The sequence below is a fragment of the Amycolatopsis sp. WAC 04182 genome, from assembly GCF_003947465.1.
GTDB lineage: Bacteria > Actinomycetota > Actinomycetes > Mycobacteriales > Pseudonocardiaceae > Amycolatopsis.
The window spans coordinates 1-56507 of record NZ_QHJJ01000011.1 but is presented as its reverse complement, the minus strand read 5'-3'; the positions used below and the strand labels follow the sequence as shown (position 1 = coordinate 56507).

53 protein-coding genes and 1 pseudogene (1 of these 54 running past the window's edge) are annotated in these 56507 nt (G+C 68.7%); 17 read left to right on the top strand and 37 right to left on the bottom strand.

The genetic code is table 11. The features are described from left to right. The 15 genes from DMH01_RS41120 to DMH01_RS41050 form a co-directional block, all read right to left on the bottom strand. Positions 1 to 437, bottom strand: partial view of a hypothetical protein gene (locus tag DMH01_RS41120; protein ID WP_125684714.1) — the beginning only. It extends 883 nt beyond the left edge of the window; the window shows 437 of its 1320 coding nt (coding positions 1–437); the start codon lies at positions 435 to 437; the stop codon falls past the left edge of the window. A 97-nt stretch (positions 438 to 534) separates the two neighbouring features. Beyond that, positions 535 to 4593, bottom strand: coding sequence for a DPP IV N-terminal domain-containing protein (locus DMH01_RS41115; protein ID WP_125684711.1), 4059 nt, complete (start codon positions 4591 to 4593; stop codon positions 535 to 537). A gap of 146 nt (positions 4594 to 4739) precedes the next feature. Continuing rightward, on the bottom strand, positions 4740 to 5711 hold the full coding sequence (locus DMH01_RS41110; protein WP_125684709.1) for a zinc ribbon domain-containing protein: 972 nt from the start codon (positions 5709 to 5711) through the stop codon (positions 4740 to 4742). 3 nt (positions 5712 to 5714) lie between these two features. Then, the gene (locus DMH01_RS41105; protein WP_125684706.1) at positions 5715 to 6254 is read right to left on the bottom strand and encodes a phage tail protein; all 540 of its coding nucleotides are present in this window, start codon (positions 6252 to 6254) and stop codon (positions 5715 to 5717) included. Beyond that, a complete protein-coding gene (locus tag DMH01_RS41100) occupies positions 6251 to 8212 on the bottom strand; it encodes a putative baseplate assembly protein (protein WP_125684705.1) in 1962 nt (653 codons plus the stop codon). Before DMH01_RS41100 ends, DMH01_RS41105 begins: the two co-directional genes overlap by 4 nt. Further along, the gene (locus tag DMH01_RS41095; protein ID WP_125684703.1) at positions 8212 to 8622 is read right to left on the bottom strand and encodes a GPW/gp25 family protein; all 411 of its coding nucleotides are present in this window, start codon (positions 8620 to 8622) and stop codon (positions 8212 to 8214) included. Before DMH01_RS41095 ends, DMH01_RS41100 begins: the two co-directional genes overlap by 1 nt. A 1-nt stretch (position 8623) precedes the next feature. Next, a complete protein-coding gene (locus DMH01_RS41090; protein ID WP_125684701.1) occupies positions 8624 to 8905 on the bottom strand; it encodes a PAAR domain-containing protein in 282 nt (93 codons plus the stop codon). A 185-nt stretch (positions 8906 to 9090) separates the two neighbouring features. Beyond that, the gene (locus DMH01_RS41085) at positions 9091 to 10863 is read right to left on the bottom strand and encodes a VgrG-related protein (protein WP_125684699.1); all 1773 of its coding nucleotides are present in this window, start codon (positions 10861 to 10863) and stop codon (positions 9091 to 9093) included. Continuing rightward, positions 10856 to 11620, bottom strand: coding sequence for a LysM peptidoglycan-binding domain-containing protein (locus DMH01_RS41080; protein ID WP_125684697.1), 765 nt, complete (start codon positions 11618 to 11620; stop codon positions 10856 to 10858). The genes DMH01_RS41085 and DMH01_RS41080 overlap by 8 nt, the downstream gene beginning before the upstream one ends. Positions 11621 to 11622: 2 nt before the next feature. Beyond that, the gene (locus DMH01_RS41075) at positions 11623 to 12069 is read right to left on the bottom strand and encodes a phage tail protein (RefSeq protein WP_125684695.1); all 447 of its coding nucleotides are present in this window, start codon (positions 12067 to 12069) and stop codon (positions 11623 to 11625) included. 11 nt (positions 12070 to 12080) lie between these two features. Next, the gene (locus DMH01_RS41070; RefSeq protein WP_125684694.1) at positions 12081 to 14483 is read right to left on the bottom strand and encodes a hypothetical protein; all 2403 of its coding nucleotides are present in this window, start codon (positions 14481 to 14483) and stop codon (positions 12081 to 12083) included. Positions 14484 to 14490: 7 nt separating this feature from the next. Next, positions 14491 to 14649 carry a DUF6760 family protein gene (locus tag DMH01_RS41065; protein WP_125684692.1) on the bottom strand — a complete coding sequence of 53 codons (159 nt, stop codon included), beginning with the start codon at positions 14647 to 14649 and terminating at the stop codon, positions 14491 to 14493. Continuing rightward, on the bottom strand, positions 14646 to 15086 hold the full coding sequence (locus DMH01_RS41060; protein ID WP_125684690.1) for a hypothetical protein: 441 nt from the start codon (positions 15084 to 15086) through the stop codon (positions 14646 to 14648). The genes DMH01_RS41065 and DMH01_RS41060 overlap by 4 nt, the downstream gene beginning before the upstream one ends. A 4-nt stretch (positions 15087 to 15090) precedes the next feature. After that, positions 15091 to 15534 carry a phage tail protein gene (locus DMH01_RS41055; protein ID WP_125684688.1) on the bottom strand — a complete coding sequence of 148 codons (444 nt, stop codon included), beginning with the start codon at positions 15532 to 15534 and terminating at the stop codon, positions 15091 to 15093. A gap of 15 nt (positions 15535 to 15549) precedes the next feature. After that, complete coding sequence (locus tag DMH01_RS41050; RefSeq protein WP_125684686.1) at positions 15550 to 17097, bottom strand: phage tail sheath subtilisin-like domain-containing protein; 1548 nt, start codon at positions 17095 to 17097, stop codon at positions 15550 to 15552. 188 nt (positions 17098 to 17285) lie between these two features. Here DMH01_RS41050 and DMH01_RS41045 point away from each other — a divergent pair, with 188 nt between their 5' ends. After that, positions 17286 to 20615, top strand: coding sequence for a hypothetical protein (locus DMH01_RS41045; RefSeq protein ID WP_233621869.1), 3330 nt, complete (start codon positions 17286 to 17288; stop codon positions 20613 to 20615). A gap of 182 nt (positions 20616 to 20797) precedes the next feature. Here DMH01_RS41045 and DMH01_RS41040 read toward each other — a convergent pair whose 3' ends face one another. From DMH01_RS41040 to DMH01_RS41030, 3 genes are all read right to left on the bottom strand, one after another. After that, on the bottom strand, positions 20798 to 21520 hold the full coding sequence (locus tag DMH01_RS41040; protein ID WP_125684684.1) for a DUF4157 domain-containing protein: 723 nt from the start codon (positions 21518 to 21520) through the stop codon (positions 20798 to 20800). A gap of 113 nt (positions 21521 to 21633) precedes the next feature. Next, positions 21634 to 23622: an ATP-binding protein gene (locus DMH01_RS41035; RefSeq protein WP_125684682.1), complete on the bottom strand. Its 1989-nt coding sequence runs from the start codon at positions 23620 to 23622 to the stop codon at positions 21634 to 21636. Beyond that, positions 23619 to 24278 (bottom strand): DUF4255 domain-containing protein, encoded by a 660-nt coding sequence (locus DMH01_RS41030; protein WP_125684680.1) that lies wholly within the window; start codon positions 24276 to 24278, stop codon positions 23619 to 23621. Before DMH01_RS41030 ends, DMH01_RS41035 begins: the two co-directional genes overlap by 4 nt. A gap of 459 nt (positions 24279 to 24737) precedes the next feature. Between DMH01_RS41030 and DMH01_RS41025 the strand changes: the two genes are divergently transcribed. Further along, positions 24738 to 25883: a hypothetical protein gene (locus DMH01_RS41025; protein WP_125684678.1), complete on the top strand. Its 1146-nt coding sequence runs from the start codon at positions 24738 to 24740 to the stop codon at positions 25881 to 25883. Between the two features lie 62 nt (positions 25884 to 25945). Here the strand turns inward: DMH01_RS41025 and DMH01_RS41020 are convergent, their stop codons facing one another. Together DMH01_RS41020 and DMH01_RS41015 are read right to left on the bottom strand one after the other, a co-directional pair. After that, entirely contained in the window at positions 25946 to 26731 is a 786-nt protein-coding gene (locus DMH01_RS41020) for a trypsin-like serine protease (protein ID WP_125684675.1), read from the bottom strand. Between the two features lie 159 nt (positions 26732 to 26890). After that, the gene (locus tag DMH01_RS41015; protein ID WP_125684673.1) at positions 26891 to 27448 is read right to left on the bottom strand and encodes an SMI1/KNR4 family protein; all 558 of its coding nucleotides are present in this window, start codon (positions 27446 to 27448) and stop codon (positions 26891 to 26893) included. 96 nt (positions 27449 to 27544) lie between these two features. On the opposite strand from DMH01_RS41015, the gene DMH01_RS41010 reads away from it, so the two are divergent. Further along, positions 27545 to 28321, top strand: a complete 777-nt coding sequence (locus DMH01_RS41010) for a hypothetical protein (RefSeq protein WP_125684671.1) — start codon at positions 27545 to 27547, stop codon at positions 28319 to 28321. A 360-nt stretch (positions 28322 to 28681) separates the two neighbouring features. On the opposite strand, the gene DMH01_RS41005 is transcribed toward DMH01_RS41010, so the two are convergent. Further along, positions 28682 to 29203, bottom strand: coding sequence for a CGNR zinc finger domain-containing protein (locus tag DMH01_RS41005; RefSeq protein WP_125684669.1), 522 nt, complete (start codon positions 29201 to 29203; stop codon positions 28682 to 28684). 104 nt (positions 29204 to 29307) lie between these two features. Here DMH01_RS41005 and DMH01_RS41000 point away from each other — a divergent pair, with 104 nt between their 5' ends. After that, entirely contained in the window at positions 29308 to 30195 is an 888-nt protein-coding gene (locus DMH01_RS41000; protein ID WP_125684667.1) for an alpha/beta fold hydrolase, read from the top strand. A gap of 44 nt (positions 30196 to 30239) precedes the next feature. Next, positions 30240 to 30470, top strand: a complete 231-nt coding sequence (locus DMH01_RS40995; protein WP_034307403.1) for a hypothetical protein — start codon at positions 30240 to 30242, stop codon at positions 30468 to 30470. A 9-nt stretch (positions 30471 to 30479) separates the two neighbouring features. On the opposite strand, the gene DMH01_RS40990 is transcribed toward DMH01_RS40995, so the two are convergent. Next, positions 30480 to 31241, bottom strand: coding sequence for an ABC transporter permease (locus DMH01_RS40990; RefSeq protein WP_125684665.1), 762 nt, complete (start codon positions 31239 to 31241; stop codon positions 30480 to 30482). Between the two features lie 11 nt (positions 31242 to 31252). Beyond that, positions 31253 to 32017, bottom strand: coding sequence for an ABC transporter ATP-binding protein (locus DMH01_RS40985; RefSeq protein WP_125684889.1), 765 nt, complete (start codon positions 32015 to 32017; stop codon positions 31253 to 31255). Positions 32018 to 32184: 167 nt separating this feature from the next. Between DMH01_RS40985 and DMH01_RS40980 the strand changes: the two genes are divergently transcribed. Beyond that, complete coding sequence (locus tag DMH01_RS40980) at positions 32185 to 34014, top strand: APC family permease (RefSeq protein WP_125684663.1); 1830 nt, start codon at positions 32185 to 32187, stop codon at positions 34012 to 34014. On the opposite strand, the gene DMH01_RS40975 is transcribed toward DMH01_RS40980, so the two are convergent. Genes DMH01_RS40975 through DMH01_RS40960 form a run of 4 tightly spaced genes read right to left on the bottom strand, consistent with a single transcriptional unit; the run spans position 33993 to position 35998 of the window. Beyond that, positions 33993 to 34298 (bottom strand): DUF1048 domain-containing protein, encoded by a 306-nt coding sequence (locus DMH01_RS40975; RefSeq protein ID WP_125684662.1) that lies wholly within the window; start codon positions 34296 to 34298, stop codon positions 33993 to 33995. The genes DMH01_RS40980 and DMH01_RS40975 overlap by 22 nt on opposite strands. Before the next feature lies 1 nt (position 34299). Next, the gene (locus tag DMH01_RS40970) at positions 34300 to 34656 is read right to left on the bottom strand and encodes a DUF1048 domain-containing protein (RefSeq protein ID WP_125684660.1); all 357 of its coding nucleotides are present in this window, start codon (positions 34654 to 34656) and stop codon (positions 34300 to 34302) included. Continuing rightward, the gene (locus tag DMH01_RS40965; protein WP_125684658.1) at positions 34653 to 34979 is read right to left on the bottom strand and encodes a PadR family transcriptional regulator; all 327 of its coding nucleotides are present in this window, start codon (positions 34977 to 34979) and stop codon (positions 34653 to 34655) included. The genes DMH01_RS40970 and DMH01_RS40965 overlap by 4 nt, the downstream gene beginning before the upstream one ends. Positions 34980 to 35026: 47 nt before the next feature. Further along, positions 35027 to 35998, bottom strand: a complete 972-nt coding sequence (locus DMH01_RS40960) for a GlxA family transcriptional regulator (protein ID WP_125684656.1) — start codon at positions 35996 to 35998, stop codon at positions 35027 to 35029. A gap of 72 nt (positions 35999 to 36070) precedes the next feature. Between DMH01_RS40960 and DMH01_RS40955 the strand changes: the two genes are divergently transcribed. Then, entirely contained in the window at positions 36071 to 36883 is an 813-nt protein-coding gene (locus DMH01_RS40955; protein ID WP_125684654.1) for a dienelactone hydrolase family protein, read from the top strand. A gap of 38 nt (positions 36884 to 36921) precedes the next feature. After that, positions 36922 to 37419, top strand: a complete 498-nt coding sequence (locus DMH01_RS40950; RefSeq protein WP_125684652.1) for a GNAT family N-acetyltransferase — start codon at positions 36922 to 36924, stop codon at positions 37417 to 37419. A 160-nt stretch (positions 37420 to 37579) separates the two neighbouring features. Here the strand turns inward: DMH01_RS40950 and DMH01_RS40945 are convergent, their stop codons facing one another. Continuing rightward, positions 37580 to 38356: an endonuclease I family protein gene (locus DMH01_RS40945; RefSeq protein WP_125684650.1), complete on the bottom strand. Its 777-nt coding sequence runs from the start codon at positions 38354 to 38356 to the stop codon at positions 37580 to 37582. Positions 38357 to 38516: 160 nt separating this feature from the next. Here DMH01_RS40945 and DMH01_RS40940 point away from each other — a divergent pair, with 160 nt between their 5' ends. The 3 genes and pseudogenes from DMH01_RS40940 to DMH01_RS40930 all read left to right on the top strand — a co-directional run bounded on the left by DMH01_RS40940 (position 38517) and on the right by DMH01_RS40930 (position 40901). Further along, on the top strand, positions 38517 to 38948 hold the full coding sequence (locus DMH01_RS40940) for a PPOX class F420-dependent oxidoreductase (RefSeq protein WP_125684648.1): 432 nt from the start codon (positions 38517 to 38519) through the stop codon (positions 38946 to 38948). A gap of 171 nt (positions 38949 to 39119) precedes the next feature. Continuing rightward, complete coding sequence (locus DMH01_RS40935; RefSeq protein ID WP_233621868.1) at positions 39120 to 39503, top strand: hypothetical protein; 384 nt, start codon at positions 39120 to 39122, stop codon at positions 39501 to 39503. 155 nt (positions 39504 to 39658) lie between these two features. After that, positions 39659 to 40901 (top strand): annotated as a pseudogene (locus DMH01_RS40930) (DUF222 domain-containing protein). A 345-nt stretch (positions 40902 to 41246) separates the two neighbouring features. Here DMH01_RS40930 and DMH01_RS40925 read toward each other — a convergent pair. Both DMH01_RS40925 and DMH01_RS40920 read right to left on the bottom strand, forming a co-directional pair. Further along, the gene (locus tag DMH01_RS40925; RefSeq protein WP_125684646.1) at positions 41247 to 42443 is read right to left on the bottom strand and encodes an FAD-dependent monooxygenase; all 1197 of its coding nucleotides are present in this window, start codon (positions 42441 to 42443) and stop codon (positions 41247 to 41249) included. Between the two features lie 18 nt (positions 42444 to 42461). Then, a complete protein-coding gene (locus DMH01_RS40920; protein WP_125684643.1) occupies positions 42462 to 43904 on the bottom strand; it encodes an MFS transporter in 1443 nt (480 codons plus the stop codon). A 100-nt stretch (positions 43905 to 44004) separates the two neighbouring features. Here DMH01_RS40920 and DMH01_RS40915 point away from each other — a divergent pair, with 100 nt between their 5' ends. Next, the gene (locus tag DMH01_RS40915; protein WP_125684641.1) at positions 44005 to 44640 is read left to right on the top strand and encodes a TetR/AcrR family transcriptional regulator; all 636 of its coding nucleotides are present in this window, start codon (positions 44005 to 44007) and stop codon (positions 44638 to 44640) included. A gap of 112 nt (positions 44641 to 44752) precedes the next feature. Then, complete coding sequence (locus DMH01_RS40910) at positions 44753 to 45655, top strand: alpha/beta fold hydrolase (protein ID WP_125684639.1); 903 nt, start codon at positions 44753 to 44755, stop codon at positions 45653 to 45655. 6 nt (positions 45656 to 45661) lie between these two features. On the opposite strand, the gene DMH01_RS40905 is transcribed toward DMH01_RS40910, so the two are convergent. Both DMH01_RS40905 and DMH01_RS40900 read right to left on the bottom strand, forming a co-directional pair. Beyond that, positions 45662 to 46324, bottom strand: a complete 663-nt coding sequence (locus tag DMH01_RS40905; RefSeq protein WP_125684636.1) for a response regulator transcription factor — start codon at positions 46322 to 46324, stop codon at positions 45662 to 45664. Continuing rightward, a complete protein-coding gene (locus DMH01_RS40900) occupies positions 46321 to 47448 on the bottom strand; it encodes a sensor histidine kinase (protein ID WP_199745818.1) in 1128 nt (375 codons plus the stop codon). Before DMH01_RS40900 ends, DMH01_RS40905 begins: the two co-directional genes overlap by 4 nt. 229 nt (positions 47449 to 47677) lie before the next feature. Between DMH01_RS40900 and DMH01_RS40895 the strand changes: the two genes are divergently transcribed. Together DMH01_RS40895 and DMH01_RS40890 are read left to right on the top strand one after the other, a co-directional pair. Beyond that, positions 47678 to 49987, top strand: coding sequence for a PQQ-dependent sugar dehydrogenase (locus DMH01_RS40895; protein ID WP_233621867.1), 2310 nt, complete (start codon positions 47678 to 47680; stop codon positions 49985 to 49987). A 162-nt stretch (positions 49988 to 50149) separates the two neighbouring features. Further along, a complete protein-coding gene (locus DMH01_RS40890; protein ID WP_125684634.1) occupies positions 50150 to 50740 on the top strand; it encodes a hypothetical protein in 591 nt (196 codons plus the stop codon). 8 nt (positions 50741 to 50748) lie between these two features. Here DMH01_RS40890 and DMH01_RS40885 read toward each other — a convergent pair whose 3' ends face one another. The 3 genes from DMH01_RS40885 to DMH01_RS40875 all read right to left on the bottom strand — a co-directional run bounded on the left by DMH01_RS40885 (position 50749) and on the right by DMH01_RS40875 (position 52787). Then, positions 50749 to 51183: a VOC family protein gene (locus DMH01_RS40885; RefSeq protein WP_125684631.1), complete on the bottom strand. Its 435-nt coding sequence runs from the start codon at positions 51181 to 51183 to the stop codon at positions 50749 to 50751. Continuing rightward, a complete protein-coding gene (locus DMH01_RS40880; RefSeq protein WP_125684629.1) occupies positions 51183 to 52169 on the bottom strand; it encodes an aldo/keto reductase in 987 nt (328 codons plus the stop codon). Before DMH01_RS40880 ends, DMH01_RS40885 begins: the two co-directional genes overlap by 1 nt. Before the next feature lie 63 nt (positions 52170 to 52232). After that, positions 52233 to 52787 carry a cysteine hydrolase family protein gene (locus DMH01_RS40875; protein WP_125684627.1) on the bottom strand — a complete coding sequence of 185 codons (555 nt, stop codon included), beginning with the start codon at positions 52785 to 52787 and terminating at the stop codon, positions 52233 to 52235. Positions 52788 to 52848: 61 nt separating this feature from the next. On the opposite strand from DMH01_RS40875, the gene DMH01_RS40870 reads away from it, so the two are divergent. Next, a complete protein-coding gene (locus DMH01_RS40870) occupies positions 52849 to 54690 on the top strand; it encodes a glycoside hydrolase family 5 protein (protein WP_125684625.1) in 1842 nt (613 codons plus the stop codon). A 6-nt stretch (positions 54691 to 54696) separates the two neighbouring features. Here DMH01_RS40870 and DMH01_RS40865 read toward each other — a convergent pair whose 3' ends face one another. Both DMH01_RS40865 and DMH01_RS40860 read right to left on the bottom strand, forming a co-directional pair. Next, a complete protein-coding gene (locus DMH01_RS40865) occupies positions 54697 to 55119 on the bottom strand; it encodes a VOC family protein (protein WP_125684623.1) in 423 nt (140 codons plus the stop codon). Further along, positions 55112 to 55681: a PadR family transcriptional regulator gene (locus tag DMH01_RS40860; protein WP_125684621.1), complete on the bottom strand. Its 570-nt coding sequence runs from the start codon at positions 55679 to 55681 to the stop codon at positions 55112 to 55114. The genes DMH01_RS40865 and DMH01_RS40860 overlap by 8 nt, the downstream gene beginning before the upstream one ends. A gap of 123 nt (positions 55682 to 55804) precedes the next feature. Between DMH01_RS40860 and DMH01_RS40855 the strand changes: the two genes are divergently transcribed. Beyond that, a complete protein-coding gene (locus DMH01_RS40855; RefSeq protein ID WP_125684619.1) occupies positions 55805 to 56188 on the top strand; it encodes a nuclear transport factor 2 family protein in 384 nt (127 codons plus the stop codon). Positions 56189 to 56507 lie beyond the last annotated feature (319 nt).

Genomic DNA, 56507 nt, shown 5'->3' with positions numbered 1-56507 from the left:
CTCAGTTCGACGGCGACCGGATGGTTCCCGCGGTTGTCGACGGCCACTTCGAAATCGGCCTTGGAACCGGCCTCGACCTTCGCCGGAACGACTTCGGCGGTGACCTCGGTGAAGGCGGCGAGCTGGAGGGTGCCCTCCTCGACCACCGACCCTGCCGGGTCTTCGCTCGAGAAGACCCTTACACCGAAGGGAATCAGGCCTGCCTGGACTTCGGACGACCGCGGCGGCGAGAACCGGACGACGACCGTCCCCGCCTCCCCCGGCATCAGGTTCACCGTCGCCGGTTCCGCGGTGGCCCAGGCACCCGGGTCGCCGACCACTTCGATCGCGAACTGATCGACGACCCGCCCGGCATTGCGAATGGTCACCGAGCAGCTGGTCTCCTGGCCCGGTTCCGCGACCAGGCCCGCCTCGGACAGCGTCGCCGTTGCTCCCATACCCGGAAGTCTGCGCGTCCGGAGCCGGGCCCGGCACCAGCGGACGGGTGTGCGGCCGTGCGCCGGTCGTTGCCCATTGGGGCAGTTTCACCCCTCCTCAGCCTCGGGTGATGAACGGCGGTTGCTGGGTGCGGAGCACCACCAGGATCGGTTCCGACCGCGCCGTCCCGAATTTCACGCCACCCACGGAGGTCACGGTCACCGTGCGCGGGCCGATCAGGTCGTGGTGGAAGATCAGGAACCGCGCCTCGAATCTTCCGTCCGCGCGGACCGTGACCAGCCCCGGCGCGGAGATACCCGCCGACCAGGCCAGCCGGACCACCGCGCCCGGCGGGAAGTCCGTTCCCCGCACCCGCGGGACGAAGCCGAGCGTGCCGATCTTCGGATCCAGCTCGACCACCGGCTGCCGGACCACGACACGCGCGTTCGCCGTGTTGTCCCCGGGATTGTTGTCCGGCCCCGTAGTGCTCACCGTGCCGGATACCTGGGCATCGAAAGCGGCCTTCGCGGCCAAAGAGATCCGGACCGCCACGGTCTGATCGGGCGCCAGTGTCCCGAGCGCGCAACTTCCGCCGCCCGGCGCACATCCGGGTGCGGCCGAAGTCGCCGGAAGCCCCGGTGGCAACTGGGTCACGAGCCGGACGCCCGGCATCGCGGCCTGGGAACCGTTGTGCACCAAGTACGTCAGCACCACGTCGTCACCGCCGGCGAACAGCGGGACCGCCGAGACCGACATCCCGATCGACAAGGAGCCGGGAACCACCGGCGGCGCCGGCTTTTCGCCGACCGTCACGACCGCCGTCGCGGAGTTGTCGCGCGTGTCCGCGTCCTGGCCCGTCGTGGTGACCGTGCCGGTCGCCGCCTGCGCTCCGGCGACCAGGCCGGTCGCGCTGAACCGCACCCTCACCTCCTCCCCCGGAACGAGCGTGCCGAACGCGCACACCGGCTCGGGCGTACAGGTGCCCTTGGTGGGAAGGACCGCCGCCTGCCGCAGACCGGCGGTCAGCCGGACGAACAGCCCCACCACAGGTGACGCGGTGACACCGCGGTTGGTGACGACGAACTCGAACGTGGTGAGCCCCTCGAACGGGATCGCGGCGGGCACGGCGGTCGCGCTCACGGCCAGGTCGGGAATCCGCTGGAACGCGGGCTGCTCCGCCCCGCCCGGGCCGTCGATCAGGATCCGGCCGTCGCCGCCGGTGAACGGCACCACCGCGACCTGCGGCGGGGCCTCACCGGGGAAGGTCGTATAGGCGATGAGCCCGCCGTCCGGCGACCAGGCCGGATCGTCGACGAATCCCGTTCCCCGCACCAGGATCCGGCCCGGACCGCCGCCGGCGGGAGCGACACAGATCAGCGCGTTGCCGCTCTGGAACGCCAGGGTGGCCCCGTCCGGCGAGACGTCCGCCGCTCCTTCCGCCCCGGCACCGCAACCGGGCCCGAACAGCGACGAAAGGTCACGCTGGTCTCCCGGCACGACGACGTCGGGCGAAGGCTGGGTCAGGGCGATCTGCCACAACAGCTTCTGCCGGGTTTCCCCCGGCTGGACGACGGCCATGACCGCGGTCTCGACGGCCATGCCGTTCCTCCCGGTCGCCGTACACGTCACCGTGGTGGCCCCGACCGGGAACAGACTGCCGGACAGGGGCGTACAGCTCGGAGTGAGCAGACTCCCGTCCGCGTCCACCGCGCTCACGGGATACTCGATCACCGTGGGGCCGGTCCCGGTCACCGTCCGGTCGTGCAGCGTGATCAGGGGCAGAGCCGGATCTTTGACGCGCACGGTGACGCTCTCGGTGTAGCCCGGCCGCACGGTGGTTTCCCCGCTCAACCGGAACTCCACGCGGCAGCGCAGGAAAGAACCCAATGCGGCTGTCGGCGACACCGTCGCCGTTTCGGTGAACCGCGCGTTCGTGCCGCCTGGAACACTTTGCGGGCCCGGGGGGTCGAACGTCATCGTAAGGCCGGGATCGCAGAAGCTCACCGGCTGGACGCTCACCGGGAGGTCACCGATGCCCGCGATGATCGCCTCCGCGATCCGGCCGGGGTCGGTGCCGGGCGTGAGGACGCCGTTGGTGGCACTCGTGATCGAGGTCGCCTGCCCCCGTGCGTCGAGGCCGTGGTCGGAATCCTCGCTCGACCCGCCGGTGACCGCGGGCACGGCCACCACGCTGATCTTCGCCGCGTTCAGTGCGGCGATCACCGCCGCCCGGACCGGCGAACCCTTCTCCGGTGGGTCTTCGTGGCTCGCGGCGTCTCCGACCAGGACGAGGATCCGGCTGCTGCCGGGGCGGAAGGTGATGGCTCCGGTCGCGACCTTCTGCAAGGCCAGCAGCCAGTCCTCGGCGGTGTCTCCGCCGCCCCTCGCCTCGATCCGGGCGAACGCGTCGGACAGCAGCTTCCGCTCGGCGTCGGTACCCGCCGGGGTCAGCGGCTGCTGGACGTAGAACGACCGCGGGATGGGCTGGTCCTTGTCGTCGCCCACGTCGCCGAACGCCGCGACGGCGAAGTGCGCTTCCTTCTCCCGGTCCCGCACGCTGTCGATGACCTTGCCGAGGTTCGTCTTGACCTGCTCGATCACCCCGCCCTCCCCGCCCATGGAGCCGGTCTGGTCCATCAGCAGGACGACATCCGGCAAGGACCGGATCCGGTCGGTCTGCACCGTCTTCGCGATCCGCGCCGAACCGCCGCGCCCGACCGGGACGTCCACCACCGCGGGGTCCACTCTGGACGGTCCCGGCGGCCCGATCCGCGTGGCCGCCCGGGTGAGCGTGATCTTCGTTCCGTCCGCCGACCACACCGGCTGCGAGTCGTCACCGCGCAGATGCGCCGGGATCGGGATGTCGCCGAGAAGACGGCCGTCCGCGACCCGCACGATCCGCACGAAACTGTCGGAACCCTCTCCGATCGACACGGTCCGGGTGAACGCGATCTTCGTCGCGTCCGGCGACCATGCCGGGTGCCGCTCCCGTTTGCCGCCATCGCCGGCGCCGGTCAGCGGTCGCGGTGCGCCGCCGTCGGAATTCGCCACGACGATCTGACTGCTCCGGAACTCACCGGTGCCGAACTCCGTGTAGGCCAGCGAAGTCCCGTCCGGCGAGAAAGCGGGATCGGCTTCGTCGGCGTCCGGCCGGTTCGTGAGGTCACGGCGGTCGCCGCCGCGCGCGTCCGCGCTCCAGATGTCGGTGGTGTCCCCACCGCGGAGCCGGGTGAAGACCGGCTGCCCGCCGGCCCGGAAGGTCGGTTCGGTCTCGCCGACCGCGGACAGCGCGGAGATCACCGAGACCTGACCGCCGGGCAGGGTGACCTGTTTGACGTCACCGAGCGGATCCGGTTGACGTGTGGTGAAGGCCAGCCGCGTGCCGTCCGGCGACCAGGCGGGCTCGGTCGAGTCGCCGGGCTCCGGCACCGCCCGGGTAGGCGCGCCACCGATTTCGGCCATGACCACGACATCCCCGGCCGGGTCGAATCTGGTGGTGGTGAACGCGATCCGGGAACCGGTGGGGGCCCACGCGGGCTGGGTGTCCGCACCGGGGCCGTTCGTCAGGCGAGTCGGCGCGCCGCCGGTCGCCGGCACGGTGTAGAGGTCACCGGCCGGGTCCTCGCCGGTACCGCTGAACACGAGACGGCCGCCGTCGGGCGACCAGCTCGGCGAATCGTCCGCCGCCGGTCCGGAGGTCACCTGGCGCGGACCGCGGCCGTCGACGCCGATCACGAAGATGTCCTTGCTGCCCGTGCGTTCCGACACGAACGCGACCGACGAACCGTCCGGCGACAACGCCGGACGCGTATCGGCGGTCGCGTCGTCGGTCAGGCGCACCGGAACCCGGGTGCCGTCCCGCAGGTACCAGAGCTCGCCGTCGCGCTCGGCGCCGTCGCGGACAGCCCGTTTGCTCACCCACACCAGGCCGCCGTTGCCCGCGGACGCGTCCGAATCGACGCTCCCGGCGCCCGGCGGCAGCGCCGGCACCGCACCCTCGCCGGTGGCCTGGGCCAAATCCGTGATCGCGGCGCTGACGTAGCCGACGCGATAGGGCGCGGCGGGCGGTGCGGGCTGCTGCGCCGCGGTCGGCGCGAACACCCCGGTGATCGCCGCTCCGCCCAGCACCACGACGAACGCGATCGCCGCCACCGCTCGGTTCGGGCGCATGGTCATCCAGCCCTTCCTCAGTGATCGCCGCCGGAAGTCCTTGGGGGACAAGGCAACTGTGTCCGGTGTGGTGGACGGTCCGCTCGTGACCCCGCCTGCGATCGTGTCGCGTGGCCACCTTCCGCCACATTTGCCTCACTCCTCACCCTTACTCACCCGGCCTCGAACAGCTCGATCTCGGAGATCGCGACGTCCATGCCGTCCAGCGAGCGATGCAGCCCGGCCACGTGCAGTTCGACGCCGGTCGCCCCCGCGCTGTTCTCGATCGGGACCTCCTGGGCGTCCGGCGTATCGGCCAGCACCATGTCGTAGGTCTTGCCGGTGGAGAACACGAGATGCAGCGTCTTCGGCCGGTGCGCGGCCTGGAAGTTCGCGCCGTTACCGGAATGCACGATGGCCTTCCGCAGGTCCACCGGACGGTCGAAGGTGAACACCAGTACGGGTTCGCTCTGGGCGGCCGCCGACCAGAAGGTGTTCTTGGCGTTGTCGCTGACCAGGTTTCCCGGATGGGCGGGTGACTGCGCGGTCGCGGTCACCTTGCTCGGGCGTACCGGGTTCAGCTTCGTTTCGAAGATCCCCGTCGCCTGACTCCACAGGCCCATCGCGGCGGTGTTGATCGCGCCCCGGAACGGCTGGTACAGCGCGTAGATCAGCGCCGAGAGCACGAGCATCACGGCGATCACCCGGCGGACGGCCTTGCCGACCCGGCGTCGCGCGGCGCCGGCGCGGCCCGCGCGACGGCGGACACCGTCCTTGCCCGGCCGCTCCCCGGCCTTGTGTTGCCGGGGGCCGCGGCCGAACAGCCGTCGCCACCATGACGTCTTCACGACCTCCGACTCGGCGAGGGACGCGCCACAACGGCCGCAGAAGTTGCGGGTGGGCAGGTTGCCCTTGCCGCATCTGCCGCAGATCAGGTCGCCGGGTCTGAGGATCTGCTCCTCGACCGTCAGCTGCTGGGGCTGCCTGGCCGGAGCGAGCTGTTCGGCGGGCTGCACCAGTTGCTGTGCGGCCGGTTGACGCACCGCGGCGGGTTCCTCGTCGTCCCATTTCAGGTACCGGCCGCATTCGCCGCAGAACTCGACGTCGGCGGGACCCTGATGCCCGCACTCCCGGTAGATGACCATCCGCTACCCCTCCACCACTTCGACCGTGACGCGCACGTGGGCGGGCACCGCGTCCACGACCGTCGCCGTCAGCCGCCGTTCGTCGATCCGGCCCCGGTCGGGCACCCGCACGCGCACGTGGACCCACGGCGGCCCCGGATCCGGCAGCGGTGCTCCCGGCTCCGGTGACGCCACGACACCGCCGCTGTCGGTCACCTCGACCGCGCCACCGGTCAGCAGTCGCACGTGCTCGGCGAGCCCGCGCTGCGTACCGCGCCACCGATGCAGTTCGACCGACCGGAGCACGAGTTCACGCAGCCGGGCCGGGTTCCAGCCTTCGTCGACGCGCAACGCCACCCAATGCGCCAGCCAGCCGACGAAGTCCTCCGGTGCCAGTCCCGGATCGAGGTAGCCCGAAAAGTTGTCCAACGTGGCGAAGACCGGTGCGAGCACTTCGTCGAGCGCACCGGTGAAGCCCTGGACGAACCGGTCCTCGGCGTAGACCGAGGGCAGTTGCTCGCCGATCGGGTACGGGCTCGGCAGCCCGGGCACGGCCGCTCTCATCCGTCACTCTCCCGGACCCGCACCTGGTGCCCGAACGAGAACGCGAGCGCGTGCGGCGGCAGGTCGATCCGGTCGACCTGCTCACCACGTTCCCGCGTGACCGGATTGGCCGCGAACAGGCGGACGTCCTCGACCAGCTCGACACCGGGAAGCCGTTGCAGCACCGCGAAGACCTCGCCCGACTGCACCGGCCGCCCGAACGGCCAGCCGTCGCCGTCCGGCCCGCCGGTCAGCGGGTTGAAGTAGTCGTAGAGCGCCTGCGTCGCCCGCGAACCGAGAGCGCCGGGGCTGGTCCGGCGGCGCGACCTCAACCGGGCGACGACCGTGACCCCGTGATAGAACGGCGCTTCCACGGACACCAGGGCGCCGACGCAGCGGCGTTCGTCCAGATACCGCTCGATCCGCGTGCGCATATCGGGGTCGAGCATCAGCGTCGCGAACTTCAGCTCGCCGGTATCGGGAACGGCGGGCACGACGAGGACGCGGATCGCCCCGGTCTCACGGCCGTCGGCGCCGTGCGCGGGCACACAGCGCACCCTCGCCGCCTCGGGCGCCGCTTCGCGCGCGAGCTGTTCGTAGTCCTCGGCGGTGACGGCGCGGTCGCGGGTGCGCAGCAGCAGCGGCCCGCGGACCGCCGCGTCCTCCACCGACTCGCCGTCCACCCCGCCGGTCGCCGGACGCCGATTCACCACGGTGCTGACGAACGGGATCGGATCCCGTTGCACCTCCAGTACTTCGCGGGCGACGTTCCCCCGCCGCCCGCCACCGGCCCGGTAAGCGGGTACCCGGATCGCCGCGGCCTTGGCCGGAACGGCACCGTAGTACCGGATGCCGCCCTCAGGCTGGCGCACGGCCGGACCGAACGCGATCTCACCCGCGACCCGGTCGACCTGGACGTGCCGGTCCTCCGGACCCGACTCGGCGAACGAGGACACCTCCGTCCACTCCTGCCAGCCGTCGGGACCGGACACCTCCACGATCAGCTCGTCCCCACCGGCGACCACCGGACGCCTGCCGAGCGGGAACCGCTGTCCCGGCAGACCGTCCGAGGTGCCCACGACCTCACCGCGCACGACCTCGGCGTGCACCGCGCCGACCGTGCCGCCGATGGTCGACGCCTCGACCGAGCGCAGCCGCGGCGGCCGCTGGAAGAACGGCTGATACTGCTTCGGTTCCGTCAAGCGGCACCGGATCCAGCCCGCGTGCCTGCCGCCGAGCACCGACGCCGTGTGCCCCGGCGGCACGTGCAGAACGACGTCCCCGGACCGGTTGAACGCGCCGGTGCTGTCCCGGTCGATCTCGCCGGCGGCCCAGCCGTGCCCGTCCCAGGCCTCCCACACCCACGGCGGGTCGTGCGGATCGACGCCCTGGCCCTCGACCTCGCAGTCCACCCGCAGCAGCACCGCGCAGCCGGGCACGGCGTCCGACAGTCCGAAGTAGACGGCGTCGCCGGGCGCGGGACTTTCGCCGAAACACGCGGGTTCGCCGCCGACCAGCAACTCGTCGGTGCGGTCGACCGGCGGCACGCCGGTGTCGGAATCGCCGGTCGCCAGCCCGGTGAGCGAACACGGCACGATCGTCAGCGTCCGGTCCACGGTGAACACGACGGGGTCCTCGACCTCGTCGCGCACACTCGCGACCTGTTTCCCCGCGGAGACGACCACCGGGACGTCACGCGCCGCCGAGAGCCAGAACGTCACGTCGGCGCGCGCGGCGGCCGGCGGGAACAACCGCACGCCGATGAGGTCGAGGAAGCGCAGGTAATGCAGGTCCGGCACCCGGTTGAGCCGGTAGAGCAACTGGTCGACCATCTGCGCGAAGGTTTCGATCAGCGTCACGCCGGGGTCGGAGACGTTGTGGTCCGTCCATTCCGGACAGTTGCGCTGGACGAGGCCCTTCGCTTCGTCGACCAGGTCCTGGAACCGGCGGTCGTCCAGATTGGGCATGGGCAGCGACATCACACACCGTCCTGAGTGGACTCGTGCGCCGGGATGACGTAGAACGGGAAGACCAGGTTGCGCGGGTCGTTGGTGCCGCGCAGGTGGTACTTGATGTCGATCAGCAGCGTGCCCTGGTCGGCTTCGGAGAATCCGACCACGACATCGGTGAGCGTGATCCGCGGCTCCCACCGCTCCAGCGAAGTGCGCACCTCGTAGGCGATCTGCCCGGCGGTGGCCGCGTCGGCGGGCGCGAACACGAGATCGTGCACCGCGCAGCCGAACTCCGGGCGCATCGGCCGTTCACCGGGAGCGGTGGCCAGTATCAGCCGGATACTCTCGACGACCTCGCGTTCTCCGCCGACCAACGCGATCGAACCGGTCGCGTCGGTGCGCACCGGGAACGCCAGTCCCCTGCCGAGAAAGTCCACCTCAGCCTCCGATCAGGACGGTCGGGCAGCCCAGGATGATCGGCGCGCCGCACGCGGCCAGATCACCCATGCGGGCCGCGGGCAGCCCGCCGATCAGCACCGTCGGGCAGCCCGGCGGCGCGATCGGCGTCGGCGGATGCACCGCGGGCGGCGGGAACGAGCAGGTGTGCGGCGTGCCGACGGTGGCGGCGGGCTTCCCGCCGACGAGCACGGTCGGTACCCCGGGCCCGGCGATGACGCCCGGGTGTCCGGTCGGGTCGCCGACCCTAGCGGCTGGTGGCATGCCTGCTCCCCTCAGTGTCTGTTGAAGAACCCGCGACCGCGATCGACGTCGGCAGGGCGCAGCTGGGCAGATCGCGTCACGTTGAGTGGACAGGGCGCCCCGCCACCGCGATAGCGGGGCCTTCGGCCAGAGGCGGGTTCACCCATATGGCCAGTTTCCGAATACATCTCAGTTCCGCCCTCCCCTCAGTTGATCTTGACGACGCCGCCGCGCACGGTCACGGCACCGCTCGCGGACAGCTCCGCCTGGCCTTGCCCCTTGACCGAAACCGTCATGCCCTCGACGGTCGCTTCGGTCGCCGCCTTCACGGAGACCTTCTGGCCCTTGAGCTCCAGCGGACCGCTGCCCGCGTCGATGCTCACCCCGTTCCGCGCCTTCACCGTGATGCCCTTGCCGCTGGTCACTTCGATCATCTGGTTCTTCTCGTCGAGCTTGACCACCAGCTTCCCGTCCCCGGACGCGACGATGACGCCGTCCTTTTCGACGAATTCGAGCTTGTGTCCCTTGCGGGAGACGAAACCCCGTACGGCGATCTCGCCGCTGTTGCCGTCGATCGGCGACGTGGTGAACGCCGGGACCGCGTCGGCGCCGTTGTAGAGCCCGCCGAGCACGTACGGGGCTTCGAAGTCGCCGTGCTCGAAGCCCACGAGCACCTCGTCGCCGACCTCGGACAGGACCATCGCGCCCCGCCGGTTCCCGGCGCCGGGCTGCACCGTGCGCGCCCAGTTGCTGGTGAAGTTCTGATCCAGCCAGGGAAAGATCAGCTTGACCCGGCCGAGCTTCGCGGGATCCTTCGCGTCACTGACCACCGCGGGCACCACGCCGGCCCACGTCGATGTCCTGGGCCCGCCGGCGACCAGCCCGTAGAGGGACCGTTCCTGGCGCCCGGAGACGGCGAACTCGGTGGTGTAGCCGACTTCCGCGTTGAACAGGTGCCGGGTGCTGGTGAGCGTGTACTTGCCCGCGAACGGTTTGCCGACGCCGGTCAGCGTCACCGCCGCGCCCGCCCGGAGCTTCGGGTTGCCCTTGGCCACCCCGTCGAGCTCGGTGCAGGCGCTGCCGAGCCGCTCGGACAGCGCGATCGCCGCCGCCTTGGCCTCGGCTTGGCTCCGGCGCGGCGTATCCGCCGACACGTACTTGGGGCTGGAGAACTTGTTCGCGAGCGCGACCGGGTCGACACCCTCGACCTCGGTTCCCGCGTTCTTCGGCTTCTCGACGGCCACCACGGCCTGCTTCGTTTCGATGTCCCAGCCGCGGGCCTCGACCTCGGGCACCTGCTCGGCCGCGGTGACGCTGGCGCGCAGGCTGACCAGGGTCCGATGCGCCTCGAGCACCAGCGGGTCAGTGTGTGCCTTCGCGGTGGTGGCGGGTGCGGCCGAAGGCTTCTCCGCGAGGCTGAAGTCCAGCGCGCCACCGCGCACCGCGATCTGGGCGCCGACCGATTCGGCCAGCCGGGACAGGAACTCCCAATCGCTGACGTTGTCCTGGCTGAACTGCGTATGCGGGCGCCCGCCGACACCGGGGACCGGATCGATCTTCCCGATCTCCAGCCCGGCCCGCTGAGTCACCTTCGCGACGACGTCGGCGACGCTCATCCCCTGGTAGACCGCGACGCGCCTGCCGCGGAAGAGCCGGTGCGCGTGGTCGTAGCCGCGCACCTCGGTGAAGGTGCCGATCCGGTCGAGGTCGATCGCGACCGCGGTGACCTCGCCGGACAGCAGCTCCTGCGGTCCTTCGGGATCGGAGGTCTGCACCTTCAGCTTGATCTCCGCGCCGACCGTGAACTTCCCCTTGTCCAGCACCACGTGCCCGGAGTCGCGGAAGCGCAGGACGAACATGTCCGGCAGGTTCCGGCTGTCGTCGACGTAGGCGTACGAGAGCAGCGTCTTCACGTCGTCGGGCAGCGGGCCGCCGGCGACTTCGACGATGAGGTTGTTCGCGAAACTCTCGTTAGCCATCGAGTTCCTCCAGTGCCGGCACAAGCAACCGGGTGCCGGGCCGCAGCCGCATCGGGTCGTCGATGGCGTTGGCGTCGGCGATCTCGCGCCACTTCCCCGCGTCGCCATAGGCCCGGAACGCCACCGCCTGCAGGGAATCGCCGGCGACGAACACGTGGGTGTCCCGTGCCGCCAGCGCACCCGAGGTCGGGTTCTGCCCGCTCAGCTCGCCGGCGATCTCCTCCAGGTTCACCGTGCAGACCGCGCGCACCGGAGTACCCGACGGCGTGAACAGCGTGTACTTCGCGGTGACATTGGCGACATAGGCGGGGAAGCCGGTCATACCGCCCCATTTGAAGATCACCCACGGCGGCGAACCCTTGCCGTGCTGGCGGCTTTCCTCGGTGGCGACACAGCAGGTGAAGAGCTGCTCGACCTTCTTGACGACGGCGTCGTCCATCTTGTCGGTGGCGTCGAGGAACATCTCCAGCGCGAGCTTGCACGGGTCCGAGCCCTTGAACTCGGGTGGTCCGCTCTTCTTCGCGTTGCGCTGCGGATCACGGCCCCATTTGGCGTTCTTGGTGAGCGAGAGTTCCTTGGGGTTGAACTGGAACTTGATCTCGAACATCTTGGCGCCGGGCTGCCCGGTGCCGCCGGACTGCGGAGGTTTGCGGACCTCGAGCAAGGCGCGCTGGAGGTTGTTCGGCGCCGGTTCGCCGGAGCCGTACGCCGCGGGCGGCTGGGCTCCGGCGGAGGTGAACGTGACAGGCGAGGACATGGCTAGCCCTTCTTCGCAGGGCTGAGAAAGCCGTGGTGGGCCAGTTCGAGGGTCTCGGTGGCGACCTTCGGCGAGTCGGGCGAAAGTTGCGGCCCGCTCCAGCGCACGGGGACGACACCCTCCAACGACCAGCTGGCGATCACGGTGCCTTCGAGGGTGCGCGCTTCGATGGTCGCGGTCTTGCGCTCGATGCCGCTCGCCATGTCGGCGAACCACTTCGTGATCTGCGAGCTGGCTTCGGTGACCGGGCGGGAGAGCTTGACGTTGGAGTACTTGATCCGCGTCGGAAGCTGCCAGACCATACCGTTGTTGCCGCCTTCTTCCCGCTGTTCCATGACGAACTCACAGCCCAGCCCTTCGCAACTGCTGAACGCGCCGAGGTTGCCGAGGTTCTTGTCGTCGAGCTTGACGACGTAGCAAACGGCGACGGCTTCTTCCGCGTCCGGCATCGGCTTCTCCTTCAGTGCGGGCGATCGGTGAGCGCGCCGCGGCGCTCACGGTCGAGGCGGAGTTCGGTCTTCAGCCGCCGGAGCAGCGGGTCGAACAGCTTCTTGACGAGTTCCTCGGTCTCCGGCTGCGATGCCGGGGCCGGTGCCGCCGTCGGCCCCGCCGCCGCGGGCTCCGGCTCGGCGACCGGCGGTGCGGCGGGCGGCGGCGGTGCTGGTTCCGGCTCACGCTGGACGACCGGCGTCTCGGCCTGTCGCGGCATGACGACGGGCGGCAGGTCGAGCACGAAACCAGTGCCGTGGGCGATGGGCTCACTCGCCGCGGTGCGTTGCGCGGTCCGCAGGGTGTCCATTGTGGATCCCCGGTGGTTCACGACTTCGGCGCTCCTCGCCACCGGTAGCGGCCCGGGAAGTCCGATTGGCTCAGTGCTCATCGGGGTGCCGACGTTCGGCGTGGGCGGGTACGGAGCCGGTTCGGCGCTTCTCACGACGGGAAGCACCGCCGTTCCGACGTCTTTCCGGGGAGCGACCTGCGACACCGTGCCTGCCTCCGCCGCGAGCGTCGCCGAGACGAACGGGCTCGGTTCGCCGGCGCGTTGGACGGCCCTGGGCGTCGAGCCGCCCACGACCCGGACGGAGGGCAACGGACGCGTGATCCGCGGAACCTCCGTCACGCGGGACACGGGCAGTTCCGATAGCGGTGCGGGCGACGCCGTGGCCGCGCCGTCGACGATTCGCGCCACCGGAAGCGGTGACGTCGAGGTCGTCGATGTCGGCGCTGTCGGCGCTGGGCTCACTGTGCTCACGGCGCTCACCGAGCCGCCCGGTGGCCCGGGCGGCTCGAAGGTTTCTGTTGTCGCGGAACGGATCTGTTCGAACGGGTGGAAGGTGTCCTCGGGGGAAGGTCGCGACGAGGTGACCATCGGCAGGTTCGGTGGCGGTTCGACCGCCCGGGAGACCAAGACCGGCGCGTCCACCGGCGGCGCGTTCTCGCGTGTTCCCGGTGATTCGGCGCGCAGGCGCTGCACCGGCCGCTGAACCGAAGCCTCGGGCCGCGCCACGTCCAGACGTTCCGGTGACGGAAGTTCCCGAGAAGGTTCGGCGACCGAACGCTGGACGGTCGTCGGAGTGGAGGTCAGGGACGGGGCCGACGTCGGCGTCTCCACGGACGCGGCCGGAGGAACCCACTCCTCGTCCGCCACGATCCGCGCCACCGGGAGCGGGGCCTCTTCCTGCACGATCCGGGCCACCGGCAGCGGAGGCTCGGGCGCCACCGGCTCCCGCGTCGAGGTCTCGTCGGCAGGCACTGTCGGCAGCGCCGAGGTCTCGACGGCACCCGCCAGTGGCGCATCCGCCTCGGCGAGGTCATCTTCGGCCACCGGTGCGGGCACGTCGGCCGCGGCGACGTTTTCTTCGACTGCCGGTACGGGCACGGCGACACCCGGCTCGACACCCGAGGGCACCGAAGCCCGGGCATCGCCCGAGTCCGGCAGAATCGGTGCGCCGAGGCCCAGTCGCCGCGGCGCCGGCTCGATCCGTTCGGTCCGCTGGACGACCGGGAGCGCGGGCCGCGGCGGTTCGACCGGCGGCGGTGTCACGACCTTCGAGACAGGTGGTTCGGCAGTTTGCTCCGCGGGAAGCGGGTCCGGAGTCCCGACCGGCACGGACTCGAACGGTTCGGCATCAGCCAGCTCGGGCTCCGGCACGATCGGGCCCAGGTCAGGTTGGGGAGTTTCGGGCGGCAGCGGTTCGGCAGGCGCCGGAGTGGGCTCGACCGCGGAAACCGGTTCGTGGAGCGGCGAACTCGGGGTTTCGGACCGGACCGCCTGGACTGTCCTCATCGGCGGACGCGCCGAGGCGACGGCGGACGTCAGCGGCATCGGCGGCCGGTCGGCTTCACGCGACTCGGTCACGACGGCCGGGAGCACGAACGTGGCCGTCGGCTCGAAAACCGGCCCCGGCTCGTCCGGCAACAGCTCCTCCGGCTGCGCTGTCGCCGCCGAGGGCACGGATTCCGGTTCGGGGGCAAGGCTTTCGGACACCGGAGCAGCCGGTTCGGCGGTGCGCTGCACCGACATTCCCCACAGGCGTGACAGCACGCCACGTTTACGAGCCGACCGCTGCACCACAGGCATGTCCGGCACGCGCGCCGAGGTCGTGCGCGGGTGCGCCAGACCACCGATGACACCCGCGGGCTCCGCCGGACCGACCCGATGGCCCAGCGGCTCCAGGTAGGCAGGGCTCCGCCAGGACGTCAGCGAGGAACTGAAGCGCTGCACCGGGTTGATCAGCGGATGCTCGGCGACGACGCGCTGGATCGGCGGCAGGCTCCGCCATTCGGCACGGGTCGTCGGCAGGGTGGCCGGTGCCGGCGATTCCGAGGGCGAGCCCGGTTCCTTCCTGCGCCACGTCCACATCGCAGCGTCACCGTCCCTCGCTCATCCGAGTGTTGATCCGGGCGATCTCGGCGACGTAGGTCAACCGGTCGGGGTGTTCGAGGTCGAGGATGTCGTCGAGCGACCAGTGCAGGTGGTAGGCGACGTACGCGACTTCCTCGTGCAGCCGTCCGGCCGCGTACGTCACGATTCCCCCAGGCGGCCGCCGGCGACGTCGACGACGAACTCGTGACGGCATTCCGGGCAGGCGACACCCGCCCGCGTATGGCCCTCGCTGTTGACGCGCCGGTACATGTCCTGCAGGAAAGCCAGATCCGAAGCGAACAGGTTCTCGATGACTCCGGCGTGCACGTCGGTGACGTCGCCGATCCGGGTGATCACCCTGGCCAGCAGCACGACCGTGAGGAAGGCCGAGTTCTCCCGGACCCGGTCGTCCCGCAGCGGGACGAGCTCGTCCCGCGCGGTCGCCAGCCGCATCACGCCTGAGTGGTGCACCTTCCCCGCGTCGTCGACGTACCCGCGCGGGAGTTCGAACGCGAACTCGGTCCGAAGCTTCGGCCGCGCGTCCACCTCCGGCATGACGGAGGTTTCCTCGGCCGGTGCCGACGCCATCACCCTGCGCATGTGCTCACTCGACTTCCATCTGCTCGTAGGTGATCACGAGCTTCTCGGTGAGCACGCTGGTGTCGCCCGCCTTCAGCGCACCGATCTCCAGGCTCTTCGGCCACGCGTTGGTGAGCTTGTAGCGCTTGAGCGCGGTGCCTTCGTAGTCGTAGACGATGATCGCTCCGCCTTTACGAGCGGAACCCATTTTGCCGAAGTGCGCGTCCTTCACCCACTTCTCGAAGCAGCTGTCGTCGGTGAGCCCACGGGTCAGCGTCACCTCGCCCGCCTTCGGGCGGCCGGGGAGCTTCTTGATGACGTACTTGCCGTCCGCGGTGTTCTGCTTGAGCTCGATGACGTCCTGCTCCATCTTCAGTCCGGAGACCTCGGAGATCTGCTTGATCTGGACGCCGTCGATCTCGAGTCCGAAGGAGTGGCCGACGGCCTTGTCAAGATCGGGAAGTGCCATTTCGGAGCCCTTTCACTACTCGTTGACCAGGCTGGTGCCGCCGGACATCTGCGCCAGCCGGAAGATCACGAACTCCGCCGGTTTCACCGGCGCGATGCCCACTTCGCAGATCACCTGGCCGAGATCGATCCCCTCGGCAGGGTTGGTCTCCCGATCGCATTTCACGAAGAAGGCCTCGTCGGGAGTGAGGCCGAACAACGCGCCCTTGCGCCACTCCATCACCAGGAAAGCGCTGATCGTGCGCCGGATCCGGGCCCACAACGCGTCGTCGTTCGGCTCGAACACGACCCACTGGGTGCCGTTGAGGATCGATTCCTCGAGGTAGTTGAACAGCCGCCGCACGTTGAGGTAGCGCCACGCCGGGTCGCTCGACAACGTCCGCGCACCCCAGATCCGGATCCCCTTGCCTGCGAAGGAGCGCACACAGTTCACGCCGATCGGGTTGAGCAGTTCCTGCTCCGCCTTGGTCAGATGCGTCTCGAGCGCCAGCACACCGCGGACGACCTCGTTCGCCGGTGCCTTGTGGACACCGCGAGTCGCGTCGGTGCGCGCCCACACCCCCGCCATGTACCCGCTCGGCGGCACGTACGTATTGGTCCCGCTGGCGGCGTCGAGCACCTGCACCCACGGGTAGTACAACGCCGCGTATTTCGAGTCGTACCCGGCTTGGTCCATCCGCCAGGTGCGGATCTCCTGCGGGTTGAGGCCGGGCGGCGGGTCGACGATCGCCATCCGGTCCCCCATCAGCTCGCAATGCGCGATCATCGCCAGCTGCACGGCCTTGACGCCGTCGAGGTCGATCAGGTCACGCTGGTGAGCGGCCATCAGGTCCGGCACCGCGACCATGGTGATCTCGTCGATCGCCTCCAAGCCACCGAAACCGGTGCGATCGGCGACGTCGCCGACATAGTCGTCGGCCGCGATGCGACGCGGGACGGGCGGCGGCTGCGGCGGCTCGGTGAGCACGGCGGTGCCACGGTCCGGCTTCGCCACCGCGCCGGCGGTCGCGAGCTCTTCGATCGTGATGAAGCTCGACTTCTCCCGCACCGCCGTGACGACGTTCTCCTTGGTGCGCTTGGTGGTCACGTGGTGGGTCTCGACGACCTTGCCGTCTTTCTTGACGAGCACGGTGAACCGGTCGTCGCCGGGGTTCTCACCGGCCGGTTCCGCGACCTCGACGGTGAGCTCACCGGCCTGTCCGCCACTCGGGAGCTCCTTCGCGACGAAACGGTAGCCACCGAGCACCGCCTGACGCGTCGGCTCCTTCGGCGCCGCACCGTTGGTCCCGCCGTCGCCCCGCGGACCGCCGATGCGGACGATGTAGCAGTTCGCACCGCCGTTGAGGAAATAGCCGTAGACCGACTGCGCGAGATAGCAGCCTTCGACGAAGTCACCGAAGGTCTGGGTGAACTGGGTCCAGTTGGACACCAGGGTGGGGGTGTTGAAGGGGCCGTCCGCCGCGAAACCGACGAAGGCGGCGACGGCGGTGCCCACACCCTCGATCGGCCGGGCGCCCGCCTCGATCTCCTCGACGTACACACCCGGCGTGAGATAGGTGGGCATGCGAGCCTCCCCTGTCGGCGTACTCTCTGTCATCGGCGATGCTCCTGCGTGCGCGTTCGCGGCGAAACGACCGAGCGGATAGGTCAGCGGGAACCAATCTCTGCCCGAAGAGGCAACTGCCCGTTCGGGCGGCGTGGCCCGCCCTTCCGGCTGTTGGCAACCGGCCCGGCCAAGCCGAAAGTGAAGACATGCCGGTGGGCCGGGACAAAATGGCACAGGCCCCGGCCGCGGAATCCGCGCGGCCGGTCAAGCCCGCGCGCCGCGCCACCCCGCCGGCGCTGCTGCGGTTGCAGGCCACCGCGGGCAACGCCGCGGTGACCCGCCTCGTCGGTCTGCAGCGCAGCAGCTGCCCCGCTCCCCCGGTCGCGCCCACGGGTGTGACCCCCACGTCGGACCCGAAATTCGAGTCGCTCAAGAAGGACGTCAGCGGAAAGGCGAAAGCGGCCAAGGCGCATCCGCCCGCCGGCGCGGAGGTCAAGAAGGCACAAGACGCTTCGGTCGCGCCTGCTGACGACAAAGAGGCCCAGGCCAAGGCAGCGCAGGCCGACAAGATGGCCGCCGCCAAACCGGTCGGGTTCGACAAGGCCGCCTTCGTCGCCGCGGTCAACGCCGCCGTGGCCAAGCAGGCACCGAAGAATCTCGACGAAGCCGACAAGTTCGCCTCCTCGGGCAAGGCGGACCAGATCAAGTCCGAGGTGCTGGGCAAGGTCACCAGCGGCAAGGACGCTTCCGCCAAAGACGTCACCGACCGCACCAAGGAAGCGCCGGATACCAGCAGGGCCACGGAAAAGCCGGTGAAACCACTGCCGGAGACCCCGCCGACGCCCGCGTTGTCGCCACCGGACGCGCGCAAGGCCACACCGGACAAGGCCCCGCCCGGCCAAACCGACCTGCGCGCCGACCAGTGCGAAACCCACGGCAAAATGACCGAGGCCGGGGTCACCGACGAGCAGCTGGCACACTCCAACGAACCCGAGTTCACCGGCGCGCTCGCGGCGAAACGAGAAGGCGAACAGCACACGGCCTCGGCACCCGCGGCGGTTCGCGAATCGGAGGCGGGCCAGTTGGCCGCCGTCACGGGCGCGGCGCAGGCGTCCGGACAGGCCTCGATGGCGGGCATGACCGGCGCACGATCGTCCGCCGGGCAACGCGGGCAGGCGGCGAAATCGGCCACGAAAGCCAAGGACGAGCAGGACCGGGCCCGGATCACCGGGGAGATCAAGGCGATCTTCGAGGAGACCAAGACAAAGGTCGAAGGGGTCCTCGGCGCACTCGACGACGAAGTGACCAAACGGTTCGAGACCGGCGAAGCGGCGGCGAAGGCCGCGTTCACCGCCGACCACCAGTCCCGGATGAAGAAGTACAAGGACGAACGCTACGACGGCGTCACCGGCGCGGCCCGCTGGAGCTACGACCTGTTCGCCGGCCTGCCCGCCGAGGCGAACAACCTCTTCCTCGAAGCCAAGAAGGTCTACGAGTCGAAGATGCAGGGCGTCATCGGCGAGATCGCCGATTTCGTCGGGCAGCAGCTGAGTGAAGCGAAAAGGCTGATCGCCGAAGGCCGCGAGCGAGTGCGGCAGAAGGTCGGCTCGCAATCCCCGGCGCTGCGCAAGATCGCCGGCGAGGCCGCCAAGGAGTTCGGCGGCCAGTTCGACGAACTCGAGAGCTCCGTCGACGAGAAACAGCAGTCCCTGGTCGAGGATCTGGCGCAGAAGTACAGCGAAGCCCGCAACGCCGTCGACGAGGAGATCAAGACGCTGCAGGCGGAGAACAAAGGCCTGTGGGACAAGGCGAAGGAGGCGGTCGGCGGCGCGATCGACACGATCCTCAAGCTGAAGGACATGCTGCTCAGCGTGCTGTCGCGGGCGGCGAACGCCATCGGCCTGATCATCGCCAAACCGATCGAGTTCCTCGGCAACCTGGTCAACGCGGTCAAGACCGGCGTCCTGAACTTCGGCGCGAACATCGTGCAGCATCTCAAGGACGGCCTGAAGGGCTGGCTGCTCGGGAACCTGGCGAGCGCGGGTATCGAGATCCCGGAGACCTTGGACGCCAAGGGCATCCTGAAGATGGTCATGTCGCTCCTCGGGCTCACTTGGGCGAGTGTCCGTGCGCGGATTCTCCGCTTCATCCCGGAACCCGTGCTCGCCAAGCTGGAGCAGACGTTCGAGGTCGTCAAGATCTTGATCACCGAAGGCGTGCCGGGACTCTGGCGCTGGGTGGTCGAGAAGCTGGGCGATCTCAAGGAGATGGTGCTCGGCCGGATCAAGGAATTCGTGATCGAGAAGATCGTCAAGGCGGGGATCACCTGGATCATCTCGATGCTCAACCCGGCGGCCGCGTTCATCAAGGCCTGCAAGGCGATCTACGACATCGTGCTGTTCTTCGTCGACAAGGCCGCCCAGATCAAGGAGTTCGTCTCGTCGGTGCTGGACTCGGTCGAGTCGATCGCCCGGGGCGGGGCGGGCGCGGTGGCGGGACTGATCGAGCGGACCCTGGCCAAGGCGTTGCCGATGGTGCTCGGGTTCCTGGCGAGCCTGCTCGGGCTGGGCGGGATCTCGGAGAAGATCAAGTCGATCCTGGAAAAGGTCCAGGCCCCCGTCGGCAAGGTGATCGACACGGTCGTGGGGACGATCGTCAAGGCGGGGAAGAAGATCTGGTCGAAGGTCAAGAAAGGTGGTGCCGCCGTCTCCGCCGGCGCGAAGCGGCTCAAGGATGCCTTCCTTGCCCGTCTCATGGGCAAGAAGACCGTGACGATGAAGGGTAAGACCCACCACGTGTTCCTGGAGAACCAGGGCGGCAAACACGTCGTCATGATGGCCAGCGACAAGGACCGGTTGACCGCCAAGGTGTACAACGCCTTGCGAAGCGACGCCGTGAAGGCGCACCCCGAAGTCATCAGTCACCTGCAAGGCATTCAGGAAACGGTCGTCAAGTACGAAGGCGATATCGTCAAGTACAAGTTCGAACAGCCGGACACGAGGCAGGCCAACCAACTCGAAGCCGCCCTCGAATCGTACTCCGGACAGATGATCAGCCGGCTCGCCATGATCGGTCGAGTGCTCGACATCGACCTGTTGAAAGGCGGAAAGTACGTCCTCGACGATCATGTCCATCCCGACTACGCGAAAACCATTCGGAGGACCTTCTACGGTTCTCCGGGCGACTACGATCATCACAGGCCCGCGAAACGCCAAGACGCGATCGACGCGAAGCTGGCGAAATACGGTCCGACAGCTTACCCCGACCAGTTCTGGTGCCCCGGTTACAAGAAGGGCAACCGATCGGCACATCTGGCCCCGCTGTCGATCTTGGAACTCGATCACAAGGAAGGTGCCGCGACACACTGGACGCACACGGGTCACAACTCACCACAGAGGCCGCGAGAGCAATTCTTCGTCGACGGCACGAAGATCGAAGCACTTTGCGAAGCCTGCAACCGGGCGAAGCAGTCCGGCGGCGACCATTACGATACCGCGGTCGGTCCGGACTTCAGCGGCCCCGGCGGCCTGCGCTAGGCCGGCCCGCCCACTTCTTCTCGCGCACCGCTGCCCACCACTCACGTGATCAGAAACGTAACTCGCGTGCTTGGAGACGTAACACGCGAGTTACGTCTCCAAACACGCGAGTTACGCGCCCAAGCACGCGAGTCACGGCTTCGCTCCGCCCCCACCCCGGACGAACGGGTTTGGCTTGCCCCTTAAGAAGCCTCTTCCTCGGCCTCTTCCTCCCGCTGCACGTACGTCTGCGCCATCTTCTCCTCTTCGCCTTCCTCGGCCTCAGGAGCTTCTTCGCGCTGAACGTGCGCTTCGCCGTCGTCCGCACAGCGCTGCACAGCGGGTCCGGCAGCAGGCGTCGACATCAACCGGTCCGCATTGGCGACGGCCTCGCGCTCGAAACGATCCGAGGGATCCGAAACCTTCACCCCGCCCCCGGCGTCGGTCCCGTCGACAGGCCCGCTCCGCTGCTGAACGACGTGCGTCAGTTCGTGCGCCAGCATGTGCTTGCCCGAATCCGAACCGGGGTCGTACTTGTCCCGCTGGAAGACGATGTTCGAACCCACCGTGTAGGCCTGCGCGTTGACGGACTTCGCCGAATCGTGCGCCGCGCCGTCGGTGTGCACCCGGACGTCGCCGAAGTCGTGCCCGAAGCGGCCCTCCATGTCCGTGCGCGTCGAGGCGTCCAGAGGCGCGCCGCCCGAGGTGACCACGTCGTGGACCGGGGAGCGCTCCTCCTCGACCAGCGTGCTCGCCCCGGCGTTCCCCACCGCGCGCTGCAGATCCAGCATGCCCGCGGGGCCGAGGACATCGGTGCGCCCGGCCGCGGCGGCGCGGCCCAGCAGGCCACCCTCGTCCCGGTCTGCCCGATCGCCCTTCGGCCGCAGGCTCGGTTCGAGGTCGTTTTCGTGACTGTGCCCGCGCATGGTCCGCTCCCTCGGGTCGCTACGCTGCCTGCCAGCTTGCGCCGTCGCCGCGCCTCGCACCAGGCAGCTGTGCGCGGCCGAACGGGCGGCATCGGCTGCCCGAACGGGCAGGGTCAGCCGTCGGTCACCATCGCCAGGTACGGGCCGAACTCGCGGTCCAGGCAGAGTCTGCCCAGCTTGCGATATTCCCGCGCGACCGCGCCGACCAGATCCGACATCGCCACCGGGCGGCCGGCCTCCGCGGCCAGATACGCGCCGGTCACCGCGGCCGAGCGGATGTGTCCTCCGGCGAGTTCGAACGCTTCGGCCAGGAAACCCAGGTCCAGGTCGCCGGCCCGGGGCATCCGGGCGCCGAGGCAGCGGTCCCACAGCTGACGCCGCAGCTCGACGTCCGGCAACGGGAAGTCCACGATCACGTCCAGCCGCCGGGTGAACGCCTCGTCGAGGTTCGCCCGCAGGTTGGTGGCCAGCACCGCGATGCCGTCGAAGGTTTCCATCCGCTGCAACAGGTAGGCGCTTTCGATGTTCGCGTACCGGTCGTGCGCGTCACGGACCTCGGATCGCTTGCCGAAGATCGCGTCCGCCTCGTCGAACAGCAGCACCCCGTTGACACCGGCGGCCTCGGTGAAGATCCGTTCCAGGTTCTTCTCCGTCTCGCCGACGTACTTGTCGACCACCGTCGCCAGGTTCACGGTGTAGAGATCCAGCCCCAGCGAAGCGGCGATGACCTCGGCGGACATCGTCTTGCCCGTCCCCGAATCCCCGGCGAAGAGCCCCGTCACACCCCGGCCGCGGCCGCCGCCCGGCCGCATCCGCCACACGTCGAGCACCTGGTCCCGGTAGCGTGCCCGCGCGGCCAGTTCGTCCAAAAGGGACAGTACGCCCGCGGGCAGCACGAGGTCGCTCCAGCCGACCGCGGGTTCGATCCGCCGGGCGAGCCGCTGCAGTCCGGCCGCGTTCTGGCTCCGCGCGCCCGCGCGCAGGTGGGACGTTCGCACCGGCCCGCCCTCGGCCAGCGCCGTCACCGACGCAGCCTTCGCCGCGCGGGCGATCTGCCCCGGCCCCAGCACGAAATGCGCGGTCGCCTCCGCGGGGTCCACATCCGGCGCGAGCCCGCCGTCGAGGTGGCCGCGCCAAAGATCCACCCGGCTCGCCACGGACAGCGGAAGGGCGTCGAGCTGCAACGGCGGGATGGCGCTCCACCGAGGGTCCCAGGCCCCGGTGCCGTGCACGATCGACGGGACCGCGGGATGCGCGAGCTTCTCCAGCCGCGGGGAATCGTCGACCGGGCCCAGCACCAAGCCCGCACCACGCAGCAACGCCTCCCGCACGAGCGAACCGGTGAGCTCGCCCCGTCCGGAATCCGCCTGCCACCGTGTCGCGTCGACCACGAGCGCGGGAAAACCGGCGGCGGTCAGTGCCGCGACGCCGAGTTCTTCGGCACCTCCACCGGGATGCTCCCGCAGATAGACCAACCCGACCTGGCCGCTGATCGCCCGGGCGAGCCGATCGGTACCGGCCACGTCGGCGAAGTCGGTACCGACGCGTGCGCACCCGGCGAGTTCCGGGGCGAGCCGATCGTCGCCCAGCAGGTGGTTCACCACGCGATCGGGTACACGAAGCGTGCGTGACAGGAAGGGACGTTCCTGCTCCTCCATGGTGAGCAGGCCACAGGTGATCAGTGGAGCGTCGGCGTCGAGCCGCGCCCGGCCGGCGGCCGACGCTTCAGGGATGCCGCACAGGCGCAAGGCCAACCCCGCCGTCGCCCGGCGGCGGGTGACGTCGTCGTTGAGATAGCCGTAGAACTGCTCGAACCGGCTGTCGAGGTCGGGCGCGAGCGCGACCAGCAGCAGTTCGACGTCGACACCGGTGAGCCCCGCGCGCTTCGCCAACGGGTACAGGCGGCCGTCCGGCACGGAGTCCGTGAACGGCGGGAACGGCTCGCGGTGGCCCTCCAGCAGCGCGTCGATCGTCTCGTTCGACAGGTACAGCCCGCGGAAGGGGTCGTCGGGGTTCGGGTCGGCGGCCCGGCGGCTTTCGACCGCGTCGCGGATCCGCTGTTCGAGCCGGGCCAACCGCTCGAACAGGTATTCCAGGCTCATCGGGACTTCCGGTGGGTGCGCGCCATCGCGACCCGGCGCTGCCCTTCGACCGCCCCGCTCTCCGCCACATGGTGGCCGATCAACTCGCCGTCGCGGGTGTCGAGCTTCAGGCCTTCCTGCGGCGGCCGTTCGGCCGGGTACACCCGTCCACTGTGGACCGGAGCGGAGACGACGACGTCCAGCGACGGTTTCAGTTCGCCGCCCAAAGCGGTCCAGACGTCGGCGAACGCGCGGTCCTCCGGCGGCGGCAACGCGACCGTCATCGGCACCGGCAGGCCCATCTCCGCCAGCGACCCGGTGAGCGCCGACTCCGGGACGGCGTCGTGGCAGAGCAGGCCGAGCAACAGGTCGGACAGCACGCGGTGCTCGTCTTCCGGGCGCTGCGTCCACGCGGTGACGAGATAGGACAGCTTGATGTGCCGGGGCGGAAGGTGCCGCGCCGCGACCTTGCCGAGCGGGTCGTACTCGTTGAGCAGGCCACGCGAGCGGCGCCGCAGATCCTCACGTACGTCGTAGAGATAGACGTTCACCGCGGGAGCGTTGCGCCGCGCCGCCCATTCCTTGGTCGGCGCGTCGAACGCGACCTCGATCTCGCTGCCGCGCCGGGCCGCGTCGCGCACCAACCGCCGCAGCGCCTCATCGACCTCATGGATCACGCGGACCTCCTCGGACGGCGGTCTTCCCACGATGATCGCGGCGGCGCCGTCCGGCCAGCCGCGCAGCGGCAGACCTTCGGGTACGCCCGTCTGCCCGTACGGGCAACGCCCGGCGACCGATAACGAAACGTGCCCAAGTTGGTCAATCGAAGGCCCTCGGCTATATGGTCACCTTCGAACCCCCGTTTGACCCACGACGACCGGCCCTGGCACTGCCGCGCTTCACCGAGGCACTCAGCTGACCTCGGCGGCAGGTATGCCGGCCCACTACGCCGGGTCGAGCCACACCGCGATGGACAGGCAGCAGGCCTGCCCGGCCGACGGCACCGGTTCCCTCGTTCCACCCGCACACCACAGCCGGTTCCGGCCGGTCCGACTCACTCACTCCACAGGAGATCCTCCATCAGTGTCCCCGTAGTTCTGCCGTACGCCGTCAGCGCTCCTCGTTCGCTCACCGATGTGTACGGTCCGGGCATCGCCGTCTGCGCGCGGCCCGAGCTGGCCGCCGCCGAACCAGTGAACAAGCACCGCCACAGCCGTGACGTTGTCTCCGCACGACCGATCGCCGTCGCGGCCGACCTGCCGGTGATCTGCAGCGCCGGTGGCACGGACCCGGATCTGCTGGCGCTCCTGCGTGACAGCGGCCTGCCTGTCGGCACCGATCTGCGCGAGTTCCGAAGCGAAGGGGAATTCGCCGCCCGCGTGACCGAAGCGATGTCCGACGGCCTGCTGATGTCGATGGAGTACCCCCAGCCGACCACGCTGTGCCCGGACGAACGCGCGCTCAAAAGCGCGCAACTCGTCGGCTACTTGAACAACAAAGCCAGCATCACCACGCTGGTCGACCCCCGTTTCCAAGCGCACCGCAGCGTCGTGACCCGCGCGCAACTCGCGGAGGCGGCGCCGTCGGAGAAGTCGTGGGTGCTCAAGGCCGCGACCAACGACGCGCACGGCGGCAGCCTCGATGTCTATCTGCACCGGGCCCACGAGCGGATCACGCTGCCGGCGTTCACCGATGTGCTCGGCGAGTTCGTCGTCGAGGAGTACCTGCGGATCCTGCGCAACTGGGGCCTGCAGTTCTACGTGGGAGCGGACGCGCGGGCTCGCCTGCTCGCCGTGACCGAACAACGCGTCGACGAGACCGGGATCTACACCGGCGGCAGATTCGGCGCGGTCACCACTCCTCCCGCCGAACTGCTCGCCGAATGCCTGGCGATCACCCAGCGCGCGGCCGATGTCGGCTACCGCGGCCTGTGCAGCCTCGACTGCGCCCAAACCCAGGACGGCCAGCAGGTCGTGCTCGACCTGAACTTCCGGATCACCAGTGGCTCGATCCCGTTGCTGGCGATGCAGTCCGTCCGCCCCGACGCCCTCGACCACCCCGCCGAGTCCGTGAAGCTGACCGTCGACGGCCCGCTCACCGACCTGCTCGCCGAGGTGCGCCCGGCGCTGGCGGACGGTGGCCTGCTCATCGTGGCAGGCCACGACACCGGCCACACGGACAATCCGATCAGGCAAAGTACCTTGCAACTACTGGTCCTCGGGGACGACCCCGACGAGGTGTCCGCTCGACGCCGTGCGCTGGAAGAGAAAACCCGCCGGTAACCGCGTCGGGAGTGTGTGTCGCGAAAGCCGCTTCCGGTGGCTTTCGCGACACGTCCCCGGCATCAGGCCACGGTCGCCTCTCGGCTCGTCTGCTCGGCGATCCAGTCCCGGTACACCGTCACATCGGTCCAGATGCCCAGACCGCTGGCGCATTTCGGATCCGCGTCACCGTCGCGGCTGGTGGCACCGACCAGTTCCCACTCGCCCGGCCTGCCCTTGATCTGCGGTCCACCCGAGTCGCCGTAGCAGCCCATCGCGTCCGGGGTGTCGGAACCGGTGCAGATCTCCTTGCCCGTCGCCAGATTGCGGCAATCCTCCGCCGGCCTGACCTTGGTGTCCAATTCCTGGAGGATCTCCGGGGCGCCGCAGTTCTGCTCGGCGCAGTGCTCGCCCCAGCCGAGGATCCGGGTCGCCGTCCCCGCGCCGCCCACGGCTTCGGCGATCTTGATCGGCTTCTCGGTCACCGCTTTGTCCAATCGCACCAGCGCGATGTCCCCGCCCGGCGGGTTCTGCCCGACGAAGTCCGGGTGCACGATGATCTTGCTGACGCCGGTCTCGGTGCCCCCGCTGTTGTGCTGTCGCGCCCCGATCCTGGTCCTGACCTGGTCCGGCTGCGCTCCCCGCACGCAGTGCGCCGCGGTCACCACCCAGTTCTCACTGATCAGCGAGCCGCCGCAGAAGTGGTTCCCGTCCTGCTGCAACGACACCATGAACGAATAGTCCTCGGTGGCGTCGTGCCCGCCGATGACGTAGGGCGTCGGCCCGTCGGCCGCCGCCGCGATCCCCGGTACCAGCACCGCTCCCGCCGCGGCCAACCCCACCATCAGTACGCCTGTTTTGCGAAGCATTATCGTGAACTCCCCGTAGACGACGAATTGCTGACAGTCGTCACGCTATGGGGTGATGATCACGACTGGATCGGCTCATCGGCCGGGTGCGTATCGGCCGAATGGCCGACCCAGCGTGACGTCGCACCACGAGAAGCGACCCGATGGTGAATGCGCGCCTCAGCTGAGCTCGGGGATGACGAACGTGCTCTCTTCGACCTCGGCGTGCCCGGCTTCGACGAGGTCGGCGGCACGGGCGAGGAAAGCGGTGAGCGACGGCGCTTTCGGTTCATCGAGGTCGGGCACGTTAGGGCGGGACACGACCTGACCGGCGGTGCCGCGGTCGCCGGGATCGAGGTCGAGGAGGTAGCAATCGCCCTGGAACGCGAGGAACGGCAGCCAGGATTCCGACCACACCGTCCACCGGAACCAGGAAGGTTGCTCGACGGGCGTGGCCAGGTCGCCGACCACGTCGGTCAGCATCCGGTGCATCTCGATGATCTCGTCGATGGTCAGGAAATGCTGGTGGTTGAGCGGACCGTTCAGCTGGTCGGGGTCGTCCTGGCCCGCCGACACGCTCAGCAGGGCGCACAGGTCGGACGGCAGGACAAGCCCCGTCTCGGTGGCGAGCCGGTCGAGCTCGCGCTCGGAAGCGCCGGGCAGGAACGGCGCGGCACCGGGCAGTTCCCGCTCGATCAGGCTTCGCAACCGGGCGAACTCGCGGGCGGTCTGGTTCATGACGGCCAGTATTCCGGAAACGCCGCGGAAATCCGGATGACCTTCGTTCGGGCAGGCCAGTAGTCTCCGGCGGACGATGCACCAGGGGGAGTGATCATGGCCAGCCACTTCGAGGCGATCGGGATCGGCGTCACCAGCGAGGACGAGTTCAGGGAACGGGTGGTCTCCCTGATCGGCGCGGGCACGGCCCGGCCGATCGACAAGAAGATCAGCGAGCACGTGTGGACGGATTCCTCCGGCGCCCGGCTGGTCGCACAGGTCCGCAAGGGAGAGATCGACTTCCTCCTGCCGTGCCTGGCCGGCACGGCGCCCGCGGTTCCGGTGCGCGACGTACGCCTTGTCGACGACGAGACCGCGATGCTCGAACTCCTCGACGGCGTCGCAGGCGAGATGATCTGCCCCATCGCGGTCGAACTCGAAGACCGAGCGGTCCTCGCCCACTCGGGCGGCCGGCTCGAGTCTGGTTCCCTGGTGCTGGCGGCGCTGGCCGAAGACGTCACCGTGCACGCCGACGCCGAGGCCTACGCGGCATCGCAGGGCGACGGACCGCAGTTCGCCGCCGACCACTTCATCCCGTCCGGCACCTTCACGCTCGAGGAACCCTCGCCCGGCTGGGCGCCCTCCGCCCACGCGCTGTTCGCCGGCGAGGTCGTCGAGACCGAAAGTCCTGTGAATACCGTTACCAGCAAGGCATTCCATCGGATCCGGGTCCGGACCATCGCCGCGATCGAACTCGACGTCGCCATCGCGGCCACCGCCCTGGAGCAGCCGCCCGCGCGCGGCAACATCGTGACCGGGACCTTCTTCCTGACCGGCAGCCTGGGACTACAGCCCGCCGACGCGGTGCAGCGGCGCCGTTGGTTCCGGCGGTAAATCCTCAAAGGACGGCCTAGCGGTGTCCTGTAAGTCTGCGCCTCCCGAGTGTCCATAAAGGACGCTTTCGCTGACCGGAATGTTCGGCAAGGAGGGTTCTATTGAGGGGCAAGGCAAACGTGTCGCGGTCGACACCTCCGCGTCCCTCGAAGCCGGCGCCCCGATGTTCGCGTCGCGAAAGCCACTTTCGGGACACCAGACGTCGCGAAAGTGGCTTTCGCAACACGCCACCTCTGACTTACTTCTCGATAACCCTCTTCATGAAACCCCTAAAACCGGCCTAATCGGACACCGCCGCCCCGAAGAGAGGCCTTTCGCGACACCTGGGCGCGAAGACCCGAACCACTTGCAGGACAGCCCCTAGACCGACCGTTCGCGGCGATAATGACGAGCGGCCTTCGCCCGGTTGCCGCAGGTTTCCATGGAGCACCATCGCCTGGTGCCGTTGCGGGTCGTGTCGTCGAAGTACAGCGTGCACGCCGGATACGCCGAGCACCGCTTGATCCGTTCCGGGCGCGCGCGAAGCAGGCTCAAGTAGCCGTATGCGGCGAGCCACGCGGGCCGCCAAGCCTCTTCCTCGACCTCGATCGTTTCTTCGGGGCCGCCTTGCCGCAGTTCCGGCCGCAACCGGCCGCGCGCCAGCACCTCGTTCAACGCTCGCTCGGCGGAAGCGCCGGGGTTCTCGAGCACCTCGCGCAGGACGGAACGCGTGTGCCGCAACGGTTCCTCCGCGCCCGGCGTATCCGGAAGGTCCCATTCGGCCAGCCAGGCGCCGACGCCGCCGGGTTCATCGAAGACGTCCTGCCGCGCACCACGATCGGGCCACGTGGTGTTCAGCAGGTCCAGAGCGATCGGCTCGCCGACCAAAGGGCGTTGCGGCACAGCACCATCCTACCCTCCGTCAACCGCTTGACAGGTTAGGTCACCTCATGCTTGGCTCTAACCGTTCAAAGAGTTTTAGACGGTTAGAGCTAGGAGCACTCCCCATGTCCGAAGAAACCCGGTCCGCCGACGAGGTTTTCCACCACACGGCGACCATCGACGGCCGCAGCGTGTTCTACCGGGAGGCAGGCGACCCCACCGCGCCGACCGTGGTGCTGCTGCACGGTTTCCCCACGTCGTCGCAGATGTTCCGCAAGCTGATCCCCGCGCTGGCCGACCGCTACCACGTCATCGCCCCCGACCACATCGGCTTCGGCCACTCGGACGCCCCGCCCGTCGACGAGTTCGACTATTCGTTCGAGAACCTCACCGCGATCACCCTGGGACTCGTCGACGCGCTCGGCCTGGACCGTTTCGCCCTGTACCTCCAGGACTACGGGGCACCCATCGGGCTCCGCATCGCGAGCCGTCACCCGGAGCGAGTCAGCGCGCTGGTGGTGCAATCCGGCAACGCCTACGTCGATGGCTTCACCCCGTTCTGGGATGTCCTGTTCGCGCACGCCAAGGACCGCGAAACCCACGAAGAAGCCGTGCGTGAACTCCTGGAGCCCGCGGCGACCCGCTGGCAGTACACCCACGGCGTCCCCGCCGACCGGCTGGACCGGCTCAGCCCGGACACCTGGACCCTCGACCAGGCCCTGCTCGACCGCCCCGGCAACAAGGAGGTACAGCTGCAGCTGTTCTGGGACTACCAGTTCAATCTCGACGCCTACCCGGCCTTCCAGCGGTACTTCCGCGAGCACCGGCCGCCGACGCTCGTCACCTGGGGCGAGCACGACGAGATCTTCGGCGCCGACGGAGCCCGTGCGTTCCTTCGCGATCTGCCCGACGCCGAAGTGCATCTCCTCGACGCCGGACACTTCGCACTGGAGACGCACGGTCCGGAGATCGCCGCCCTCATCAGGGACTTCCTCGGCCGCACCGTGCGCTGACCGTCCGGCGCCTCCGTATCCTCGGAACGAGACGGAGGTGTGATGTGACGGACGAACAGCTGCTCATCGAATTCGCGCTGACCCGCATGGATCATCCCGAACTCGATCTCGAGGAAGTGGCGACGCTGACCGTCCGGCGTCTCGGCGAGGACCGGATGCTGGACTTCGCCGGGCGCACCCTCGCCAACCGCGGCGAACTACGCGGGGCCGCGTTCCCGGCCGCCGTCGAACACGTACTCCGGGTGGTCCTCACCTTGCGCGGCCCGGACGACTGACCGGCGGGGTCAGGAGATCTTGCGACGATAGGTGATCGTGGCGAAGAAGTACGCGACGACGAGGAGACCGGCACACCAGGCCAGGGCGATCCAGATGTCCGCGCCGACCGGCTGCCGCGTGAACAGGTCACGGAGGGCGTTGACGATCGACGTCACCGGCTGGTGCTCCGCGAAGGCGCGCACGGGGCCCGGCATGGTGGCGGTGGGCACGAACGCCGAGCTGAGGAACGGCAGGAAGATGAGCGGGTAGGAGAACGCGCTCGCCCCGTCGACGGATTTCGCGGAGAGACCGGGGATGACGGCCAGCCACGTCAGCGCCAGCGTGAACAGCAGCAGGATGCCGGCGACCGCGAGCCAGGTCAGGACGCCCGCCCCGGAACGGAAGCCCATGAGAAGGGCGACGCCCACGACGATGACGAGCGAGAGCAGATTCGCGGCCAGCGAGGTCAGCACGTGCGCCCACAACACGCCCGAGCGGGCGATGGGCAGGGATTGGAAGCGTTCGAAGATCCCGCTCTTCATATCGGTGAAGAGCCGGAGCGCGGTGTAGGCGACGCCTGACGCGACCGTGATCAACAGGATGCCGGGCAGCATGTAGTTCACATACGAATCCGTCCCCGTTTCGATCGCGCCGCCGAAGACGTAGACGAACATCAGCATCATCGCGACCGGCATCATCGCGGTCGTGATGATGGTGTCCATGCTGCGTGTGACGTGTTTCATCGATCGGCCCAGCAGGACGGCCGTGTCGCCGAGGAAGTGCTTGTTCATCGTCTTCTCCCCTACTTGTCCGCGCCGACGATGGCCAGGAAGACGTCCTCGAGAGACGGCTGTTTCTCGACGTATTCGACCTCGGCGGGCGGGAGCAGCCGCTTCAGTTCGGCGAGGGTGCCGTTCACGATGATCCGTCCTTTGTGGAGGATCGCGATCCGGTCGGCGAGCTGCTCGGCCTCGTCCAGGTACTGCGTCGTCAGCAGTACCGTCGTGCCGCGGGCGGCGAGTTCCTTCACCGCGGCCCACACCTCGATCCGCGCTTCGGGGTCGAGCCCGGTGGTCGGCTCGTCCAGGAAGATCACCGGTGGGTTCCCGATGAGGCTCATGGCGATGTCCAGCCGGCGGCGCATACCGCCCGAATACGTCGACACCTTCCGCGCGCCCGCGTCGGTCAGCGAAAACCGTTCCAGCAGGTCGTCCGCGATCCTGCCCGGCCGTTTCAGGTGCCGCAGCCGGGCGACCAGCACGAGGTTCTCGCGCCCGCTGAGGATCTCGTCGACGGCGGCGAACTGACCGGTGAGGCTGATGACCTCCCGCACGTTCGACGACTGCGTGGCGACGTCGAAGCCGTCGACGGTCGCCGTCCCCGCGTCCGCTTTGAGCAACGTGGACAGGATTCTCACGACCGTGGTCTTGCCCGCCCCGTTGGAGCCGAGAAGGGCGAAGATACTGCCCCGCGCCACCTCGAAATCCACACCTCGTAAGACATGCAGGGCCTTGTACGACTTCTCCAGGCCTCGCACCCGGATCGCCTCGGTTTGCCGCGCGACCATCATTCAGCCCTTCTCGAAAGCTACCTAGTAACGCTGACTACTGGTAGATAGTAGCACTGACTAGTACCGCCGCAAGGGTGTCAGTTTGCTGTCGGGTTCACCCGGATCGGCGTCAAGAACCCGTCAACGTCCCCGAACCGAGGACGGCGGAACCCCACGCTGACGGCGTGACCACGACACTCACCCGCCCCGAGAGCCGTACCGACCGCTCCGAACGGCATCGGCTCTCCGTCGTCGGCGGGCTCGCCGCGCTGTCCTTGGACGCGATGGCGTCGGTCGCCTACGGACCCGAAGCCATCGTGATCGTGCTGGCCGTCGCGGGCGGGGCGGGCCTGGGCTTCACCCTGCCGGTCACCCTCGCGATCGCGGCACTCCTGGGCGTGCTGACGCTGTCCTACCGTCAGGTGATCGCCGCGTTCCCCGACGGTGGCGGCGCCTACGGGGTCAGCCGGACCTATCTCGGGCGGCGAGCCTCGCTGGTGGCCGCGGCGTCCCTGATCGTGGACTACGTGCTCAACGTCGCGGTGTCCGTGGCGGCCGGGGTCGCCGCGCTGACGTCGGCGTTCCCCGGCCTGCTGCCGTACACGCTGTGGTTGTGCCTCAGCGTCCTGGCGCTGGTCACCGGCGTGAACCTGCGCGGCATCGCCGAGAGTGCCCGGGTGTTCGTCGTGCCCACCGTGATCTACGTGGGCGCGATCCTGACGGTGATCGTCGCCGGCCTGGTCCGGTCCGGCCCAGCCGCGGAGATCGCCGCACCGGCCCACTCGCAGAACCTCCAGATGGTCGGGATTCTGTTGCTGCTCAAGGCTTTCGCGAACGGTTGCGCCGCGCTCACCGGAGTCGAGGCGATCGCCAACGCCGTGCCGTCGTTCCGCAAGCCGCGGGTACGGCGAGCGCAGCACGCGGAGATCGCGCTGGGCGGCCTGCTCGGCGTGATGCTCATCGGGATCGCCGTGCTGATCGGGAAGTTCGGCATCCACCCGGTGGACGGCGTCACGGTGCTCTCGCAGGTGACCACCGCGTCGCTGGGCGACGGCTTCGGCTTCTACCTGGTGCAGTTCTCGACCGTGGTGCTGCTCGCCCTGGCCGCGAACACCTCCTTCGGCGGCCTGCCGGTGCTGGCGCAACTGCTGGCGAAACACAACAAGCTGCCGCACGTGTTCGCCCTGCGCGCCGAACGCCAGGTGTACCGCCACGGAGTCGGGTTCCTCGCCGTCACCGCCGCCCTCCTGCTCGTCATCACCGACGGGGACATGAACACCCTCGTCCCGCTGTTCGCGATCGGGGTGTTCGTCGGGTTCACGCTCTCCCAGGTCGGCATGGTCCGGCACTGGCGACGCCTCCGCCCGTCCGGCTGGCGCGGAAAGGCCACGCTCAACGGCTTCGGCGCGCTGCTCACCGGAGCCGCGGCGCTCGTGGTGACGACGACGAAATTCGGCGAGGGCGGCTGGCTGATCGTCATCGCGCTTCCGCTGCTGGTGGCGGCCATGGAATGGGTCGAACGCAGCTACCGCCGGATCGGCGACCGGCTCGAACTCGGCGTCACGCCGGCTCCCCCACGACCGAACCGGTCACTCGTGATCGTCCCCGTCCACGCCGTTTCCCGCCTGACCCGGGACGCCCTCGCCGCCGCGCTGTCACTCGGCGACCATGTCCAGGCGGTCCACGTCACCCACCCCGACGACGGGCACGCGGCACAGGACTTCCTGACCGCCTGGGAAAAATGGCATCCCGAGGTGGCGCTGGTCCAGCTCCACGACGAACGCCGCCGCCTCGGCGAGCCGCTGGTGGATCATCTCCGGGCCGTCGGCGGACGGCACGTCTTCGTGCTGATCGCCGAAGTCGAACCCGAGCACTGGTGGCAGCGGATCCTGCAGAACCAGCGCGGCGGCGTGCTCGCCCGCGCGCTGCGCCGCCGCTCGGACGCCGTCGTCTGCCGGATGCGCTTCCGGGTGGGCGCGGATACCGGTCGGCGTCACTTACCGAGGGACTCCTGATACCGATCCGCGTAGGTGGGGGTGTCCTTGATCAGGTCGTCGCAGAAGGCGGCGACATCGTCACCGATGACTTCCAGCACTCCCTTGCCGGACGCGGCACCCTCTTCGAAGAAGTCCACGATCCCGGGGAGCAGGGGCCCGTCGGCCAGATCGACCGGTCCCACCTTGAACAGGTACTTCTGCATCTCCTGGTAGACGATCCGATAGTCCGGCGGGAGCGCCTTGACCCGGGCCACGTGCGCACGCCACTGTTTCTTGCCCTCGATGATGTCCTGGATGCCCACGTCAGCCTCCCAGCTGCTTCAGTTTCCTGGCGACGTTCCTGTTCAGCTGTTCACGCCACCGGTCGCGATAGCCGCGGCGACGCTCCCCACCGGCCAGCGCCGCGCAGAAGCCCTCGATGTCGTCACCCAGCACCTCATGGACGTTCTGCCCGTCCGCCGCCGTTTCCTCGAGCAGGCCCAGAGCGCCGTCCAGGATCGGCATCAGATTCCGGCCGGTGAAGTCCGAATAGGACGAAAGATGCCCGGTGATCTGTTCCCACGCCGCCCGATGGTCGGCGGGCAAGGCGCCGACGCGGACTTCGAACGCCTTCCATTCCCTGGTGAGATCGCTGCCCGTGATGGTGTCCCAGAACTTCATTTCCCGCCCTCCTTGAGTTTGTCGATCCGCGATGTGACGAACTCCCACTTCGCCCAGAACGTCGCGAGTTCCCGGCGCCCGGCGTCGTTGAGCGCGTAGAACTTGCGCGGTGGCCCCTGCTCGGAGGGCCGTTTCGTCACCTGGACCAGCCCGTTCTTCTCCAGCCGCAGCAGGATGGCGTACACCGTCCCCTCGACCACCTCCGCGAAGCCGAGCTCGTTCAACCGACGCGTGATGGCATACCCGTAGGTCTCCTCGCCGCCGACGATCTCCAGCACACAACCCTCGAGCGTGCCCTTCAGCATCTCGGTCAGACCGTCCATCGTGACCCTCTTCGGTATTCAGTGACACTGACTACTAGTACAAAGTATCACAGAGTACTGGGGTCGCGCCGGAAGGCCGCCCGATAGTCACCCGGTCGCCGTCCCGTGTGCTTCGCGAAGAGGGCGGCGAACGTCCCCGGGTCCCGATAGCCGACGGCGGCGCAGATTCCGGCGACGGTCCGATCCGTCGTTTCGAGGAGGTGCCGGGCGCGGCGGACGCGTGAGGCGTGCAGGTATTCGAGCGGCGTCTGTCCGGCTTCTTCCGCGAAGCGCCGCAGCAACGTCCGGGTGCTGACGTTGAAGCGTCCTGCCAACGCGGCGAGGTCGTATCGGACGGCCAGGTTCTGATCCAGCCATCGCATGACCCGGCGGGAAAACGCGTTGCCGGGCTGCGGCAGGAGACGCGTGTCGACGTACGGCATCTGTGACGACCGCGCGTCGTCGACCAGCGCCACCCGCGCCGTCGTCCGCGCCACTTCGGCGCCGCTGTGTTCGCGGATCAGTTCGAGGGCGAAGTCGTACATGGCGCTGAACGCCGCCGTCGTCGTGACTCCCCTGTCGGTGACGACGAGACGTTCGGGCCGGACTTCGGTCTCGGGGTATCGCTGGGCCAGCTCGTCCGCGAAGAGCCATGAGGTGGTGGCGCGGCGATGGTCGAGCAGTCCGGCCGCCGCCAGCAGGAACGCGCCGACACAGAGCGAGACGACGACGTCGCCCGCGGCGGCGTGCGACCGGATCGCTTCGATCTCCGGTGCGAGGTTCGCGATCTTCGCGTCGATGTCCTGTCCCGGCGCGAGTTCGAAGCCCGGCACGACGAGGACGTCGACTTCACGCAGCGCCGAGACGGTCACCGCGACACCGCCCGACGCCACGACCCGGCGACGAGGGGAAACGACGGAAACCTCGTATCCGGCATGCTCCGGGCCCGCGACGTGCGTGGCCATCGTGAGGAGATCGGGGACACCGAACACCTCGGACGCGAAACAGCCCGGGTACGCCAGGACCCCCACTCGCAGCATGTGGCGAGATTACCCCGCTATCCGGCGATCTGGCCTATCCCGGTGAAGGTCGCGCCGGTCGAGGCTTGCACCATGCACGGACACCGGGACGACCCCATCACCGACTTCTCACACCGGCTCGTGGAGGTGGACGGTGCGACGAAGACGGTGCACGTCGCGGGATCCGGGCCCGGCGTGGTGCTGATGCCGGAGATGCCCGGCATCAGTCCCGACGTCCTTCGGTTCGCGCGATGGCTGCGAGATGACGGCTTCACCGTCTACGTCCCGTCGCTCTTCGGCCGCGACGGCGCCTATCCGACCGCGGAGGCCGGCGAGGAAGTGGTCCGCCGCGCGTGTGTCAGCGCCGAATTCCGGGCGTTCGCCGGCGGCGGGACCAGCCCTGTCACGCGGTGGCTGCGGGGGCTCGCCCGCATCGCCCACACCGAATGCGGTGGTCCCGGGGTCGGCGCGATCGGCCTGTGCTTCACCGGCAACTTCGCCCTCACCATGGCGCTCGAACCCGCCGTCATCGCCCCCGTGGTCAACCACCCCTCGCTCCCGCTGGACGACCCGGGCGCGCTCGAACTCGCCGATGAGGACGCCACCGAGGTCCGGGACAGGATCGCGCGCGACGGCCTCACGGTGCTCGCCTACCGCTTCGACGGCGACCGCTGGTGCACCGGACAGCGGTTCGCCGCCTACCGGACCCTCCTCGGCGACGCCTTCGATGGACGGGTCCTGCCGGACAGCGCCGCGAACACCGACCCGCCCCCGTTCTTCCGTGACCTGGTCGGCACGCCGCACAGCGTCGTCACCGCCCACTTCGTCGACTCCGCCGGGCATCCCACGCTGCGCGCCAGGGACGAGATCCTCGCCTTCCTCGCTGATCGGCTGACGACGCGGTAGAACGGTGTGACGTCAAGATCGTCCGGGAGGGGAACGTCATGTCCGAGCCGCGCCGAGCCCACGTCTCCGACCACAGCGCGATCGTCGAACGCGTCCAGCGGTGGTGGGGCGACTCGCGCACCCCCGCCCAGGCCCGCGAACTCTCCCTGCTGCTTCCGAAGCTGTTCCTGCAGTTCTTCTCCGGCACGAGCCTGGTCATCGAGGACGAAACCGGGATCAGGGCGTTCCTCGTCGGCTTCCACTCCCCCGACGACGACGTCCAGGCGTACATCCATTTCGTGGGCGTGGACCCGGACCTTCGCGGGCAAGGGACGGCCCGACGCCTGTACACGACCTTCTTCCAGCGCGCCGCGGAGGCGGGCCGCACGGAAGTCCGTGCGATCACCTCGCCGGGGAACGCCGGATCCATCGCCTTTCATCGCGCCATGGGGTTCACTCTCGAACCCGGGGATCGGGACGTCGACGGTCTCCCCGTGCACAGCGACTACGACGGTCCCGGCCAGGACAGGGTCTGCTTCGTCCGGAAGATCGCCTAGGCCGTGTCCTGTGAGTCTGTTCGATGGGCTTCGTGATCCAGGTGGTTCCTGACGGTGCGGGCGGATCGGCCTCGTACCGGGTCGTACTCGGCCGAGCCCGCCCGTGCCGCCAGGGGCCGCCTGGGCGCGGAGACCGCGAACATGACTTGCAGGACACGGCCTAGCCGTAGATCGAGGCCGCCCATTCCGGGTGGTCGATGAACGGGTTGCGGTTGTGCTGGAACTGGTCGTAGATGACCTGGTTACGACGCTGCTCGGTGGCGTCGGGCGGGTCCTGGGTGTGCCAGCCCAGCAGGACCGAGATCCGGCCGATGTTGGGTTTGGACCCGTTGTCGACGGCGTCGTTGGGTTCGAGGTCGGGGAAACCGTCGGTGCCGTCGTACCGGACGCCCATGTACAGGATCATGCGGGCCACGTCGCCCTTGACCGCGTCGCGCGGCTCGAACGAGTCGTCATCGGTCAGGCTGCCGGGCGCTTCCTCGACCGGAGAACCGCCGGCGTCGAAGTCCTTGTTCCCGCGCGTGCTGTTGACCGAGGCGTCCTCCGCGCGCAGGTGGTGCAAGTCGGTACCGGGCCCGACCGCCGTGCCGAAGTCACCGTGCGACTTGGCCCAGACGTGCTCCCGGTTCCAGTCGTCGACTCCCCCGCCGTTGGCCGTCTTCGCCTGCGAGCGGCCGCTGTAGAGCAGCACGACGTTCGCCTTGTTGGCCGGATCCTCGTCGGTGGCCCTGATCCCGTCCCACACCTGTTCGTACGTCAGCTTGGTGTTGGTACTGATGATCTTGTGCAACGCCGCCTTGAGCTCGGGCCCGGTCTTGCCGAGCGCGTCCTGGTAGTAGTCGTCACCGACCGGACCCGCGAGGGTCGGCGACGCGAAGGCGATCCCCGCCGCGACGCCGAGCGCGAGTACGACAGACATTCGGCGGGCTGGCCGCATGGACAGTTCCTCTCCCCAGAGGCGCCGGCCCGGATCATCGTCGGCTCGTCTGCCACGATCCCGGCAACGCACAAGTCGTATGGTTGGAAAAATACTTTCATGTGTGTCAAGGGGCAGCGCCAGGTGCGACAATCGTCGTCCCGACTCACTGGAGGACCCTGTGGCCGAACTGAGCGAACAGATCCGCGACTGGGTCGCGGCGCCGAGGTTCTGGCACCTGGCCACGGTGAACCAGGACGGCTCGCCCCAGGTGTCCCCCATGTGGATCGACGTCGAAGGCGACCACATCGTGTTCAACACCGCCATCGGCCGGGTGAAGGAAGAGAACCTGCGCCGCGATCCTCGGGTCTCGTTGTCCTGCCTGGACAACGAGAATCCCTACGACCGGGTCGTCATCCACGGCCGGGTCGTCGAGTTCGTCGAAGGCGACGAGGCGGACCGGTGCATGGACCGGCTGGCGAAGAAGTACGTCGGAACCGACCGGTTCGAATGGCGGATCCCGGGAGAACGGCGGGTCAAGGTCCTGGTCGAGCCGAACCGGTCTCGCCACGTCGTGGGCGTGGAGCCGTTTCGGCGCGGGCGTCAGCCTTAGGGATCTCGTTCTATCCCTTTTGGACTCGCGAGTGACGTCGTTCCCGGTAGCCTCCGGCCGAAAGATATCGCTTCGAGACCCGAATGGCGCAACCGAGGCGATGGCTCGCTACGTCCATGTCGCATGAGATGGATCGTGGTGTGCCTTCTACTGGTCGTGGCGGGATGCAGTGTGGGCAAAGGGCAGGTGGAGCTCGAAAGCTTCACGACACTCGGCTCGGCCCGCGGACTGGCGGGCTTGGCACCCGCCGAACTGGGAACCCCCGGCGCACAGGAGCTCCAGCGAGCCCTGGAACGCGCCAAGATCTCGAACCTGGACGAAGTACGTGCCGCTTTGACGTTCGCGCCGTCGGCCGACCGGCGCGGTTTCGCCTTCGTCAAGCCCGGCTGCGCCGAAGACGGCGCCGAACTGACCGTCGGAGGCGATGCGTTGAACGTCAAGCTCACCGGCGGAGAGAACGTCAACTGCGCTACGGCGAACTACTTCCTCGCCGTTTTCACCGTCGACCGCGACTCGATCCCTGCGACACCGAAGCTGTCGAAGATGCCCCGCTAGCCCACGTCGCGCGAATCGCCCGCGCAATTAGGCGACTAATTGCTTCAGCGTAATCGTCGTTTCGCGACCGAATCACTCTTCAGTGTTGTCCGGGCGTTTCGTTTGTTGCTTAAAATTACGAACTCGTGTTCGGGTATTTGCGGTATTCTTGAGGGGTGTCCGAGACTTTCCTTCCTGAGTTGCCGCAGGAACTGTGGCGCGCTGGCAAGCTTGAGCTTGCGCATGGCGTGCAGCAGTCCTTGCAGGTGATTCGGATGGCGACTGCCGGTTTGGGGCGGTTTTTGGCGGAGATCGAGTCTCGGGGCGTCAAGGACTTGTACGGGTATGGCCGTACGGATAAGTGGTTCGCCGATATCGCGGGGTTGTCGGTCGGTGAGGCGCGTGCGGTGGTGAACCGGGCGATCGCGTTGAACCCGACACGTGCGTTGGACGGCACCGAGGTTCCTGCTGTGGCACCGGCTACGGCCGCGGTGGCGGCCGAAGGTTTGGTCGGGAATGAGCGGATCGATCAGATCCTGGAGATCTTGAAGAAGCTCCCCCGCCGAAGACCGCGTCAACGCCGAGAAGATCCTCGCCACCCTCGCCCGCGACGCCGGTCCCCGGCAACTCGCGGACGCTGAAGCAAACCTCCTCGCCTTGCTCGACCCCGACGGCAACGAGCCCAAAGACCCGGAACCCAAGGAGCCGCGCCGGGAGATCACGCTGGAGCGGCGTAAGGACGGGTTCTGGAAGCTGACCGGTCTGCTCGATGACGAGACCGGGGCCCGCACCGCCGCCGCCCTGGAGGCGTATGCCCAGCCGCGGCCTGTCGATGAGTTCGGGCAGGCGGATCTGCGGATGAAGTGCGAGCGCCTGGGTGACGCGTGGGTCGACATCCTCGACCTCGCCATCGCCTGCCCGGACCAGCCCGGCACCAGCGGCTACCGGACCTTGGTGAACGTCACCATCGGCCTAGAGGAACTCAAGTCGGGTCTCGGGACCGCGTGCCTGGATTTCGTCGGGACGATGACCGCTCGCGAAGCCCGCCTGGCGGCCTGCGACTGCCTGATGTTGCCGGTCGTGATGAGCGCCGCGGGCGAACCCCTCGACGTGGGACGGCTACGACGGTTCGTCACCCCCGGCCAACGCCGTGCGTTGAACATCCGCGATGGGGGCTGCGCCTTCCCCGGCTGTCATCGGAAACCCAAGAACTGTCACGCCCACCACATTCATCACTGGGTAGACGGCGGTCCCACTGATCTCCGGAATCTGGTGCTGCTGTGCGGTTTTCACCACCGCCTGATTCATCACGGTGACTGGGCAGTGCGGATGGCCGCCGATGGGTTACCGGAGTTCATCCCACCCCAATATCGAGATCCGCTCCGACAACCTCGCCGCAACACCCTCCACCACGTCTGAAGCCCGAGGAGCCCGTCGGCCACACCGACGACGGGCCCTTCGGCATGCCTACAGACGGACAATCTGATGGCACACCCAAGATGGGTCTCGTGAGTGACGAGGCGCAGGACAGGACGCGACGTCTGCCCGATGTTCCCAATGTCCCCCTGGGGACACTGAGTGTCTCCAATGCGACTTTGGGAGCCAAGGACCGCACCTCTCCCAACCCCACGCCCCCACCACCAACGGGCCGAACCGGCCGGACCGTCGCGACAACCGACGGATCTTCGGGATTTGGTTCTGCTGCGCGGTTTCCGTCACCGCCTGATACACCAACGGCGACCGAGATAACGTCGTCCTCGAAGCTCAGTCCACGCCCTGATAGGCCACGATGGGCTCAGGCAGCACGAGCGCGGTGTGCGCCGGTCGCCCGGTTTCCGGCGCCGCCGAGCTGGTCAGCCCGCGGAGCCGGCTGTCCCGTCGCGCGAGGGCTTCGGCGGTGACCGGGAAGAGTGCCGCGTCGCCCACACCGACCTGTGCCTGGTTCAGTTCGACGAATTCCCGCGTTTCCCTTTCGTAGGCGTCGAATGCCCCGGTGGTGGCCAGCGACCTCGCCAGCATGTAGGCGCCGACGAGGGCGAGGCTGGAGCCTTGTCCCGTCAGGAACGACGGCGCGTAGGCGGCGTCGCCGACCAACCCGACCCGGCCGCCGGACCAGCGCGGCAGGTGGATCTGGCTGACGGTGTCGAAGAACAGGTCGTCCGCGTCGCGCATGGCGCCGATCATGGCCGGGATTTCCCAGCCGTCGCCGGCGAAGGTCGTCGCGATGAGGTCGCGCCACGCTTCGGGGTCGCGGAGCATCTCGTACGGCGGTTCGGGACGGGCGGCGACCAGGAAACCGTGGAGCGTGTCGCTTCCCTTGACCGCGTACAGCGCCGCCCCTCGGCCGGGCGCGTTCCAGAGCACACCTTCCCGCGACAGGCCGAATTCGTTGGGCATGGTGAAGCCGGCGAAGCAATAGCCCAGATAGCGGTGGTAGCGCTGCTCGGGGCCGAAAACGAGTTCCCTGGTGCGAGAGTGCAGTCCGTCGGCTCCCACCACCAGGTCGAAACCGCGTCGCGCTCCACTGCGGAAGGTGACATCGACACCGTCCTCGTGCTCGCTGAGCGTCTCGATCGAGTCGCCGAAGACGTACTCCACGTCGTCGCGCGTTGCCGCGTACAGGATTTCCGCCAGGTCGCCGCGTCGCACCTCGACGTCGCGGCCTTCGACCCCGCCGGTCACCGTATCCGGATGTACCGACGCCAACTCGCCGCCGTCGGCGCCGACGAAGGTCAGCAAACGTGTCTCGATATGCGCTTCTTGTAGCTGGGGAAGGATTCCCATGCGGCGGGCCACCTCCAAGGCGGTGCCGCGGACGTCGATCGGATATCCGCCGCCGCGCAGCCCGCCCGCCTTTTCCACCACCGTCACGGAGTAGCCGTGACGTCGCAGCCAGAACGCGACGGCGGGGCCGGCGATGCTCGCTCCCGAGACCAGAACAGTGCCTTTCACGGTGTTCATTTCCTTTCTCCGATTCCGTCAGAGAGACGCCAGTGACGGGGTTTTGGTGCTGGAGCGCGACTTTCGCACCAGCATCACGACGAGGACCGCGGCGATCGCGAAGGCGACGGACGCGATGGTGATGTAGGTGAAGACACCCGTTCCCGAGTTCACCGTTTCGCCGCCGACGGACACGGAGGTGGACTTGAGCACCGCGGCGCCCACGAAGTCCAGTACCACCGATCCGACCGCGATGACGACCATGACCAGGCTGGAGACGATGCCCTGCCGTTCGGCGGGGGCGAGGCCGCCCGCCAGGTTGAAGCCGGAGGTCCCCAGCGCGCCCACCGTGAAACCCAGCAGGAAAGCGAAGAACACCGCGACGGGGAACTGCGAGACACCCAGGAACATCCCGAGGGTGGCCACGGTTCCGAGCGCGATTCCGCCGGCCAGGGTCATCGCCGGCCCGACGCGGGTGGCGAGCACCCCGGCCACCGGACCGCCGATCATGACGCCGATACCGGGTGCCGCGAGAAGCAACGCCAGCGTTCCCTGACCGGCCAGGCCGTACCCGAGCCCTTGATCCGCCGAGACATCGCTGACCAGCGGAATGAGCTGGAGCATGCTCTGGTACGAACCAGTGCCGAGTACGAGCACGAGCAACGTGAGCGCCAAGGGCGCGCCGATGTTCCGGAGGTCGATCAGCGAATCGGGCTTCCGGCTCGAGACGAGGACCCACCTGGACAAGGCCGCGACACCACCGGCGAGCAGGACCACCGGGCCGAAGCCGAGCCAGCCGAACTCCGAGCCGAGGCTGATATAGCCGAGCACTCCGGCAAGGCCGCCACCGAGGAGCAGCGCACCTCCGACGTCGATCCTGCCCGGGGTCTTGAGCACGGATTCGGGAATGACGGCGCGGACGCAGATCGCCATCGCGATCGCGACGACGGCCGAGACGACGAACAGGATCTGGAAGCCGAACTCCGCGGCCAGTTTCTCGGTGAGGAAACGGGAACCGATGTTGAGCACCGCGGACCCGGAGGTCACGATGCCCACCACGATCATCGCGATCCGGGGTGCGCAGAGCTCGCGGACGATCGCGACGGAAAGGAACAAGGCGGCCACGGCCGCCCCTTGCAACAGGCGCCCGGGCACGAAGACCCAGAGGCTGGGTGCGACCGCGCAGACGAGCGCGCCCGCGCAGCTGAGCAGCAAGGTCAGCACGAGCACCTTGCGTTTGCCGTACACGTCGGCGCTCTTGCCGAGCAACGGCGCCCACATCACGCCGGCCAGCATCGCGCTGGCGTTGAGCCAGGCCGTCTGATCGGTGCCAAAGTGGTCGAGCATCTCCGGAAGGACGAGCAGCGGTGCGGTGATGGCCGTGTCGACCATGAAGTTGACGAGCACCAGCACCGCAACGAGGCCGATGAGCCGTCCGGTCCATCTTGTGTGCGGTCCTGCGCCGATCCTGCTCTCCTGCATGAAGGACTCCTTGTGCGGGATTCAGGGAAAGGCGGATCCCCCCGCCTCAAAAACTACACTACACGGTGCAGTGTTCTGCGGCTGAGAATACGATGAGAACATGGCGACCCCGAGAGCGACCGCACGGACACCGGGCCGTCGGCTGCAGGCCGAGGCCAAACGAGCGGCGATCCTTGACGCCGCCGAGGCGTTGTTCGTGTCGGACGGCTACGAACTCACCAGCGTCGACGCGATCTCGGCGCGGGCCGGAGTGTCCAAACGCACCGTCTACGACCACTTCGGCGACAAGCAGACCCTCTTCCGCGGCGTGCTCGGCCGCGCCAACGACGCCGTGGTCGCGACCGTGCGCACCGCGATCGACGAAGAACTCGCCGACGACCGCGACATCCGCGACGCCTTGCTCGGTTTCGCGCGGCGGGTGACGACGGGGATGTTCCCGACTTCGGGCTACGGGACGTTCCGGCGGTTGAGTTCCCAGGCACCGGCGGCACCACGACTGCCGGAAACGGCACGCGACGAACCCGAACGGATGATGGAGGACCGGTTCGCGAAGTTCGCGGCGGACGGCAAGCTCCGGCTGACCGACCCGCGGCGCGCCATGCAGCACTTCGTCGCCCTGACCATGCGCCTGGTCCTCGACGTGACCGACGAGGACGAGACGGGCGCGGTGGGCGAAGCGGAGGTGCTCGAGATCCTCGCCGACGGGGTGGACGTGTTCCTGCGCGCCTACCGCTGACGTCCTGTCCCCCAGGAGAGCTACGCACAGGTGCACTCCGCATGGTGACGATTCCCGGCCGCCGGATCCGTAGCGTGCCCGGTGAATCGTTCCCCTGTACCAGGAGTTCACCATGTCCCGTAAGGCATCCGCTCTGATCGCGCTGTGCTGCGCCGTGGCAGGCGTCGCGCTGTCGGCCTGCGACGAAGCCACGGAAGCGGAACCGGAGGCGCCCGCGAACAGCAGCGCCACCACACAGGATCGAGCCGCGTTCACCGGAACGCGGAAGATCAAGGTCGGCGAGCGTTCGGTGAACGTTTCGTGCGCCGGTGAGCCGGTCGAGGGACGGCCCGTCGTCATCCTGCTGCACGGCGGGGGCGACGACGTCACGAAGCTGGCCGGGCTTCAGAACACGCTGGCCGCGCAGGGCCGGGTCTGTTCCTACGACCGGCTCGGCGCGGGCGCCAGCGATCAGCCCGACGGACCGCAGAGTTTCGAAACCACCGGGAAGATCCTGACCGGAGTGCTCGACCAGGTCGCCGCCGGCAAGCCGGTCGTGCTGGCCGGGCATTCACTCGGTGGGCTGATCGCCGGCAGGTACTCCCCCGACCACCAGGACCGCGTCAAGGGCCTGGTGTTGATGGACGCCACCTCGCCGACCCAGGAGGCCGATCTGCGGCAGCAGATTCCGGATTCGGCCACCGGGATGGCGGCCGAACTGCGGCAGCAGACCTTGGCCGTGTTCGCGGGCCAGGGCCCGGAAAAGCTGGTGGTCACCGACGGCGAAGTCCGCCCCGCCGGGAACATTCCGGTCGAGGTGATCCAGCACGGCAAGCCGTACCTCACGGCCGTCCCCGAGTACGGCGCTGGCCTGGAGCGGGCATGGTCGGAGGGCCAGCGGAAGTGGCTCGCACTGTCCGGCCGCAGCAATCTGAGCACGGCCGCGAGCAGTGAGCACTACATCTACGTCGACCAGCCGGATCTCGCGGTGCGGGCGATCCAGCGCGTCGCCGACGAAGCCGCCAAGTCCAAATAGGACAGTTCAGGTGACGAGGCCGTGCCGGAAGGCGTAGATGACCGCCTGGACCCGGTCGCGCAGACCGAGTTTGGCGAGCATGCGGGACACGAACGTCTTGACGGTCTCCTGACTGATCATGAGGGTCGCGGCGATCTCGCTGTTGGAGAGGCCGTCCGCGATGAGGCGGAGGACCTCCAGTTCCCGGGGAGTCAGCGGGCTGCCGTCCGGGGCCTCGTCCTCCGGGGGCCGGATCCGGGCGGCGTACCTGCCCACCAGCCGCCGGGTCACCTCGGGATCCAGCAGGGCCGCGCCGTCGGCCACGGTGCGGATCCCGTTCAGCAGCCGGTCGGGCGGGGCGTCCTTGAGCAGGAACCCGCTCGCACCGGCGCGCAACGCCCGGTAGACGTACTCGTCGAGGTTGAACGTGGTCACCACCAGGACCTTGCCGGGTTCGGCCACGCCGGCGCCCGCCATCAGCCGGGTGGCCTCGATACCGTCGAGCACCGGCATGCGCACGTCCATCACCACGACGTCCGGGCGCAGCCGGGCGGCGAGGTCGACCGCGGTCCGCCCGTCGCCGCATTCGCCCGCCACCTCCAGGTCGGGCTGGGCGTCGATGATGGTGACCAGCCCGGTGCGGACGAGCATCTGGTCGTCGCAGACCAGTACCCGGACCGGCGCGGTCACGACGGGTTCCCCGCGGGAATGCGGGCACGGACGGAGAACCCGCCGTCTCTTCTGCGGCCCGCGCTGAATTCGCCGTCCAGGACGTCGATCCGCTCGCGAAGCCCGGCGAGGCCTCGTCCGCTCCCCTCCGGGGAATCCGCGGCCGGACCGGACTCCTCCGTGTCGACGGCGACGGTGATCTCCCCGTCGCCGTGCTGCACCAGCACCGAGGTACGGCTGCCGCGGGCGTGCTTCAGCGCGTTGGTCAACGCCTCCTGCACGACGCGGTAGGCCACGGGGCCGGCGTCCCCCGCCGGTTCCACGGGCTCGCCCTTCTCGGAGAACTCCACCGGCTGCCCCGCCCGGCGTGTGCGCTCCACGAGGGTCGGGATCGCTTCGGCGCCGTGGCCGGGGTCGATCACGTCGAGCAGATGACGCAGGTCGGTGATCGCCCGCCGCCCGGTGTCGGCGACGGCGGCCAGGCTCTGATCGAGCCGCGCGTCGGTCAGGTACCGGGCCGCTTCGGTCTGGACGACCATCGCCGTGACGTGATGGGTGACGACGTCGTGGAGTTCGGCGGCGATCCGGGCACGTTCGGCCGTCCGCGTCTCCTCGGCGACGCGGAGCCGTCGTTCCTCCTCCGCGACGCGGCTGGACCGCAGCCACGTCCCGATCCCCCACGCCAGCACCAGCGCGAGATAGAAGGTCACGTAACCGGTGAAGGGCTCTGTCCCGCCGAGCGAGGCGAACGCGATCGCCGAAGCGAGGAAGACCGCCGAGAACGCGATGGCCGCGACGCGACGGCGCCGCTCCAGCCGGAGGCCGACGGTCAGCAGGGCGATCGGCAGCGCCGTGCCCGCGAGCGAGTGGTAGCCCCCGAACTGGTCGATGGCGAAACCGAGTGACACCAAAGCGAAACAGGCCACCGGCCACCGGGCGCACACCACGAGCGGCACGCTCTGAAGGGCGACTCCCACCACGGCCAGGAGGTCGTACGGGCGGTTCGGCATCCCGCCGAACTGCGTGCCATGGCTCTGCAACGCCGGGACCAGGGATCCGGCGAAGAGTGTCAAGGCGACCGGGAGGTACCAGACCGGGCCGAACAGCCGCCGCCACTGCTCCGAGACCCGCCGAAGGTAGTCCACGAAGCGGATCTTATTCCGAACGGGTGAATCGCCCGTATGCAGGCATGGGAGTTGTGGGGAAACAGGGACAGCGATGCGACGTGCCTGGGTGCCCAAGCGGTAGCAAAGGTCCCTTGCTCCCCTTAGCGTTTTGATCGCGTTTTTCGCAGACGCGTAACAACTTTCGGCCTTCTCGCGGCATACCGGAGAGCCGTCTTTTTCCGGCCGGTCCCCGCGCAGAGGAGTTCGTGTGCTGAGTTCCCGTCGTTTCCCGTTCCCCCGAAGATCACGGCGCGCGCTGGCGGTGGGCGTGGTCGGCCCGCTGGTCGGCGCGCTCGCGGTCGGTCTCGTCACCGTCGCACCCGCCGAAGCGGCGGTGCCCGCCGGCTTCACCGACACGGTCGCGATCGGCGGGCTCAGCTCGCCGACCGCCACCGCGTTCGCACCGGACGGGCGCGTGTTCATCGCCGAAAAGAGCGGCCTGGTCAAGGTCTTCGACTCGCTCTCCGACACGACGGCGACGGTGTTCGCCGACCTCCGTACCCAGACACAGGACTTCTGGGATCGTGGCCTGCTCGGGCTGGCCGTCGACCCCGCTTTTCCCGCCAGGCCGTACGTCTACGTCTCGTACACCCTCGACGCGGAGCCCGGCGGGACCGCGCCGCGGTGGGGTGACACCTGCCCGACGCCGCCCGGCGCCACGGACAAGGGATGCGTCGTGACCGGCCGGGTCTCCCAGCTGACGATGGGTTCGACCGGCACGGCCGTCAGCGAAAAGCCCCTGGTCACGGGATGGTGCCAGCAGTTCCCCAGCCACTCGGTCGGTGCCCTCGCCTTCGGGCCGGACGGTGCCCTGTACGCGGGCGGCGGTGACGGCGCCAGCTTCACCTTCGCCGACTACGGCCAGGCCGGGAACCCGTGCGCCGATCCGCCCTCGCCTGCCGGAACGAACCTCGCGCCGCCGAACGCCGAGGGTGGCGCGCTGCGTTCACAGTCGCCACGGCGCCCTGCCGGGCAGCCGGTCCTGCTCAACGGAACGGTGCTGCGCATCGACCCGGACACCGGCGAAGGCGTCCCCGGCAACCCCTTCGCGAACAGCGCCGACGCCAACGCCCGGCGCGTGATCGCCTACGGCGCGCGGAACCAGTTCCGGTTCGGCTTCCGGCCGGGGACCAGCGAGCTCTGGGCCGGCGACGTCGGCTGGGACACCTGGGAGGAGATCAACCGCGTCGCCGACGTCGGTGACAGCGTGGCGGAGAACTTCGGCTGGCCCTGTTTCGAAGGCAGCGCCAGACAGGCAGGCTACGACGGCGCGAACCTCGACCGCTGCGAGTCCCTGTACTCCTCCGGCGGGCACGCCGCCCCGTACTACGCCTACAACCACCGTGCCAAGGTGGTGGCGAGCGACCCCTGCCCCACCGGCGGCTCGTCGATCAGCGGCATCGCGTTCGAATCCGGCAGCAACTATCCCGCCGAGTACTCCGGCGCGTTGTTCTTCTCCGACTCCTCGCGTGGGTGCATCTGGGCCATGCAAACCGTCGGCGGCCAGCCGAACCCGAGCCGTCTCGTACCGTTCGTGACCGGCGCCAACGTCCCCGTGCAGGTCCTCACCGGCCCGGGCGGCGACCTGTTCTACGTCGCGCTGGGCAGCGGCGAACTCCGTCGCGTGAGCCACCCCGGCGGCACCAACCGGCCGCCTTCCGCGGTGGCGACGGCGAATCCGACGAGCGGGCCCGCGCCGCTGACCGTGCGGTTCGACGGCACGTCGTCCACCGACCCGGACGCCGGGGACACCCTGTCGTACGCCTGGGACCTCGACGCGGACGGCGCGTACGACGACTCGTCGGCCTCCGCCCCGACCTGGACCTACACCGCGGCAGCCGCGGTCGATGCCGGATTGCGGGTGACGGACTCCCACGGCGCGAGCGCCACCACGACCGTGCGGGTGACCGTCGGCAACCCGGAGGGCCTCGACCCGGTGCCGGTCATCGACAGCCCGGCAGGCACGCTGACCTGGTCCGTCGGCCAGAACGTGTCCTTCTCCGGCCGCGCCGTCGACGCCCAGGACGGGCAGCTCCCGGCGTCGGCGCTCTCGTGGCGGCTCGCGATCCGGCACTGCGCGACCAACGGCACCTGCCATACGCACAACGTCCAGGACTTCCCTGGCGTCGCGGCGGGCTCGTTCGTCGCACCGGACCACGACTACCCGTCGTACCTGCAACTGACCCTCACCGCGACCGACTCGACCGGCCGGACCGGCAGCAAGACGGTCGACCTCCAGCCGAAGACGGTGTCGCTGAACTTCACGTCGAGTCCCAGTCAGGCGATGCTCACCGTCGGCGGCACGCAGCAGCGCACGCCGTTCTCCCGGACGGTGATCGCCGGATCCACCAACTCGATCAGCGCGGACAGCCCGCAGAATCTGCCACCGCTCAACCTGAAGTACGCCTACACCGGCTGGGCGCACGGCGGCGCGCGGACGCAGAACATCATCGCGCCGGGTACGTCCACGACCTACCAGGCGAAGTACCGGCTCTGCTGGCTGCTGCAACCCTGCTGAGATCCACGGCGGGTTCGCGTGTCACGCGAACCCGCCACAGCACGTTTTTCTTTGTCGCGGAACACCTTCCGCGACCACCGTAAGATCCCCGAAAGGGTCGGAACCCACCCCGGAAACACCTCGTCGGATCGCCGATCCAGATCCGCACGAAAGGTGAATCCGATGACCTGTCCAGGCCTGCCCGACCAGCAGAACACCCAGTCGTCGACCGTCAAGCCCGGTGTGGCCATCGGGATCCTGGTCGCGGTGATCGTGCTGGTCGCCTTCTGCATCACCGGTTTCGCCGCGCCCGGTTTCCTGCTCCGCAAAGGCCCCGGGATCTCGCTGCCCGCCCCGCTCAGCAGCCCGACGACCACCTCTGCACCCACGAGCACCACGGAAAGCCCGACCAGTACCAGGGTCAACCGTCCGAGCCGCCCGCGGATCACCATCACCAGGCGCCCGGTTCCGCCGCCCGAAAAGGGTATTCAGGTGGTCGCGGACTTCGTCTCCAAAATCGCCGCCGGAGACAAGCCTGCGGCGATCGCGCTCGCTTGCGAGGCGCAGAAGAGGTTCATGGACGACAAGATCGATTCTCTTCTCCCGCTGGGTTCACGCGTTCAGATAACGAATACCGGGGGGACGGCCAAGTTCGTCTTGGCCGACGTCGCCGGAGTCGTCGAAGGACGGTCGGTCAGGGGCACCGTGATCGCGGATCGCACGGCGGACGGCGGTTTCTGCATCACGACGTTCAGCATCCGCGACGCGCGCTGAACACGGCCTCAGTCGAGACAGAACTCGTTGCCCTCGATGTCCTGCATCACGATGCACGACTCGTTCTCCTCGTCGGCGAGCATGACCCGTTCGCAGACCGCGCCGAGCGCCTCCAGACGGGTGCGTTCGGCCTGAAGAGCGGCGAGACGCTCGTCACCCACGAGCCCGGTACCCGCCCGCACGCAGAGATGCACGCGGTTCTTGACGACCTTGCCTTCGGGAACGCGCTGGAAGTACAACCGCGGGCCCACTCCGGTGGGGTCACTGCAGACGAAGCTGGTGTCCTGCTGCTCGGGCGGCAACGTGCGGGTGTAGTCGTCCCAGGTGGCGAACCCCTCCGGCGGCGACGGCACGACGTACCCCAGCACCTCGCACCAGAAACGGGCGAGCCGCTCGGGTTTCGCGCAGTCGAACGTGACCTGGACCTTTTTCACCGACACCATCAGACCACCCTAGTCGCTGTCGAACCGATCAAACCCGCGGCGCGCAGATCGACCCAGACCTGCGCGGGCACCTCCGCGGCGAAGGACTCCACATTGCGTCGGACCTCTTCCGCGGACCGCATCCCGACCGCGATACCGGCGACGGCCGGGTGCCGGAGCGGGAAGGCCATGGCCGCTTGGGGAAGCGTCACGCCGTGTGCCTCGCACACGTCGGCGATCCGGTTCGCCCGCTCCACGATTTCCGGCGTGGCGGTCTCGTAGTCGAAGTGCGCTCCCGCGACAGGCCTCGGCACGGCGAGCAACCCGGAGTTGAAGATCGACGCCGCGATCACCGAAACACCCCGTTTCTCGCACGCGGGCAAGAAGGTGTCGAGCGCGCTGTGATCGAGCAGCGTGTGGCGGCCGGACTGCATGATCACGTCGACATCGGTCTCCTCGACCAAAGTGGTCAGCAGGTCCGTGTCGTACATGCCGGCGCCGATCGCGCCGACGATCCCTTCCGACCGCAGCTCCGCGAGGGCCGGGTAGCCGTCGCGCAGCGCGTCGTCGAAGAACTCCTCGGCGTCGTGCAGGTACAGCACGTCGATCCGGTCGAGTCCCATCCGCTGCAGGGAATCCTCGACGCCGCGCCGGATCCCGTCGCGCGTGAAGTCGCGTACCCGGCGGTGCGTCGCGGGGACGTGGAAGCCCGCCGGATCCGTTCGCCCGGCCGGATCCTGGGGAACCAGCAGGCGGCCGACCTTCGTCGAAAGGACGAAGGAATCACGCGGCCGCGAGCGCAGGAACTCGCCGATGCGGCGTTCGGAATGCCCGATCCCGTAATGCGGTGACGTGTCGTAGTACCGGATCCCGCCGTCCCAGGCCGCGGTCAGCGCCCCTGCCGCGGTTTCGTCGTCCAGCGGCGCGAACAATCCGCCGAGCGGCCCGCCGCCGAACCCCAGCCGCGTCACCTCGACGGCGGTGCGCCCGAGTCGACTCGTCTCCATCTCCGCCCCCCTTGATCAGGTCGGCGACCACGGTGCCACATCCGGGCGATCCGGTCCCGCGATTTATCCGCCGCCGACGGGCCACTCCGCGCACGGCACGACCTCGAAGCCCCGGCTGGGGAACACCTTGTCGACGAAGAAGCCGTGCATCTCCGGATCGCCGTCGGCGCAACCGTCGCGCAGCACGGTCACGTGATAGCCGCGGTCCGCCGCGTCGTAGGCCGTCGCGGCCACCATGGCGCTGGTCGCGACTCCGGCGATCGCGACCGTGTCGACGCCCCTGGCGCGGAGCACCAGGTCGAGATCGGTGCCGGCGAACGCGCTGGCGCGGCGTTTCAGCACGACCACGTCCTCGTCGGCGACCGGCAGATCGATCTCCGTCCCGGCCGAACCCTCGTGGAAGGTGTCCCCCGCGCCGTGGAACGACTCGAACAGCGCGTTCCCCGGCGGCAGGTCGGCCCCGTTGCCGCGGAGTGCGAAGTGGACGAACACGATGAGCGCGCCGTCCGCGCGCGCACGCGGCAGCAGGCTCTTGATCGGCGGCAGGACTGTTCCGGTGAACGGGTAATTCCCCGTGATACCTCGCTGGAGGTCACCGATGATCAGCGCGGTGGTCATGCACGGAAGCTACCCGATCGTCCGTATACAACCGGCCGCGCGACTGGCTAGCCTCCGGCGGGTGAGGATCAAGAGTGCGCTGCTCGCCGTCCTGGTGACCGCCGGAATCGTGATTCCCCCGCCCGCCGTCGCCACGGCGGACCCGTCGGCTTGGGTGGCGCCGCTGAGCACGCGCGGCCGCCACATCGTCGACGCGGCGGGCGACCGGTTCAAGCTGAAGGCCGCCAACTGGCACGGCGCGAGCGGTACGTGGACCGGCTCGGGCGACGTGAACGATCCGGCCGCGCACCACGCCGGCGAGATCGCCTACCAGACACCGCTCGGGCTGGACCGGGCCTCGATCGACACGATCATCGACGGGCTGGCGGAACTCGGCCTGAACAGCGTCCGGCTGCCGTTCTCCAACGCGATGATCCACGACACCAGGCCGGTCCCCGCCCTCCCGGCGAACCCGGAGCTGCGCGGCCTCACTCCGTTGCAGGTCTACGACGGCGTCGTCGCGCGGCTGACCGCGCGCGGATTCGCGGTGATCCTCAACAACCACACCACGACCTCCCGCTGGTGCTGCGGCCTCGACGGCAACGAGCGCTGGAACACCGCGCAGACCGAGCAGCAGTGGCAGGACGACTGGCTGTTCATGGCCCGTCGCTACGCCGCGAACAAACGGGTCGCGGGCGCCGATCTGTACAACGAGGTCCGCCGCAACGTCTTCGACGATCCCAACTGGGGCTGGGGAAACGGCACGGACTGGCAGCGCGCGAGCCAGCGGGTGGCCGACCGCATCCTGACCGAGGCCAATCCCGACCTGCTGCTCATCGTCGAGGGCATCAACTGGACCGGTCTGCCCGTGGACGGCCTTCCGCACGGCAGGCCCACGCTGGAACCGGCCCGTACGCTGTCGCATACGCTCGTGGATTCCGGGAAACTGGTCTACGCCGCGCATTTCTACGGGTACACCGGTCCGAACCATTCCGGGGCGACCGGCACCGGCGAGACCCACGACCCGCGCTACCGCGACCTGTCGCCGCAGGAACTCCGTGCTGTCCTTTACCGGCAGGCGTTCTTCGTTTCGGCGGAGACCGGCAAGCACTACACCGCGCCGCTCTGGATCAGCGAGTTCGGCGAAGGGCGTCACACCACCGACGCGGCGAGCCGGGCCTGGTTCGAGAATTTCGTCGGCTACCTCGCGGAGACCGACACCGACTTCGCCTACTGGCCCGCGGTCGGGTTCCACGAAGGCAGCACGGGCAACGGTTGGTCCTTGCTCTCGTGGGACGCGGCGGGCCGGCGCGTCGACGTGCTCGACGGCACGGACTGGCGTGGCCCCGCGTGGCGGCGGCTGGTGAGTGCCCCATCCCGCTCCGGACGGATCCCCGAAGCCGAGCGCTGGTCGATGCTGAACCTCGACTACGCGGATTTCCAGGCCTCGCGCAAGGTTCGCGCGATGGCGGACTGGAATCCGGGCGCGCGCAAGGGAGCCTGCCCCGACGGACAGCGGCTCACCGGTCTCTCCCATACCGGGAACCGGGGCCTGTGCACCGGAAGGCTCGGCGTGCCGTCGGGCTACGCCGTCGTCCGCGGAGAGACCTATGTGGACACCGACTGGGCGTCCGGCTACACGAAGGTGCAATGCCCGCCCGACCACGCCGCGGTCGGCTACAGCGTCACCGGCGCGGCGTTCTCCGCTCTCCTGTGCGGAAAATCCACCACTCCGCTCGGCAGGACGGGCCGGACGGTCTGGTTCGACCGCGGCGACAACCGGCCGTCCGGGAACCCCGGCGGTGATTTCGCGTCGGGCCGCTACAAGGGCCAATGCGCTCCGGGCGAATACGTCGCCGGTGTCGCGTACACCGGGCGCGTCGGCTCGAATCGCACTCCTGACGCGCTGCTTTGCCGCGCCTGACCGCGTTCAGGCGACGAAGATGCAGAACGGATGCCCCGCCGGATCCGCGTAGACGCGCAAAGGTTCCACCGGGTCTTCACTGCGGCCGTACCGGAGGCGCCCGCCGAGTTCGAGGACGCGGGCGTGCTGCGCCTCGAGATCCTCGACCGAGTCCACGGTCAGGTCCAGGTGCAGTTGCTGGGGCACCGGTTCGGCGTCCGGCCAGCTCGCTTCCGCCAGCCGGTCGACCTGCTGGAACGCGAGTTGCGCACCGCCGTCCGGGTTCCGCAGAACCAGCCAATCCTTGTCCTCGCTGCCGGGCGGGGGCGCTTCGTCCCCCGGCCGGTAGTCCCACACCAGCAGCCGCCGATAGAACTCCGCCAGCCCACGGGCGTCCGTGCAGTCCAGCACGACCTGACGGAATTTCGGACCCGTTTTCCGCTCAACCAAGCCGATCACCTCCAGCACGCCGATCGAGCACCGCGAGAACCGTTTCACACCAACGGATGTTCTCCTGTTCGAACGCGATCCCGCGGGCGAGGGTCAGATACGGCCCGACCCGGGGCGCGGTGGCGAGGAACTCCGCTTCGGCGGACTCGCCGAGCAAGCGCTCACGAAGGCGCTCGAAGCGTTTGAGCTTCGTTTCCGCGACGGCCATCCTGTCCGCGACGGCGCGCCGGACCTCCTTGTCGTCGCCTGCTTCGAGGGCTTGGACCTGGACCAGCAGCTCGTCGCGGATCGCGGTCGGCTTCGGCGCGCGGGTGGTGAATTCGGCGAGCTCGGCGGCACCCGCGTCGGTCAAGGAGAAGAGCCGCTTGGTGGGCCGCCGTTGCTGTTCGACGACTCGCGCCGCCACCAGGCCCTGCGACTCCATTTTGTCCAGTTCGCGGTAGAGCTGCTGCGGTGTCGCGGTCCAGAAGTTGGCGACCGACGCGTTGAAGCTCTTCGCCAGGTCGTAGCCCGAGGACTCGCCGTCCAGGAGCGTCGCGAGGATCGCGTTCCGCAGCGCCATGCGGCGATGATAGTGCCGCGTGGATTAGTCGCAAAGTTGATTAGGCACTTTGATGGACACCGGCGCGGTGATCATCTACTCTCGGCGGCATCTACTCAACAAGTTGACTATGAGGAGATCGCCATGCCCACGTTCCGTGAAGCGGTCGAAGCGAAGGACGCCGCCGCGATCGAGGCGTTGCTCGCCGACGACGTGGTCTTCACCAGTCCGGTGGCGTTCAAGCCCTACCAGGGGAAGGCGATCACCGCGGCGATCCTGCGCGGCGTGCTGCGCGTGTTCGAGGACTTCCGCTACGTCCGCGAGATCCACGACGGCGCGCACCACGTGTACGAGTTCGAAGCGACCGTCGACGGGCTGGAGATCAACGGCTGCGACCTCCTGACCTTCGGCGCCGACGGCAAGATCACCGACTTCAAGGTGATGGTCCGGCCGTTGCGGGCGGCCGAGGCGCTCGCGGCGCGGATGGGCGCCCAGTTCGAGGCCATCAAGGCGGACGCGCTCGGCTGAGGCTTCGGTCCGGACGTCCGGAAGTACATGATGGCCCCCTTCCTGTACCTAGGCGCAAGGAAGGGGGCCATCATGTACAGCCCTGCCACTTCTCGCCTGTCCACAAGGGATTCACGATGACGGCAGCCCGATTTGGGTACTTTGCACGACATGGCGCGGGGGTCGTGAGCGGGAATGACGGTTAGAGCGATCTGTGCTGTTTCAGGACCTCACGGACAGATGTGTTTCAGGACTTGTCGGACAGTTTGGTGTTGAGTGGTTGGTAGCGTAGTGCTCGGTTGAGGGTGAGCTGGCGGGCGATGGTGTCGCCGATCATGAT

Coding starts and splice junctions, on each gene's coding strand:
- DMH01_RS41115 (WP_125684711.1), bottom strand. CDS start 4,593: ATGACCATGCGCCCGAACCGAGCGGTGGCGGCGATCGCGTTCGTCGTG.
- DMH01_RS41110 (WP_125684709.1), bottom strand. CDS start 5,711: ATGGTCATCTACCGGGAGTGCGGGCATCAGGGTCCCGCCGACGTCGAG.
- DMH01_RS41105 (WP_125684706.1), bottom strand. CDS start 6,254: ATGAGAGCGGCCGTGCCCGGGCTGCCGAGCCCGTACCCGATCGGCGAG.
- DMH01_RS41100 (WP_125684705.1), bottom strand. CDS start 8,212: ATGTCGCTGCCCATGCCCAATCTGGACGACCGCCGGTTCCAGGACCTG.
- DMH01_RS41090 (WP_125684701.1), bottom strand. CDS start 8,905: ATGCCACCAGCCGCTAGGGTCGGCGACCCGACCGGACACCCGGGCGTC.
- DMH01_RS41085 (WP_125684699.1), bottom strand. CDS start 10,863: ATGGCTAACGAGAGTTTCGCGAACAACCTCATCGTCGAAGTCGCCGGC.
- DMH01_RS41080 (WP_125684697.1), bottom strand. CDS start 11,620: ATGTCCTCGCCTGTCACGTTCACCTCCGCCGGAGCCCAGCCGCCCGCG.
- DMH01_RS41075 (WP_125684695.1), bottom strand. CDS start 12,069: ATGCCGGACGCGGAAGAAGCCGTCGCCGTTTGCTACGTCGTCAAGCTC.
- DMH01_RS41070 (WP_125684694.1), bottom strand. CDS start 14,483: ATGTGGACGTGGCGCAGGAAGGAACCGGGCTCGCCCTCGGAATCGCCG.
- DMH01_RS41060 (WP_125684690.1), bottom strand. CDS start 15,086: ATGCGCAGGGTGATGGCGTCGGCACCGGCCGAGGAAACCTCCGTCATG.
- DMH01_RS41055 (WP_125684688.1), bottom strand. CDS start 15,534: ATGGCACTTCCCGATCTTGACAAGGCCGTCGGCCACTCCTTCGGACTC.
- DMH01_RS41050 (WP_125684686.1), bottom strand. CDS start 17,097: ATGCCCACCTATCTCACGCCGGGTGTGTACGTCGAGGAGATCGAGGCG.
- DMH01_RS41045 (WP_233621869.1), top strand. CDS start 17,286: ATGCCGGTGGGCCGGGACAAAATGGCACAGGCCCCGGCCGCGGAATCC.
- DMH01_RS41040 (WP_125684684.1), bottom strand. CDS start 21,520: ATGCGCGGGCACAGTCACGAAAACGACCTCGAACCGAGCCTGCGGCCG.
- DMH01_RS41035 (WP_125684682.1), bottom strand. CDS start 23,622: ATGAGCCTGGAATACCTGTTCGAGCGGTTGGCCCGGCTCGAACAGCGG.
- DMH01_RS41020 (WP_125684675.1), bottom strand. CDS start 26,731: ATGCTTCGCAAAACAGGCGTACTGATGGTGGGGTTGGCCGCGGCGGGA.
- DMH01_RS41015 (WP_125684673.1), bottom strand. CDS start 27,448: ATGAACCAGACCGCCCGCGAGTTCGCCCGGTTGCGAAGCCTGATCGAG.
- DMH01_RS41010 (WP_125684671.1), top strand. CDS start 27,545: ATGGCCAGCCACTTCGAGGCGATCGGGATCGGCGTCACCAGCGAGGAC.
- DMH01_RS41000 (WP_125684667.1), top strand. CDS start 29,308: ATGTCCGAAGAAACCCGGTCCGCCGACGAGGTTTTCCACCACACGGCG.
- DMH01_RS40990 (WP_125684665.1), bottom strand. CDS start 31,241: ATGAACAAGCACTTCCTCGGCGACACGGCCGTCCTGCTGGGCCGATCG.
- DMH01_RS40985 (WP_125684889.1), bottom strand. CDS start 32,017: ATGGTCGCGCGGCAAACCGAGGCGATCCGGGTGCGAGGCCTGGAGAAG.
- DMH01_RS40970 (WP_125684660.1), bottom strand. CDS start 34,656: ATGAAGTTCTGGGACACCATCACGGGCAGCGATCTCACCAGGGAATGG.
- DMH01_RS40965 (WP_125684658.1), bottom strand. CDS start 34,979: ATGGACGGTCTGACCGAGATGCTGAAGGGCACGCTCGAGGGTTGTGTG.
- DMH01_RS40960 (WP_125684656.1), bottom strand. CDS start 35,998: ATGCTGCGAGTGGGGGTCCTGGCGTACCCGGGCTGTTTCGCGTCCGAG.
- DMH01_RS40955 (WP_125684654.1), top strand. CDS start 36,071: ATGCACGGACACCGGGACGACCCCATCACCGACTTCTCACACCGGCTC.
- DMH01_RS40950 (WP_125684652.1), top strand. CDS start 36,922: ATGTCCGAGCCGCGCCGAGCCCACGTCTCCGACCACAGCGCGATCGTC.
- DMH01_RS40945 (WP_125684650.1), bottom strand. CDS start 38,356: ATGCGGCCAGCCCGCCGAATGTCTGTCGTACTCGCGCTCGGCGTCGCG.
- DMH01_RS40925 (WP_125684646.1), bottom strand. CDS start 42,443: ATGAACACCGTGAAAGGCACTGTTCTGGTCTCGGGAGCGAGCATCGCC.
- DMH01_RS40920 (WP_125684643.1), bottom strand. CDS start 43,904: ATGCAGGAGAGCAGGATCGGCGCAGGACCGCACACAAGATGGACCGGA.
- DMH01_RS40915 (WP_125684641.1), top strand. CDS start 44,005: ATGGCGACCCCGAGAGCGACCGCACGGACACCGGGCCGTCGGCTGCAG.
- DMH01_RS40910 (WP_125684639.1), top strand. CDS start 44,753: ATGTCCCGTAAGGCATCCGCTCTGATCGCGCTGTGCTGCGCCGTGGCA.
- DMH01_RS40890 (WP_125684634.1), top strand. CDS start 50,150: ATGACCTGTCCAGGCCTGCCCGACCAGCAGAACACCCAGTCGTCGACC.
- DMH01_RS40885 (WP_125684631.1), bottom strand. CDS start 51,183: ATGGTGTCGGTGAAAAAGGTCCAGGTCACGTTCGACTGCGCGAAACCC.
- DMH01_RS40880 (WP_125684629.1), bottom strand. CDS start 52,169: ATGGAGACGAGTCGACTCGGGCGCACCGCCGTCGAGGTGACGCGGCTG.
- DMH01_RS40875 (WP_125684627.1), bottom strand. CDS start 52,787: ATGACCACCGCGCTGATCATCGGTGACCTCCAGCGAGGTATCACGGGG.
- DMH01_RS40860 (WP_125684621.1), bottom strand. CDS start 55,681: ATGGCGCTGCGGAACGCGATCCTCGCGACGCTCCTGGACGGCGAGTCC.
- DMH01_RS40855 (WP_125684619.1), top strand. CDS start 55,805: ATGCCCACGTTCCGTGAAGCGGTCGAAGCGAAGGACGCCGCCGCGATC.